The organism is Rothia sp. HMSC071F11 (assembly GCF_001809115.1).
In the GTDB taxonomy this organism is placed as follows: Bacteria; Actinomycetota; Actinomycetes; order Actinomycetales; family Micrococcaceae; genus Rothia; species Rothia dentocariosa.
This window is the reverse complement of record NZ_KV795771.1, coordinates 107,216-164,886: the sequence shown is the minus strand read 5'-3', so window position 1 is coordinate 164,886 and position 57,671 is coordinate 107,216. Positions and strand designations below refer to the sequence as shown.

Below are 57,671 nucleotides of genomic sequence, written 5' to 3'. Positions count from 1 at the left end.
GAGCTGGCGAGAGCTGGTGTGACAGCCACGATCATTGATCGGCGAGAAAAATATACTCGGCATAGTAAAGCTAATGTTATTTGGCCGCGTTCTCTCGAACTTCTTGCTCGTCTTGGTCTGACTGACATTTTGGCGAGACAGGCACGCCAGGTGCAAGCGGGTAAATTTCATCGTGATGGCCAGGTTATTGCATCATATAATTTCTCAGACCTTGTGGACACTCCGTATCCTTTTGCTCTCACTATGCCGCAACCAGTAACGGAGACGGCTATTGAACAACATCTGCGACAGTCTGGTGTTTTTGTCGATCGAGGAACAGAACTTGTTGATCTCGAACAAAAAGATCATGCGGTTGAGGTAACACTTCGGCGTTCAGATGGTACGCTCGATCAGCGTCAATTTGCGTGGGTAATAGGCACTGACGGAAGCTCATCTACGGTTCGTGAGAAGTCTAATATCTCGTTCAACGGTGAAGTTGTCCCAGTTATTTTCACTCTTGTTGACGCTTATGCGAGTGGGTTACCGGCGAATGAGGCAGGCTATTATTTCGGGATGCGAGGGAGGTTGGCGATAGCTCCCATTGGTCCGGATCTTTTCCGGTTTGCGACTAGCGCATTTACACCTGAGAGTGTAGATTCTGTGACCGAAACACTACAAGATTTGCTTGAAGAAATGAATATATCAGGTCAAGTTAACCGTGTTCGGTATGCAGCGCAATTTCAGGCATCTGTGAAACAAGCTTCTACGTATAGGTCTGGACGAGTCCTCTTAGCGGGTGATGCCGCACATCTGAGTACTCCAGCATCGGGCCAGGGTATGAATACAGGGTTCCAGGATGCTGTCGCCTTGGGATGGCGTTTAGCTCATATCCTTTTGGGACACCTTGATCAAAGTTCCCTCGACGAGTATGACAAAGAGCGTCGCTCTCATGTGGATGGTGTTCTTGCTTGGACACGTGCTCAGACAGCGCAAGTCGATGAAAATGCTCAAGCGGAAGCTCCTGGTATGGGTATGCCCTCTCCACGACAGATGGCTCAGCTTGATGTTTGCTATGGGGAAGATGGTATTCGTATTCCCCCGCTGCCCGAGTCAGTTTTGCGTTATCGAGATGGATATGATCCTGCGGCTCCATCGGTTCTTTTGACACCGGGTGCTGTTTATTCCGCTGAACAATGGCGTCAAGAAGTAGCTCGCATTCGCTCAGTTGCTCCCGCTTACTTCCAGATTATTGACCTTGCAGATACTGCTTTAGAGCCGCGTTTTACCAGCATTATAGGGCAGGGCCGTGAGGCCTTTATAGTCCGTCCAGATCAACATCTCCAGCTTCGTCTTGATCCTTGTAATTTGTCTGCTGATACATTCACTGAACTGGGATGGAAGCGATAGAAAATAGGCTGTATCTGCGTTGTTATAGCATAGTAAGCCACAATTTATTTTCTGTCTTCAACTGTCTACTTGGAAAATGCAGTCAGTTAGATTTGGTTCCCAGAGTAGAAAGATACCGTTATGACGAATATAACTACGGCGGCAACGATTGACGAGGTTCTTGGAGAATCTTCATCTCGTTTTTTCGGTGCGATTTATCGCACCGCTCAGCAGGATATATCTGTTCAATTTACTCCAAGGTGGGATGGCTCATGGGGTATCTCTGGTAAGGCAAGCGTACATTATGTGACTTCCTGGGGAGAAAGACGGGGTAAGCAACGTATACCTCATTTGAGCACTATTGATGCTGTTCTCATGCTAGCTCAGCTTGGGAGAAAATTTTATGATGAGGCGTTTCAAGCTGGTTTCTGCTCTGAACTAGAAATAATCAACATTACGCATGTCATGGTTCGTGCGGGATCCGCACCCGATGAGGATCTTAACAATATGCCAGTCTCTGGCGAGCTGGCGATCGAAGATCGTGCAATCCAAGCTAGAGTGCAGATTGGCAACATGTACACAATAGCCGACTATCGAGTTGAAGCCGGTGAAAATCACGCCAACTCTGCGGCAATAATATCCGAAGCGACGCCTAAGATTGGGCTTACTGATGTGGTTATAGATCCAGCTGCGGGGCGTGCTACTGCCACCGTTGAAATAGCTGAACCTATTAATTCTCTGCCAGGAGAATCACTCCTTGTTGCGAATATTATTGCTTGTTCTCAGATTGGACAGGTTCTCATGGCAATGTTAGACGGAATCCCAAGAGAAAAGAGCAATACACTTTGGATGCGTAAGTATGAAGGTTGGGTCAGCGAAAGTTTAGGGGAAGATTCTTTTTTGAAGGCGGATGTGGTCTCTGACGAGCATCTGTTACTTCCTGTGAAAGAGGAGAAACTCAGTATCTATAACGGGCATGGTAGTGGATGCAACGTTGATTGCGAGTATTCCATAGCGCATGTTCTCCCGCATCAATAATCTCAAAGGAGTACCATGAAAATCCTTTTTTTCCGTCACGGCCAAACGCATTTGAACCGAGAGCAACGTTTGCAGGGCGTAAGTAACCCTCCATTAGATTCTGAGGGGAAAGACGCCGTGATAGAGTCTGCAAAAAAAATACCGCAAGGGGTATATGCACGGATCTATACTTCGCCGTTAGTTCGTGCCCAGCAGACTGCTGAACTGATCGAGAGCATCCTTAATATTCCTGTGCATGTTGATGAACGGCTTACTGAACGCAACCTGGGAAAATATGAAGGTTTGACTCAAAATGAAGCCATGGATCTAGTGCGTCAAGCTGGTGTAGATCCATTTTCCGCTACTTATCGGCCTCCGGAAGGAGGGGAATCTATCGCTGATATGATGCCTCGTACCAAGAGCTTCTTGGCACAACTCCACCAGCAAGGTGAACCTTCCATTGTTGTGGTGCATGGTGCATGGACGCAAGCAGCAGCGGCTGTAAGCAACAAGTCTCACCAGTCTGTAGGAACCGCAGAATTTTATGAATTTGAGAAGTAGTAAGTTTACTTTGGTTATAACTCTGCAAATAAAAAAACTCTAGTGTCGTAGTATATTTCACTCTTAGGTAATTCCTATATTCTGACATGCTGTAGATGCGGTACAGTCTAAGATTGTTCAAAAAACTATGGAAGGGAAAAGTTATGGCTACTCTTATAACTGGTGCATCCTCAGGTATTGGCGAGGAATTTACTCGTCGTTATGCTGCTCAGAAGCATGATCTTGTTCTGGTGGCGCGTAATAAAGATAAGCTCAACGCTCTTGCGGATGAGATGCGTACCAAACACGAAATTGAGGTAACTACCATCCCGCTTGATCTTTCTGAGTTCGATGCTGCCGAACGCTTGTGGAATGAGACTACTAGGGCGGGCCTAGAAATTGATGTACTTGTGAATAACGCTGGATTTGGTACCCAATGTGATGTTGCGGATGACGATCCTGAACGTTTGGAAAAAGAAGTACGTTTGAACTGTTTAGCGGTTGTAGGGATCACGGCACGGTACCTATCGACGATGCGTGAACGGCACCATGGAACTATTATCAATATTTCTTCAACTGCTGCTTTTCAACCTATGCCACATATGGCAGTCTATGGTGCTACGAAATCTTTTGTACTATCTTTCACAGAGGCACTCTGGCGTGAAACAAAAAATGATGGTATCCGAGTACTTGCTGTGTGCCCCGGGTCCACAGATACTTCATTTTTTGAGAGCCCTGACGGCGGTATTGTCGTCGGTAAGGTCGGCAAGTTGCGATCCACAAAACAGGTTCTTGATAACACGATGCGCGCCCTTAAGACTAATAAGCCCAGTTTTGTGGATGGGCTACAAAATGCTTTTGTAGCACGAGTTGTTACACGAGTAATTCCCACACGTATTATGTTAGAAGCTGTTGAAAGGATTTTCCGTCGCTAGCGCGAAATTGGGGCAGAGTCGTCTCTGCTGTACGTATCGGGGGTACTTCACACATAACGAGTGTGAAGTACCCCCGATACATGTTGATAAAATACTTTAGAATAAAACTCACTATAGAGGTTTATGGTTTTATAAATTAGGATGCTAATTTACTTCTGGAACTAAACAGTTCTAAGAGTGACGGGATTTACCTTTGAAGAGGATAGACAATTAATGTGCTTACGAGAGCACTGAATAGTGTGGGGTGCAGCACAGGTGAGGGGCGCATTCGGCGGCGTGTGAAGCTCCGGTTCTTTGATGTTGCCCCAATAGCTTTACACTGGTGGTAGGCGAGTTTTTACCACTCACGGCTTGCCTATAGACGCTGTACATTATTGACGAGGAATGTGGATGAGGAAACTACTATCGGAGCAGATGGGGACGGTTAGTCTTGAAATCATCTGCGCTACCCTCGCTCTTTTTGCCCTTGGTTTTCTTCTGATGAGAACGCGCGCTCGCCGCGCGGGATCGTCGCTGACAGCCCGGCACTATATCATCACCGGCATATTTTCTCTGTTCTTGGCGGTGGTTTTGGTTCTGACCCTCACCCCCATCGGTGTGGGCGATGGAAAATGCCACTCGGAGCTATACTATCCACGCCTCTATGCTGGCTGGAGCTGGGGCCAAGCATTCCAGATGCTGCAAACCCCGGGAACCGGCGGCGCAACCTCGCGGGCATTCGCCCAACTCTTCTTTAACATCGGCCTGTTTATTCCTATAGGGCTGTTTACCGCCGGATGCCTGCGCTGGGGTCTGCGCGCCTCAGCCTTGGCGGGTTTCGGACTGTCTCTCTTCATCGAACTGAGCCAGCTGAGCGGCAACTGGGGCCTGGTGCCCTGCGCATACCGCACCTTCGACGTGGACGATATTATCAACAACACCGCCGGCGCCCTAATCGGTGCGCTCATTGTGCTCGTGTGGCGTCGGATCCGCCGTCGGATGCGCTACCGCCACCTGCCGGATCATATCGGGTAAGGGTACATCGAGAATCTGGGAGCGAAAAGTTGCAGTCGCTGAGGGACGTTATTCCGAGCGTGCGAGGCACCTAATAACGTTCCGAAGCTGACGAGGTAACGAGTCAGAAGGACACGTTCCCGCTGCAACTTTTCGCTCCCGAAATTAGCTCAAGCCTACTGTTGATAGGTTCGCTTCTCGATAATCGGGACGGAACCGGTAGCGGTGTAGGTCGCCGCAGCCCTCGCCGCCGTCGCCTGGGTGTCTTCGCCCTGCGGAATAACCTCGGCGCTGGGTGCGCGGTACAGGTGGCTATTTGCCCAATACGCGAACCCTAAAAGCGCGATGGCGCATGCCGACGAGATGACAACCCACACTGTGAACTCACTCTCGTAATAGAGTTTGAAGAACGCTCCTCCCATAAAACCGCCCACAAGCGGGGCAAAGACGGGAACCCACGAATAGAACCAGCGTGAGGTTCCTTTATTGTGAATGGGCAGCAGAGCGTGCATAATGCGCGGACCCAGATCGCGCGCAGGGTTCAGGGCGTAACCGGTCTGCCCGCCTAGCCCGACCACGAGCACCGCCACCATAAAGCCGAAGGCGAGGGGTTTGAGCACATCGTTGAGGTTCAGGGAGAGTTCCACGCCGCCGGTGGTAATCGTGGGCTTGAAGTTCACGCCGGTGTACAGCGCCGAGAAGACGAGCATGAACGTGCCAATAATTTCAGAGAGCGCATTCGTGAAATAGTTGTGAATAGCGGGAACTGTGGAGAATACGCCGAGCTTAATTTTCTGATCGGCGGTGGCCTTCCAATGCGGCAGGTAGTTCAGGTACACCAGCCCCGCGCCTGCCATGGCTCCAAGAAGCTGGGCGATCACATACCCGGGGACCTTAGCCCAATCAAATTCGCCAAAAGCCGCCAACCCTACCGAGACCGCGGGGTTCAGATGCCCGCCGGAATACGGGTGTGAGGCGTAGACACCGAAGGCTACGGCAAAACCCCAGCCGAAGGCGATAGTGAAGAAGTTATCGCCGTGCCCTTTGGAGCGTCGCAGCTCGACGGTGGCGATGGCGCCGCATCCGATAGTGCACATGATGAGTGTACCTAGGAATTCGGCGAGGTAGGGGCTGATGGTGTGCACGGAACCCTCCGCTTGTGTTTATGTTGGAATATTTGGTTTTATATGTGTTTCTATAAGACGTGATGAAGCTCGAAATAGCAATACTTTGGGATAAAGTAACCCAAAGACATAAGCGGTATTCGTGGGTTTATGTGGAAAAGTGGGGCGTACATCACGTGTGACAGTCCAGGGTTTGGAGGCGAATCATGCGTGTTTAAGCGGCACGGATGTTGATGCGGTTTTTGCGTACCGATGCGGCGCTGGCTATAAGGGGTGGCTTAACCCGAGCATCAGGGGAAACTTGCTTGAGAGCGCCCGGGGCAGTTCATTACGGTGGCGTTGAAGGAGTATATGCAGATTGGAGTATTTACCATGAGTCAGCGACTTCCGGCAGAAGAACTACAGGGCATTCCCGGCGGTACTCTCATCACCGAAACCCCCGAAGAAGGGCGGCAGTTGGCGATGCTTATCGCGCGGCATACCATCCACCAGATTCAACCTAACCCGGATGCTCTCAAAGCGGGACGCCCGGAATACGCGGTAGACCCGGACTCGCTGACAGCTGCGGCGCAGGTGGTAGCCATCGAGTTCCAGACCATTGCGGCAGCCAACAACTACTGGCGGTAACCCTGAGGCTTTAAAACTATTCGGCGAGCTATTGTGCATTTCGCGACTTATTAAGTCGCCGCATGCACAATAACTCGCCGGATAAAAAAGTGGGGGAGGCTCCTACTGCGAGGCCCACCTCAGGATTGCCTCAAAGAAGCGCTCGCATTCGCGAACCTGTTCCAGCTCAATCCATTCATTGGGGGAGTGCGCCTGGGCGATATCGCCGGGGCCGCATACCACGCTCTCAATACCCGCGCGCTGGAACTGCCCCGCCTCCGTACCGTAGGTGACCTTTTCGGGGGCCTCGCTCGTGCCTAAAAGCTCGTTCATGAGGGCTATGATGGGGGCGTCGTCTGCCGTTCCCAGACCGGGCACGGCGGCAAGAAGCTCATGTTTGATCTGAACACGCTCCTGCAAAACCCCCGAATGTGCGCCGGAAAGCTCCTCCGCCTTCCGGGCGCGCGCCTTCAGATTCGGCAGGATCTTGTCGAAAAGCTCATCCTCAATCAACTTCACCACAGACTCGGTGGTCATTGAGGGGAGCGTGCGCAGATCATATTCAAGCTCGGCGTATTCTGCCACAATATTGTATTGCAGCCCGCCGCGCACAAAATTCACGCCGCCGGTCGCATAGGGAACCATGAATGCATCGTCAAAAGGCCCCTCAGACTGCCACGTGTCGGCAAGACGAGAGAAGAAAGTAATGAACTCGCCAGCGGCATTGACCGCGCTCACGCCGTGCGGCGCCAACGATGCGTGCTTCGCCGTGCCGGTGATCTCCACGCAACCACGATGCGCCCCCTTATGCGCAGAAATCACGCGCATACTTGACGGCTCACCCACGATCGCGAACTGAGGTCTGATATTGCGGTTCACAACATCTTCAAGCATGGTGGGGGCACCCACGCACCCGATTTCCTCGTCGTAGGAGAACGCGAAATGCAGCGGAACCCTCAGCTGCGCCCGCGCGACCTGCGGCAAAAGCCACAGTGCCACGCCCAGGAAGCCTTTCATATCGCATACGCCACGCCCGTAGGCGCGCGAACCCTCAACCCGCAGCGTGAACGGATCGGAATCCCAGGTTTGCCCCTCGACCGGAACCACATCGGTGTGACCGGAAATCACGATGCCGCCCTCGGTTGAACCATCAGCGGCGGGCACGGTAACCCACAGGTTCGCGCGGGTCTGATCGGCGTTGTAGGTGCGCTGCCCAGCGTACCCGTAGCGCGCGAATTCCGCCTCAATAAGCTCGATAACGCCCAGATTTGAGGTGCCCGAGATGCTGGGAATGGCAACTAAGCGGCGCATCCACTCCAAGGACTGAGGCTCTACGGGGATGTCGGATGCTGTACCGCCGGCGTGCGCTGCGCTCTGGGCGGGGTCCTCGGTGCTCACGGATTCTCCTTCGATGCTGTGGCTCTGTGTGGGGTTATGTGGCTTACGTTCTCTTAATACCTTAGCGCGTCTGCCGCCTCTATGGACCTGTGAATTGGCTTTCATGCATAGTAAAAAAGCTCTTGGGAGTGAATTAAAGCGGGTTTTCTAGCGCTTTAATTCACTCCCAAAAGCCTTAATGCAGCCATATGATGCGGTCGGCGGCGGGCTAGATGGCGTAGTCTACGTTGGAATGCTTGCCGAGCGCGTGGAAAGAACGCGAATGATAAACCAGGGGAGTGCCGCCCAAATCGTGACGAATAAACTCCTCAACCCTGGCGGTGAATACGAGAGCGGGGCCAGCCTCTACACGGCTGAGCGGGGTGGCACGCAGCACGCGCCGCACCCCGTGCACGAGCGGCTCGCCGCTGGAGAGGAACTCCCATGAAGACTTATCCGCAAAACGGGGATAGCCGTGGGTGGCAAAATTCTTGGCGAGCTGCACATTCTCGGCGTCAAGCATGTGGATGAGGAATGAGGGAGCGGCCGCGATCTTACCGGCAGATCCGCTGTCTGCCTTGAGGGAGAACGCTACAATCGCGGGTTCGGCGGCGACCGAGGTGAGTGAGGATGCGGTAAAACCCGCGGGCTCGCCAGCATCATCGGTGGCGGTAATAACGGCAACTCCGGCAGGATGATGCCCGAATGCTTGCTTGAAAAGCTCTGATGTTTCTGATTCTAGAGGCTCAGCCATAGTTAAGACCTTTCTCATGCTGCATCGTCAGTGAATGTGGGGCAAACTATCTTTAGAGTAAAACGCCGCCGCCGCCAGCACACGTTTATTGCTCAATATTTCTCTGACAGGGCTTTTATGACGGGCACCAAGCAACATTACGTAATAAAACCTGGTATTTTGGCAGGTTCCTGTGTCGAATGCGTCCACAGTACAACGGGTGGAAAGCTCCATGACCGAAAGCAAACCTGCCCCGGAATTTGTGATGCACCAGGTTCCGGTATTTGACACACATAAAGACCATCGAGTTCCGGGGATAACCCGCGCAAAACATTCGGAAAGGCTCTCTCAGCGAATCGTATACCGCTGATACCTCGCGGAAACCTATGAATCGCCACACAGACATGCATAAAAAGGCGTGAAAAATTGTACTCAGACGTATTGCCACTACTATGGAAACTAAAGGTTTACATCGCAACACATATAAAACGTACACAAGCACAAGCAGCATACGGCACACTTGAGCCCGCCACGGCAAAACATAGTCACAAGGAGATAACCGCATGGAAACGACCTGGGCTTCGCTCACTATCCCGTTGATAGTGGGTGCTCTGATAATCCTTATTCCGGGTCTTATCGTTGCTTTGGCTATGCGGCAGCGCGGTGTGGAGGCGTTAGGTCTTGCCGCCCCTATTTCCGTGGGTATTTTTGGGGTGAGCGCGATTTTTGCCTCCAAAGTGGGGGTACGTTTTTCATTCCTGATTCCGCTCGCTTTCGCGGTTATTCTCGCCGGTCTGGGGTATTTGATCTGTCGCCTGCTTGGCAGTCGAGGCTGGCTGGATTTTCCCGCCCCACAGAAACTGCGCGATCAGCAGGAAAACACCGCAATTGTGCGTTCTGGTTGGTTTACCCCGCAGACTCTTGCGGCGGGGCTTAGCGTTCTCGTTGGCTTTATCTTGCTGTACATCAGCATTGCCCGCGCTATCGGACGTCCCGAATACATTTCGCAAACCTATGACGTCAACTTTCACCTCAACGCCATTCGCTATATGGCAGATACGGGCGATGCTTCCTCGCTGACCATTGCAAATATGACCTCGGGCGGAGAAGCACCGACCTTCTATCCCGCCGTTTGGCACGGTATTGCCACGGTTATCTACCAGGTAACGGGCATAAGCGTACCCGCCACCGCAAACCTTATGAGCGTGTTGGTGGGGGCGGTAATCTGGCCGCTGTCGGTCATGTATTTGGTGCGTTCCACGATGCGCGCCAGCATTCCGGCCTTGCTCAGCGTGGGTGTTATTTCGGCATCGTTTACGGCGTTCCCCATGCTGCTCATCAACTTCGGTGTGCTTTACCCCAATAGCTTGGGTCTTGCGCTTCTTCCCACCGTGCTGGGCCTATTCGCCCAGCTTCTACGCACGGTACAGGCGCGCCGCATCGAGACGGTTCCGGCGCTGTACATGGGCTTTTTCATGGCGCTAGGGCTTGCACTGGCGCATCCTAACGTCTTGATGACCATGCTCGCGCTCGCTCTGCCTATTATTTTGGTGCGTGCGGCGCTTCAGATTCGTGCGGCGTGGCGCGGCGAACTCAAACCGCTTGTCTGCGTTATACAGTTAGTTCTCTTGGCGATATACCCGATTACCCTAAATATCCTGTGGGGTATCGTTCGTCCGCCTCGCGAGGCGGGCGGCTGGGAACCCACACAATGGGACAGCACGGCCGTGGGTGAAGCTCTTTTGAACGGTCAAATGAGTAATGGTTTGCTCTGGACCGTTTCCGTGCTTGCTTTGATGGGCGCGTACTATCTGCTGCGTACCCGAAGCATCGGCGTTTGGCTGCTGCTCAGCTGGGTGTATGTGATGTACTTCTATGTCGCCGCCCGGTGGATGGTCTGGGACGACGGGCGCGACTGGGTTTTGGGCGTGTGGTACCACGATCCGTTCCGCCTGGCCGCGAATGTGCCAATTCTGGCGGCTCCGATGGCCGTTGTTGGCGTGCACGCCGCGTATCAGTGGCTTAAGGCGGCGATTGCGGTTCTTGGCGAGCGCATTGCACCGCTTAAAGAACACGGCGGAATTATATCCTTGGCGCTGGCAGTTATTCTCTTGATTCCGCTGGGTATCAACCTGCAGACAGATCCTAATATCCAGGGTTATATTAAGGGCACCCAGGAACGGTATCTTCCCAAGTCAGACGCCTTGCTCCTCTCGGCCGATGAACGTGACGTGATTGAGCATCTGCATGATTACGTGCCAACTGGAGAAACCGTAATTGTGCAGCCCTGGACCGGCAGCGCGGTGACGTATGCGCTCACCGGATATAAGGTGACGGCTGCGCATCCTCTGTACACAGCTACCCCCGATGCCCGAGAGATCTATCAGCACCTCAACGAGGCCGCCGATAACCCCGCCGTATGCTCTGCGGTGCAAAATTCAAAGGCATACTACTACCTGGATTTTAAGGGACGGGAGATTAACGAAGAGATTCGTGGAGATCATCGTTCCCAGTACCCCGGTCTGGAAAATCTGCAGCAGAAAGGTGTTGCAGAGCCTGTGTACTCCAAGGGCGAGGCAACTCTTTACCGCATTACGGCTTGTGGAACCCCTCAGTAATGAGCGGTATTCCCTGTTGAGCTCGGTGGAGTATACATACACGGGGGGTAGCAGCGGCTGTCACGGGTGTTTCAGTGCTCTCTGCCTTTGACTGATAGACTGAGTACAGTCATAACACGTGTATTCCAGTATCACCGAGAGGAATCCCCTACGCATGAGTTCAGAGAGTTCGCAGCCGATGCCGCGCACACTCGTCATTATGCCTGCGTGGAATGAGGAAGAGGTTATCGGTAACACCATCACTGAGCTCTTACAGAGGGTTCCCGAGGTAGATCTGGTTGTGGTGAACGACGGTTCCACGGATCATACTTCAGAAATCGCGCGCAGAGCTGGTGCTTTTGTGATCGATCTGCCCTACAACATGGGGGTAGGGGCGGCAATGCGCACCGGGTATAAATATGCTCGCCGCGCCGACTACGATTATGCGATGCAGGTGGATTCCGACGGTCAGCATGATCCTATGTGCATTCCAGATTTGATTGCGCACGCGCAGGACTGCGATATTGTTATTGGCTCCCGATTTGCGGGCTCGGGCGACTACAACGTATCCGGCCCTCGAAAATGGGCGATGAGCCTGCTTTCACACCTTTTCACCCGCGCCGCGAAAACCCCTTTCACCGATGTGACGAGCGGATTCAAAATTGCCAACCGCAGAGGTATTAGGTTTTACTGTAAATTCCTACCCGCCGAGTATTTAGGCGATACCATCGACGTTACCGCTATGGCTATTCGACAGGGTCTGCGTGTGAAGCAGACCCCCGTGAGAATGCGCGAGCGTCAAGGCGGAACACCTTCCTCCGGTCCGGTGAAATCGGCGGTTTATCTTGTTCGTTCACTTTTTGCCTACTGGATTTCGATGAACCGTAAAAAGACTGATAGGAAGGATCAGCATGAGCGCTAGTATATTCTTCCTTATCGTTGCGCTGTGTATTTGTACGCTCGTTATTATTCAGGTGCGCAACCTGAAGATGAAAGAAAAATACGCGGCCCTGTGGCTGGGCGTCGGTGCCGCCATTATTGTACTGGGAATATTCCCCGGTCTGCTGGACGGTATTACCGAATTTGTGGGTTTAACGCTGCCGGTTAACCTGCTCTTCCTGCTCTCTATCGTGCTGTTGATGTCCGTATGCCTGCACCTCACCTTAGAGGTCTCCAGGCTTTCGGAGAAGACGCGCATCCTTGCCGAAGAAGTGGCTATCTTGCGGGCGCTTCACGAGCAGCCCGGTGGTGCGCCAGCGCATCGCACCCCGCAAGATCCCGATCAAGACCCCCAAGACTCAACCTCTGGAGCTGAACACGATGACCGTTGATATCCTCTTCCCCTACTACGGCGATGTTTCAATGATGAAGCAGGCTGTGCTCTCTATCGTGCGGCAGACCAACCCCGACTGGCGCCTGATTGTAGTGGATGACGGCTACCCGGACGAGTCTATTCCCGGCTGGTTTGCCTCGCTGAACGATGAGCGCATCACCTATATGCGCAATGAAACGAACTTGGGCGCAAACGCCAACTATCGTAAGTGTCTGACTTTTGTAGAGAACGACCTCGTAACCGTTATGGGCGCGGATGATGTGATGCTCCCCAACTATGTGCAGTGGCTGGTAGATTCCGCCGCCGCCCACCCAGAAGCCAGTATTTTCCAGCCCGGTGTGGTGGTTATCGACGAGAATAATGCGCTGTCTAATACCCTTGTGGAGCGCACGAAAGAACACTACCGTCCTGCGGCAGAGGCGGTTCTTCAGGGTGAGGAGCTCGCAGTCTCTCTGCTGCGCGGTGCCTGGTTCTATTTCCCCTCGCTCGGTTGGCGTGCTGAGGCTATTGTAGATACCGGATTCCGTGAAGGCCTTAACGTTATCCAAGATATGGCGCTTATCCTCGATATTACGATGCGCGGCGGTGCCCTCTACTACGATCCGCAGGTAGCCTTCATGTACCGGCGTCACGGAGGCTCCGACTCGTCATGGCGCGCCCTGGAAGGCACCCGCTTTGAAGAGGAACGCGGCTACTACAAGACGATGGCCGCAGAGATGGACGAGCTCGGGTGGAAGAAGGCGGCGCGGGTGGCGCGCATCCGCTTCTCATCCCGTGCTCACGCGCTGACGCTGCTTCCGAAGGCAGCCCTGGCGAAGAAATGGCAGGGCGTGAAAAACCTTGCCGTTCATGTGGTGAAGTAAGGTCCAATGGCTGGCGCGAAGAACACACCCCAGGATGACCCCGCCCCAGAGAACATAACCCCCGAGAATACGGATCAGCAGGGCACAGCCGGCGGAACTATCAGCCGGTATCAATCCATGGCGCTTTTAGCGTCCTCGGTGCTGACGGCGTTAGCGACTTTAGGCACTACCGTTATCGCCAATCATGCGCTCGGCGGTATCCAGATGAAAGAGTTTCTGCTGTTCTGGGGTGCGCTCTTCGCGGTAACCGGTATTATTACGGGCATTCAGCCGGAGGTAACCCGCGCGGTCGGCGCAGCACGGCGTGACGGCGTATACCGGGTGCGCGTGGTATATGTTGCCGGTGCTTTCGGCCTGTTAGCAGGGCTTCTCGTGGTGCTCACCTCCCCGTTGTGGGCGCACGACCAGATTCCTACAAATACCCCGTGGGCGGTAGGATCCATTGCCGCAGGTGTAGCCTTTTACGCATTACAGGCAACCATGAGCGGTGCCAGTGCTGGGCGCGACAGCTGGTATCTCTTCGCCGGAATCGGCGCCCTAGAATCGGCGGGTCGTCTTGTACTGATGATCGCCGCAGCATTCGCGGTTCCCACGCTCACGGGGCTGGAAGTCGCCACCGTAACCCCCATGGCGTTGTGGATACTCCTTGCCCTCTTTCTCCCCGGCGGGCGCAAAGCCTGGGCGGCACGCGCCGATATTGAGGTCAAACAGCTCAGCATGAACCTGATCTGGTCGTTCCTGTCCTCAGCATCCGCCGCTGTGATTATGATGGGCTTTCCCAATATTTTAGACGGCAGCGAGCCGAACCAGAGTGAACACACCAAACTCGTTATGGGTGCGCTCTTTTTGGCGATTTCTATTACGCGCTCGCCGATTATGATTCCCCTGCAGGCGTTTCAGGGGGTGGCTGTTTCGGCGTTCTTGAAGCAGCAGCATCGCCCGTTGGCGGCTTTTCTGAAGCCTGCTGTGGCGGTGCTGGGGCTTGGGGCGTTCGGCGCCGGTGCCGCATACCTGGTAGCTCCTATGCTTTTTAGGCTGATTTACCCGCCGGAAGCTAATCAGAATGATGCTTATGCCGAAGTTATCACCGGTACAGTCATGGCGGTATTGGTTTTTGCCTCCGCCGTGCTGGCGCTAATTTCCCTGTCGGGGAATATGGTGTTGGCTATTGGGCGCCATCGTGCGTATGTAACGGGGTGGGCAACCGCCGCCGTGGTAGTTATCGCGGTAGCGTTTTTAACTCCTCTTCCGGTGGTGGGGCGAGCCCTAGTTGCGCTCTATGCGGGCCCTATCTGCGGGTTCGTGGTGCATCTGGCAGCGATGAGGATTCACGCCCGTTCCGCGCAGGCGCTCAGTGAGGGCGAGGCTTTACGGGAAATGCTGGTTGAGAATACCGCACGAGGCGAAACCCACTAATACGTATAGAAAAGGGGCGGCTACGATAAGCCGCCCCTTGATGCTTTTATGAGAACTGTATGGGATGCCCCAGAGGACGCGGTATCTGAGCCGTTGCGGGCTCATCCGCCTGTGATGCGGGCGTATCTGATGTACTGTGCACGGGCGGCGGGGACGGTTCCCTGCGTTTGCTGCCCGTCACAATGGGATGCCGTGCCAGATTCATCGCGGGTTTTTCGATAAACATCCAGGAAAGCCAGGCAACGCCGAAGGTGAGTATCAGATCCAAGAAAATATTGGCCGCTAAACCCAGGGATATAGACCCGAGCATCACCAGAATTTGTTGTATTGGCCACGCATACACATATACGCCATAGGAAATGTCATTGGTACGTGCCCACGAAACGTTGATGGAGCATCCTAAACCAATGATTCCGTAAGCGAGAATAAGCTGGGTCCACTGCAAAACATCCGCATACGGCGCCAACCAGGTGAAATACGCCCCGGCTGCAACGCACAGAACCGACAGTACCGGGTAAACCCTGATTTTGCGGCTCAGCAGATAGAGTAGGGAACCCGCGAAGAAGAGCGGGTACATACGCGCCGAAGCGTTGAGGTCGCGCGGGTGAAGCCCGAAGGCCTGGCTCATAAAGTCGTACCCCAGATATTGGTTACACAGGTAGTAGCTCAGGCTTATGAGGTATGCCAGCGGAATAAAGATTTTCAGATTCTTGCGAATAAAGGGCAGGTAAAAGAGCGGAAGTAATAGGAGGTAGCAGAAGAATTCATATTCTAGGCTCCAGACAGACCCATTCCATGAAGGAAATTCCAGAGGAACGTCAATGGGCCCGCCAAAGAGCGGATATTGAAGTGCCATCAGATCGTAATTGCTACGAATGTAGTGAAGAGCATCTGCCCAGTCCCACCCCGTTGCGGTGTGCCCCGTTATGACCGAGATCGGACCGCCAAGAGCAACCACAAAAAGAATAGAAACCCAATAACCGGGAAAAATACGGAGCACACGTTTAACAAGATAAGAACCTGCCCCGCTGCGGTAGGCGCTATGCGCAATCAGAAAACCTGAAATACAGAAAAATGCATTAACCGCGTAGTCACCAAATACATAAAAGTTATGCACAAGAGGATGCTCATCTACTTTGGCACCCATGACAAGGTAGGGTGTATGGGAGAAAATCACGCAAGAAGCGAGAATAAGTCTTAAAAAATTGAGTGAATTGGCACGCTCAAATACCCCTTCATAAAGCGTAGGGTATCTCTGTATGTTTTTATGCAGCACGCGGTTGCTCCTGAGTTATTAGATGATCTACAGTGACCATCAGTGAGTGACACAAACTATCTAAATTCTACCTGAACAGTGTGCTTTACATGATCTTATTTAACGGTAGAAATTTAACACTCTTTCTCGGTGAGCTCATTTATATATTGAGAGCGAGTTTCCGCTTCCACAAAGTTCGCAGCGTTGCGTCAATATACTGTGGGTAAACCCCTCAGACGATTTCTCGGAGTAAAACTTATTAGGGCAGAATCCAGCGGCGTACCGGAGGAATGAGCCGCAGCATCCACACAATCACGGCGGATAAAGCCCACACGAAGAGTGCATAGGGAACTTCCCACTGCACTTTAGTCAGAGAGAAGTTTACCGCCTGTAGAATTTGGATGATAAGAAGATGTACCAGATAAACCCCGAACGTGAGGGCCGCAAGGCGTTTTAGAATATTCTGCACCGTGGGCGATGCTTGGCCGATGCGTGAATACTTGCAGAACACCAAGACCGCGCTTGCCCATAAAATTGCTGGAACTGCAAGGTATCCGTGTGCCAGAGGCACGAATGTTGGGCGATGCTCAATTAAATAAGCACTGCCGAAGATAAATCCTCCTAATCCCACGATGCCCAACAGATAAATAACGATGCGCCACGCACGAGAAAATTCGGTATTGGCAAGTGCATACCCAAGAAGACAGAACCCAAGATACCCGGTGATGGGTGCAACAAACTCGGGTAGGACGTGAGGGTAGATCAGGTGGATTGCCTGGGTGATAATCGGTAGAACAAGTCCGAGCGCCGCCATAAGCCAGAAGAATCCGGTGCGTGCCGTGGTAGTTTGTTCCGTCTGAGCACCACGTATGGCGTAAGAGAAAATCGGAAGCACTAGATAGACGCCGACTAAGGCCTCAAGGTACCAGAAGGTGGCTGCCTCGCTACTGGGAGCTACTAATGTTCGCAGAATTTCGTGAACTCCGGGAAACGGAGTAGAACCCGTCCACATATGAACGAAAAGATAGACCTGCGCCCATAAGATCATGGGAATCAGAATTTTGGTAAAACGCTTGCGATAGAACGTTCCTATAGACTCGCGGCGAGTAAAATCCAAGAGATTAATACCGGTCGCCATAAAGAATAGAGGAACTGCCGCAACCCCGAAGCCAGATAGGATATTTTCAACCCACCACGCCGAAGATGACGGATTATCCGGGGTAATAAAACGCACATGCAGGAGTACCACCCACATGATTGCCACCGAATTGATGAGGTCAAGGTACACACGGCGCTGTTTTGAGGATTTTGTTCCCGTAAGGTGAAGGGAATTATCGCGTGTGGAGCCTACCATACTAACCCTTTGTGTTCTATGACTGCTGTTTATGCTTATAGATACATGACAGTACCAAAATTCATATTCTACATTTTATAAGTACGTTTTATATATATTCCGTATAAAACACGGTAGAGTTTTGGGGAAGTTTTAAGAAGTACTCCCGCTGCTCCAAAAACTCGATTGGTGCGAAGCGCTGTGAGCGCTTGCGTATAGGTGAAACCTTTGCGGCATTCACGTAGTGTCTCTCGCGCACTATCACCGCCGACCACTAGCGCCTGCTGGGCGTTGTTAAGAAACGCAAGAACTCGTGCGACGGTTAGTGCTTTTTGCGCATCGGACTCACTGCGGCGCTCTCCGAGAGCATCCTCAAAATATGTGATAAGACGGTGTGTTTCTTCTACCGGGGTGATGCGACTCCACGTCAGACTGTCTGGAGTTACGGAGTAGTTGTAGAGAGGGTCTTCTATCACTGATACGCTCTGTGCCGCCAAGTAGCACTTGAGGAGAGCGCATTCATCTTCGGCGCGCTCAATATCGGGGTAACGAACATCGTTGAAAAGAGAACGGCGAATGATTTTATCCCAGGCGTAGGGGGAAAGTTCATCTTGCAGAAGCTCGTAAGCTGCTTGTTCACCGGTGCGTATACCCGGTGTACCCTTGAGTCGTTTAGTCTTGTGCCCCCGCGTATCTACCATGTTATGAGCACAATTCACCACGTCTGCACCGGTAAGCTCAGCCTGCTGATGTAGCCGTTCCAAAAAGGTAGGTTCGAGGGCATCATCAGAATCGGGGAAAACTACCCAGTCACCTCGTGCATGATCAAGCCCCTGATTACGCATATCAGAGAGGCCTTTGTTTTCGGGGTTGTTGAAGATGTGGATGCGGGTGTCGGGGTTTTTCTGGTGGTATGCGGTGATGATGTCGGCGGAGTCATCGGGGGATCCGTCGATCATGATGAGGAGCTCAAAGTTGGGGTCTGTTTGGTTTCGGACGGATTGTATGGCGTTGATGACGGTGTTGGCGGTGTTGTAGACCGGCATGATGATGCTGGTACGAGGGGTACGCATAAAATTTTTTCCTGGATTGATATAGGGTTAAAGGCCGTAGTTACGTTTGACATAAGCGCCGTAGAGCACGCGGTATAGCTTTGGCGAAAGCTTCAAGAGAGCACCCGCAGCACCCATGAGTGGGCGTGAACGCAGAGTCGCAAAAACCTGACCCCACGAAAGCTGTTTTCGGCATGCGGCGATAACGCCGGGTGCATCCGAACCGCCTGCAAGAAGTGCCTGCTGCGCATTATTGAGGAAGGTGACGCTTGTAGATGCGGCAAAAGCGTTTTTGCCTCGCGGGGTTTTCAGTAAATCTCCGGCGACGCGGCGCATATAGTCAGTGTGGCGAATACTCTCTTCAACGGGTGTGATGCGCCCCCAGGTCAGCCCGCCCTGTTCCATCCTGTAGGTGTAGAGGTGATCGGTGATGCCGACCAGGCGCTTCGCCTTCATGCAGCAGGCGAAGACGACGAGGGCATCTTCGGCGCGATGAATGTCTTCGGCGAACCGCACCCCGTCAAATAGCTGGGCACGGAAGATTTTATCGCACATGAACCCGGTGTAGCGGTCTTCCAAAAACTCAATGGCAATATCTTCGCCTTCGTGCACTCCGGGGGTAACTTTTGCCCGGTGCACTTCGGTACCGTCGCTGTGTCTGATGGTATGCCCGCATACGGCGATGTCGGCATCGTGAGTGCGCGCCGCCTCGTGAAGTTTTTCGAGGAATTCGGGGTGGTATTCGTCGTCTGAGTCGATGAAGGTGATCCAGTCGCCGCGGGCGGCGTCGAGTCCTTGGTTGCGTACGGCGGAGACGCCTTTGTTTTCGGGGTTGTTGAAGATGTGGATGCGGGTGTCGGGGTTTTTCTGGTGGTATGCGGTGATGATGTCGGCGGAGTCATCGGGGGATCCGTCGATCATGATGAGGAGCTCAAAGTTGGGGTCTGTTTGGTTTCGGACGGATTGTATGGCGTTGATGACGGTGTTGGCGGTGTTGTAGACCGGCATGATGATGCTGGTACGAGGGGTACGCATAGGATCTCCGTCTTTGTAGGGTAGTCTGCTACTCATGCTACCGCGAGTATAAGAGTTTACCTATCGGAAGCATGTTTAAGACGGATAAAGCTCCCGCAGGCTCCCCTGTAGGCGCGGGGAATCTGCGGGAACTTCTAGCCTGAGAAAGCTCATGGTCTAAAATCTCGTACAGATTTTAGATGCCTTCCTGGTGTGCAATCTTCTCTAGCAGCGGCAGAATGCCGGGGCGTTTTTATCCGCCGCTTTGAGGATGCACGTATTACCTGCGTTGTGACGCGGAATGTGAGGTGCCCTCAGCTGCGTGCGAGGTTCGTTCTGTGCGCCAGTTTAACCACAACCTGATGATGGTTAGCGCCAGTGCAGCCCAGGCGCTCGCCTGCTCTTGGCTGAGTAGGCCGTACACCTGCAGAAGAGTGGCTACCGCAGGAATGATCGCGTTGAGATGCTTAAACCAGTTGAACCGCTGAACTGCTCGTTGTTTTTGCTGGCGCGGTTTTTGTGTGCGTGTCATATCGTCCTTTCTGCTGGTTGAGATGCGGCGGCGGGCGGCAGGTTCTATCTAGGGGGTATGCTGTGGGACCTTGTGACAGCATACCCGAAATGAAAGAGAAAGTCATGCGTTTTGATTGAATTATCAATGCAAAATATGATGAAAACCCTGGAATTTCGGGCATAATGAACGATTTTGTAATATTTATGACCCGAAAAATAAATCAGTCTGCTAGACTGGTGGCATGGCTATCGGTGACTACATCAAATACAAGACAGGACTCTCCCAGCGGGCGCTCGCCGCCGAACTCGGTATGAACCCCAACGCTATTCAGCGGCGATTCTCGGGTACTGGAGTGATGGATGTAGAAACCCTCGTCAAGATAGCCGACCGCTTCGGGCTTGACCTGCTCGACCTCATGGTCGAAAGCGGGCTTATCACCACCGCTCGCGCCAAATCTTTGCGGGTGGGCGGGTCTATTCGCGATGTTTCCAACGAAGACTTAATGGGCGAGGTGCTGCGCCGCATGACGGTGGTGCAAACTCGGGAACAGTCGGTGCGTGCTGCGGTACCCCCTACCGCCCCCGTGGAGGTGCCTGCCGCCGCATCCGCACAAGCTGGGCGAGCAGTCGCGGGTGCCGTGAGCGGTGCATCCGGCGAAAGGGATCGCAAATACACGGCAGAGGACTACGCCCTGGCCGCAAAGCGCGGCGAAATCTATGACAGCGAGGAGGGATTCTTTGGTGCCTAGCTACGATCCCTACACTCACGCACACACGCTCGGGGTCGATATCGTCTGGGGAACGCCCGGGCACGGAATGCTCGGTCGCTACGACCACGCCAGCCGCACTATTACCCTGCGCGAAGGAATGCGCACTCGGCAAGAACGTTCCGTACTTGCCCACGAACTCGTGCACGCCGTGCGCGGAGACGAGCACGACGCCTGGGACGCATCCTATAGCGCCCGCCGCGAGCGCAGCTGCGACCTGCTGGCCGCAGAAAATCTGATCGACCCGGGGGATCTGCGTCGCGCCGCCGCCTTCTACCCGGATAACCTGCCCGCGCTTGCCTATGAGCTTGACGTGACCGAGGAACTTTTGGTGATTTACCTGGATGCGCATCCGCTTACCGTGGCGCAGGCGTAATTTGAGCGAGGGCTCGCTGTCACTAGAAGCAGCGCTATTTCGGGTATTCGGGTGAGCAGAAATTTCGGGAGCATTTTCTTCATCTGGGAGCACTTAAGCCGCTCCCGCATGAAGAAAATGCTCCCGCTTTACGGGCGAGTGTATTACTGCCAGCACCCATTCTTCGTGTGAGGGATGCGTTTCTGTATCTTCTATAACAGATAGCTGTTACTATTAAGGCATCTGCTATAGAAAGGATGATCTTATGAAAGCCCTCAATATCACGCAGTACACCGGCATCGACGGGTTACAGTACCAGGACGTGCCCGAACCCACCCCAGGCCCCGGGCAGGTTACCATTCGCGCAGAATACGCGGGAGTCGGGTATGTTGATGCGCTTCTCGCCGAAGGCATGGCAGAGCTTCCGCTTCCCTGGGCGCCGGGTATCGAAGCCGCGGGGCGCATCCATGCCCTCGGTGAAGGAGTAACCGGTCTGCGCGTGGGAGATAAGGTCGCGGCTCCGCTGACCCTGCTAGGTTCAGGAGGCGGCTTCGGCCAAATCTGCCTGGCGCAGGCAAACCTTGTGGCACCCCTGCCTGCGGGTATGAACCCGGCGTTGGCGGCGGTCGTTCCTGCTAATACTCCTACAGCCCTTGCGGCACTCGAACGCACGGCGCGTCTGCAGCCTGGCGAACACGTGTTGGTGCAGGCCGCTATGGGTGGTTTGGGCACGCAATTCGGGCAGGTCGCCAAGCTTATGGGCGCCGGAAAGGTGGTCGGCATTGTCAGTACCGAAGAAAAACGCCGACTCGCCCTCGACTTCGGCTACGACGAGGTGTGGCTGCGCGATGAACTTGCGGATAAGAGCGGGCGGCAATTCGACGTGATTATCGACCCGGTTTCTGGACGCGACCGCCCCGAACTCCTTAAACTTCTGCGTTTCGAGGGGCGACTGATCGTGGTGGGCAACGCCGCTCAAGACGGGGATCAGACGGTGGGCACCAATACCTTCTGGTTCGACGGTATCAGCATGATGGGCTTCAATATCGGGCTGCTCTCCAATGCCTACCCCGATATTTTTACTGCCTATCTGCGCCGTGCTTTGGCGTTGGTTGCATCCGGCGAGGTGACGGTGCCTATTCAGGAGGAAGTCGATATTCGTGACGGTGCCCAGGCTTTAGAGCGGCTTCGTGCCGGTAAAACCATCGGAAAGTTCGTCTTCAAGCACGAACCATACGGGGAATAAGCCCAAACGGGACGATAGATAAAAATTCCGGGGGCGATGGTTAAGGCTTTGAAGGATACACTCCCAAGGCAAACCATCGCTCCCGGAACTGTGTTCATGCCACGCGCTCGGAATAAAGCCCTCAATGCATGCAGCTTTCTGGCTAAAAACACGACAGGCACCGGAATGTATGCAAATGCCACGAATACGGGTTTAATGCCTCAAAAACAACGCGAAAAGCCTCAAATATTGCTCAGAGCGGAAGCATATGTGATTTATCTCCGCAATAAAAATATTTTCCTGCCGGATTTCCCTAAAATGGAAGCCTGCACCGGTGTACAGGGTATAAGCTAGGAAGAGATTACACACAACGCCGTATAAAACACAGACAGAACGTCACAGAGAAGTGATACAAACTTCGGAGGCATACCTTGTCAGTGAATGACAACGCTATGAAACGCTGGTCTGGCGATGATGCGTGGATTGAACAGTATTACCAGAACAGCCCCGTTGAAGACCGAGAAGTCTTCTCAACGGAAGAACTAGAAGAGTTAGCGCGAGCGCACCGTGCGCTCGCTGAGACGCGAGAACCCAATACCCCTGCGGTCACCGTGCATAACGACGAATACTCCACCACGCTGCTCGTCGTCACCGACGATATGGGGTACCTCGTCAGTTCCCTCACCGCCGAAATCGCCTCAGACTTCGGCGGCGTCTACTCGCTCTTCCACCCCATCTTCATCGTGGATCGCGACCCCAACGGAAAACTTCTCTCGGCACGCGGCGCCGGTCGCGCCAGTAACCTCGCCAGCGGCGATACCGCAACCTACGGGCTGCCCGTGCTCTCAGCGAAGGACGGCAAGCTCACGGCGCATCCCATGATCGAGTCTTGGATCGCGATTCGCCTCACCCGCAAGCTCAACGACGAAGACAGCGAACGTCTGCGCGCTACCGCCCTGAAAATCCTCGACGATATTAAAGCCTGCGAAACCGATGCCGAAGCCATGGCCGAGCGCGTGAATACCATCGCCGAATCCCTGGATGCGCTGCGCGGCATAACCCTCGGCGAAGGCGAAGAATCTTTCACCGCGCATCCCGGCGGTAACGAACCTTCCTCACGCATCGAAATCGCACAGGACTTTTTGCGCTGGCTCGCCCGCGGTAACTTCCTCTTCATGGGTATCAAAGAGCGCCTGCTCGATGGCTCTTCAGGGGTTCTCGAACTGGCAGACCGCCCTCACTCTGCGTTGGGTATCCTGCGGTCCACCGAAGGGCAGCACCGCATCCGGCTGGAAAACGACACCCTCGCTCGCGCGCTCAGGCCGCGCCCACTCTACATTACGAAGGCGAACACCCGCTCCACCATTCAGAGCACCGACTACCTCGACTACATTGGGGTGCGCCGCTTCAACGCGAGCGGGCGCGTGGTTGGCGAATACGTGATTCTGGGGCTGTTCACCCGCCAGGCATACTCTCTGCCAGCCATAGAAACCCCGCTCATTCGCGAACGCATCGCCATGGTGCGCCGTCGCCTAGGATTCCACCCCGGCTCTTACTCCGATAAGATGCTCATCGGCTTCATCGAAGACTACCCGCGCCTTGAACTCATGCACGCCACGGTGAATACACTCACCGAAACTTTCCGCGGCATCATGGGCCTGGAGGAACGGCGCAAGACCCGTCTCTTCCTGCGCCCCGACCAGTTCGCACGGTTTATCTCCGCGGTGGTGTACCTGCCGCGCGATCGGTACAACACCTCTGTGCGCACCCGCATCCAGCAGGTATTCCGCGAAGAATTTGATTTAACCGCCATCGACTACCAGATTTACCTCTCGGCATCGTCGCTGGCGCGTGTGTTTTTCCGCATCCGGCTCGCCGACCCGAACGTCGTGCCGGATGTTGATGTAAGCGCCCTTGAGAAGCGCCTGCAAGCCGCTACCCGCTCCTGGGGAGAGGCTACCGCCGCCGCGCTTGAGGGCTGGAAACCCGGTGCAGAAGGACGCCGGCTCGCCTCCGCCTGGGCGGAAGCCGCGCCAGCAACCTACCGCGCCGACTACGAAGTAGAAAACGCGATCGAGGATATTGTGATTTTTGAATCTCTCTCGGGCGATACCCAGAGGCCCGCCGCTATCAAAGTCGAGACCGGCGACTTAGCTACCACCCGTCTGAAGACCTACCTGTCAGCACCGCATACCCTCACCGAACTGCTCCCGGTGATGCAGAATATGGGACTGGTCGTCGTTGACCAAAGGCCCTACGAGTTCGCGCCCGAAGATGGGCAGGACTACGGATACCTGTACGACTTTGGTGTGCAGTTCCCCGAAGGTGTAGACCCGCACGCTGTCGCAACGCTCTACGAGGATGCGCTCAACGCCTACCTGCTGGGAGAGCGCGACTCCGACACCCTGGACCGGCTTATTCTGGCCCACGGGCTCACCTGGAAAGAAGTTCGCTTATTCCGCGCCTTCAACCACTACCTGATTCAGCTGGGCCTGGGCTACACGCCGTCGTTCATGTCAAATACATTGATGGCGTACCCGCAGATCGCAAAGCTCTACGTCCAGTTCTTCCACACCAGCTTCGACCCGAACAATGGGCTCACCGATGAGCAGCGCGAAGCTCAACGCGAAGAAATTCTGGAGCAGATTCGCGAAGAACTCAACAAGATTCCAACCCTGGATGCCGACCGCTACCTGCGCTCGCTCCTGAAAATTCTCAAGGCTATTCTGCGCACCAACGCATACTTGGGTCGAGAAGCGCTTGCGTTCAAAATTGCGCCCGAGCAGATCGATTTTGCGCCTCTGCCGCACCCCAAGTTCGAGATTTTCGTGTACTCCCCGCGCGTGGAAGGCGTGCACCTGCGCTTCGGCAATGTGGCACGTGGCGGTCTGCGCTGGTCCGACCGCCGCGACGACTTCCGCACCGAGGTGTTGGGCCTGGTCAAGGCGCAGATGGTCAAGAACGCCGTTATTATTCCAACCGGCGCCAAGGGTGGTTTCTACCCCAAGCAGCTGCCCGATCCCGCTGTGGACCGTGACGCCTGGATTACCGAGGGCCGCGAATCCTACAAGGTCTTTATCCGCTCCCTGCTGGATGTGACCGATAACCTCTCCGTTGCTACCGACGGCACCGAGACTGTAGTACGCCCCGAGGGCGTGATCGCCCGCGACGGTGACGACTACTACCTGGTGGTTGCTGCCGATAAGGGGACCGCCGCATTCTCGGATACCGCAAACGCGATCAGCGCCGAGTATGGGTTCTGGCTGGGCGATGCGTTCGCATCCGGCGGCTCGGTTGGCTACGACCACAAGGCGATGGGCATTACCGCCCGCGGCGCCTGGGAATCCGTCAAACGTCACTTTGCCGAGCTCGGCCACGACTGCCAGAGCGAAGAATTCACCGCTGTGGGCATTGGCGATATGTCCGGCGATGTCTTCGGCAACGGCCTGATGCGCTCCGAGAAAACCCGCCTGGTCGCCGCCTTTGACCATCGCGATATTTTCCTGGATCCGAACCCGGACCCCGCCGTCTCTTTCGAGGAGCGCGTGCGCCTGTACAAGCTGCCGCGTTCTTCGTGGCAAGATTACAACCGTGAGCTGATTTCTGAGGGCGGCGGCGTGTATTCGCGCGGTTTGAAGTCCATCGCGATTACCCCGCAGGTGCGCGAGGTGCTGGGTCTTGAGGACGATGTTACCGAGCTGGCACCCTCCGAGCTGCTTTCTGCGATCCTGAGGGCTCCGGTTGATCTGCTCTACAACGGCGGTATCGGCACCTACGTGAAGGCATCCACCGAAACGAACGCGCAGGTGGGCGATAAGGCAAACGACGCCCTGCGCGTGAACGGCAACGAGCTGCGCGCCAAGATCGTGGGCGAGGGTGGCAACCTTGGCTTCACCCAGCTGGGCCGCGTGGAGGCTGCACGCAACGGAGTCATCATCAATACCGACGCCATCGACAACTCCGCAGGTGTGGAAACCAGTGACCGCGAGGTGAACATCAAGATTCTGGTGGATCGTCTGGTGGCACGCGGTGAGCTTGCCCCGGATGAGCGCGCATCGTTCATCGAATCCCTGCGGGACGAAGTCGGCGCCAAGGTGCTTGAAACCAACGTTGAGCAGAACGTTCTGCTGCAGGGCGAATTCAACTACGGCACGTTGGGCATTGACGTCTATAAGCGCCTGATGCGTGACCTCGAAAAGCACGCCGGTCTGAACCGTACCGTCGAGTTCCTGCCCACGGATAAGGAACTGCAGGCACGGTTTGACACCACCGGCGAGATGCTGACCCGCCCCGAGCTTTCCGTGCTGGCCGCCTACGTGAAGATTTACCTTACACACGCCCTGGAAGAGACCGACTTCGCGGACGACCCCTATTTGGAGGGCCTGCTGCGCGAATACTTCCCGGCGCCTCTGGTGGAGCGTTTCGGCGAGTACCTGGATTCGCATCCGCTGCGCAAAGAGATTATCTGCACCCGCGTTGCCAACGAGATGGTAAACCTGGGCGGTATTACCTTCGCTTACCGCGCGGTCGAAGAAACCAGCGTTGGAGTGGATGCGGTCGCCCGCGCCTTCATCATCGCCCGCGAGCTCTTCGAGCTGGGTAAAGCCGCGAAACTGCACCGCGAATTGCCCGCACATACTTCCCTGGATGCGTGGAACACCGTGCTGCATGATGATCAGCGCGTTCTTGACCGTGTGGTGCGTTGGTTTATCGCCGAGCGCGGTGTGGTTGCGGGCAATCCGATCAGCTCCCTGCTGGAACGCTTTGGCGATGTGGTGGAGCTTCGCAACAACCTGCCCGCGTACCTCTCGGATGTTTCCCGTGCACGAGTTCGCTCCAAGCGCGATGCCGGCGAGGCTTGGGGTCTTCCCGAAGAACTCATTGTTATCTGGATTCGCGGCTTCGAGGGTTACGCTCTCTTGGATGTTATTCGCTCTGCCCGCGATAACGACTTCAAGGCGGTTGAGCTGGCACCGATTTACTTCGCAACCTACGACCGCTTCAAGGTTGATGAGCTGCTTGGCCTCATTAGCGAGCTGCCCCGTAACGACCGCTGGGAGACCCTCTCTCGTCAGGCCCTGCGCGGCAGCCTCTATGAGACCGCCGCAGAGCTTGCAACATCGGTGGCTGAGGAAGACGCAGGCAGCGCGCCGAGCAACCCCGAGGGTGCTCTGCAGGCGCTGGGTTCCTGGATTGAGAACCACCCGACCCGTGTGGGCAATATTGACCGCATCTTTGATGAGGTCCGCAATGCCGAGCCCGACAGTGCATCGCACCCGCGCCTTGCCGTGATTTCGGTGGCGCTGCGTACCCTGTCGAGCGCATCCTAAAGCTCTTCTTAAGATATAACAAAAGCTGTTCCCTCTCCGCCCGCGTGTGGGTGGGGAGGGAACGGCTTTTTGTCGTCGTGTCGCGGTGTGATGCTGATTAAGATGAAGAATATTTTTTAGCCGATATTCCGCTATTTATCAGGGATTTTTAAGTATTTCAGCGCATGGCGCGTGAGATATTTTTGTGCACATCTGACGGTAAACCCCGCAAACTTGGTTCGGTACCGCTATACTCAAGTAGTAGTGAAACCTTGTGATGCATGTATGCGGCTTGCCCTGCCTTAAAAAAGCGGGGAGTATGTGGCATAAATCCCAGTTGTGGGCTGCGTGTCAAAAATAGTTTACACGTATACAATACAAGGGGTTGAAATCCCGAAAACCGATCACCTAGTCGTTCAGCGCAGTTTTCCCTGCGCGTAGCCCATCCCTGCCCTTAAACCACAGGTACAGGGGCAATATACATATAGGCATTAGGTGAGAATAGCGCTGAAAGAAGTTCCCGTCTTGTCTTCCCACCATGCAGACATCCCGAAAAACCGCTGGAGTTGGAGACTCCTCTACAATTTTCTTCTCTATGTATCTCCCGTTGCACTCCTAACAGTCGCATTCCCGTTCGTAACCCCCATTCTCAGCAGGAACTATGTGGGGTCGGTGCCGCTCATCCAGATTATTCTGGCGGCGTCCATCGTGGTTCCCTGGCTAAGCCAGGCGGTATGCATGCCTATTTACCGCGCCCTCGAATCCGAACACCTGAAAGTTGAGGATGCGCGCCGCGAGGTTCAGGAAGAAGCGGCGATTCTCAAACGGGATCACAAATCCAAAGAGGCGCAAGAACTTCTTGCTACTCTCGATACCGACCCGAAATATCAGCATATTAGCGAGCTGAGGGCATTTAGCCGCCACTGGGGCTACCTCTATCTGGTGGGCCTGCCCATCGCGTTCCTTTTCGCCATTCCCGTGGTGCTCGTACTGCACTGGGATATGGTGGCGCTGGTATCCTTCCTCTTTTTGAGTATGCTGAACGTTGCGTATGCGCAGCTGCTTATTGTGCCGAACGTGGCAAAAAACCGTCCGCTGTGGTTCTTCGCATGGGTGGGCTACACGATTGTTCTGCTGACTTTGCCGACCGTGTGGTTCCTGCCTCCGCTGGTGGGGTCGGCCATTCTGTTCAGCGGTATTGGGCGTGAACTTAAGCAGCTGTTCCACTTCAGCCGCCTTCCCCTAGGCGCCGCCTACCGCGACGTCATTCGCGGCCTGCTGACCGGTTCTATCCTCTGGGCTGATAAATACGTGCTCTTCTTGGTGACGAACGGCAAGATCGACGTTATCGCCATCTACATGAGCCTGGTTCCCTGCGTGATCGCCTACAACTACTTCTTCGTGGTTGAATCTAACCGCGTGAACGGCTCTATTCAGCGTCTGTGGACCCTCTTCAATAAACTTCCCTTCAATGAAATTGAGCCGGAGGCGCACGCTGTAGTGCGTATTTCTCACGCCTCCGTGCGCAATACGTTGATTGTCTCAGTTATCTGCTCGGTCATTACGGGCATTCTGATGTATATTTTCGTACCGAACACCTTCCCGCTCGCCTATGCGGGGCTGACGGTGGCATGGTTGTTCCTGGCGATGGCGCTCTTCATCTATCAGCTGGAATACATGACTATGTTTAAGACTGTGCACATTATCGGTGCGGTACACCTGCTGATCGTCACTGTCGCCTTTTCAATCATCCCGAACGATGGCGGTTATCTGCCCATCATTATCGGCGAAGCAATTCTCGCCCTCGTCACGTGGATACTCTACCGTCGTGCCTGGGCTAATCCCGAATACTCACTCTTCTGGCGTCGTGCCCTAGCCTGGTAGATGAGAGGTCATATACATTGATAAACACCGCAATGCGTAACCACTATGCCCCGCTGCAATTGCCCGCGCCGGGACCCCGAACACCCGACCCTGATTATCCTGAGGTCGATGTTGCGCTGGTGATGGAATCGACCTACCCCTACCTTAAGGGCGGGGTTTCCGCAGTGGTTCACGATATTATCGTGGAAAACCCGAGCATCAGCTTCGGAATTATTCATATTTCCTGGGATAGTAAACAGGAACTTAAAGACCTGTACGGTATGCCCGAAAACGTCAAATGGGTGAAGGTGATCTACCTGAGCCTAGAGGAGCATAAGGAAGAATTCGCCCAAGAATGTAATCCGAAAAACCTCAAGATGAATCGTCGCCAACGCAAGAAACTGGTGGCGAGACTTATGAGCGCTTTCGATGCTCTTATTCACGGCGATGTAAACCCGCTCTGGTCGTTCTATGATGAAGGAATTAACCCCCGCACCCGCACCTACTCACTCTTCGCCCTCACCGGCACCCGCGAGTTTATGGAGGCAGTCGGTAACTGGGGCTTCCTCGCACAGGTTCCGTTCGGCGAACTCTTCTGGGAGATCCGTAACTTCGTCTCTATCGTGTACGCCCTGCTGCATGAGCGCCTGCCCTATGCCCGTGTGTACCACGCTCACACCACCGGCTACGCCTCACTTTTGGGCGCTGCGGGCGCGCGCGATTACGGCACCAGCTTCCTGCTGACCGAACACAACCTGTATGTGCGCGATACCATCAATACCAAGCTGGAACGCAATATGGCCAAGCCCGTCACCACGGATTACGCCTTCCTGAAGGAGCCGCGCGATAAACCCGAGCTGGGTCCCGTCACGCTCGAAGAGACCGCGTGGTGCGTCTGGTTCCTGGAAATGGGACGTTTCTGCTACCCCAGCGCCGATATGGTGACCTATCTGTACCCCAAGGCGATTGAAGAGGCGCGCGGTATTGGTGCGCCCATCGACCAATACAACGAAGGTGAAGAAGACCGCGCGGTCGTGCTGCCGAACGGTATGCTCATCGAGAGCGTGTATCCGGCGTATGTGGGGCGTCAGACTGCTCGGGCGCGCATCCTGGCGGAGGGGCGCGGGCATATGTGGCGTTTCGTGTTTATTGCGCGTGTGGTGCCCATTAAGGGGCTCACAGACCTCGTGAAGTCGCTTGCGCTGCTGCGTGATGCCGGGCTCGACAACTTCCATCTGGATGTGCTCGGGCCGAAGAACCACATGCCCGAATACTATGAGTTGTGCGTGCGCACGATTGAAGAGCTCAATATGGGCGACTTCATTACCTTCCACGGCACCGTGAAGGTGCGCGAAATGCTGGACCGCTTCGATGTTCTGCTTATGCCCAGCTATAACGAAGGTCAGCCTATTGTGGCGCTGGAAGCGATGGCGGCATCCATTCCGCTGGTGAGCACCGATGTGGGCGGTATGTCGCAGCTGATCGATGATGTGCTGGTCACCTCGGATGGCAGTGAGATAGGTAACTGCGGTATTCTAACCATTCCGGGCGATGTTGAAGGCTTCACGCAGGCGCTTCGCACCATGATGGAGGAACCCAGTATCTACGAGCGGTACTGTGTTAACGCTTACAACCGAGTTGTAAAGTTCTTCCAACTTCGCCTGGTTATGGACCGTTATGACCAGATATACCGTAAGCTAGGTAAAATACCTCAGCGAGTTACGGAGCAGATTGAAGAATGAGCGATAATTCTCTACGAGCCGGCACTCCGGGAAAATTTGGTGCCTGGATTCGATACGGCGGCGACCCTATATCGGAAGAGCAGCTGGCCTTTGCGGCGCAGAACTATGCGGTAGCTATTCTGCAGCCCTGGGAGCTGGATGCGGCACGCTACCTCAAAGAGCAGTCACCTAATATGGTGGTGCTCGCCTATAAGTGCCTTTCTTCCAGTCGCGCCTATGAACCCGGCCCCATTTACTCTTCGGGTGTCTCTTATAAATATGCGCAAGATCTTCTGAACACAACCGGTAAGGATTTATTCGCCCGCCGTCTAGACGGCTCTCTGATCGAGTGGTCGGGGTACTGGCAGCACTACCAGATGGCGGTGTGGAGTGCAGACTACCGCTGGCAGTGGGTGCACTCCGTGGTGGAAGAACTGCGTAACTCGCCCTTTGACGGCGTGATGGCTGATAACGACGTAGAGAATGATTATTACGGACTGAACCTGCCGATTCAGGGCGTTGAAAGCATCACCACGATTCGGCAGCATCTCGATTTCTTGATCTCCTTCGCCGGTATTGAGCTGAATAAAATCGGCAAAATCCTGGTGCCTAATATTGCCGAATCGCGCCTGCGCTGGGGCAAATGGGAGAGCCACAGTGCCTACGGCGGCGGATTTGAGGAAGTGTGGCTCGGCTGGGGCGCACAAGAATTCCTCAGCGGTGCCTACGCCACCATGCAGGGAAACCATATTGGGCGCGGTGCCGAAGGTCTGGTAACGCTGAATGCGGTGCAGGACCGCTCGGGCGATGCCTACGGCGCTGTGAATACCCAGCAGTCCCTTCCTAAGGTCACGATTTTGCGCACCCCGCACGGGTACTCGACGTCGCCGATTAGCGGCACGGATGAGAATCTGTTGTATGGTCTGGCTGGGTTCTGGGTTTTTGGAGGCGGTCGCTTCACCGGCATCAACGCAACTCAGCACGATGCCTATGATGGTACTCCGAACGCGCCCGAGCTGTCCTTTGACTTGGGGGCTGCATCCGGTGAGATTGAGGCTCAGGACAGTGTGCAGACCCGTGCTTTCACGCACGGCTGGGCGGCTCTGAATACGAGCGACCGCACCACGATGGTGCGCGTGCCGCAGGATCAGGGGCTCGTAGATGCGCAAAACAACGCGGCACCCGCCACCCTCACTCTAGAAGGCCACCGCGGGGTTATTTACCGTAAGCGGTAATTTTAAGGTCTCTTGCTATAGCGTATATACGGCGGTATTCTGTACCCTGCTCGGGGTGGGAATACCGCCTATCTGTTACGGGTAGTGGCAACAGACCGAAATGAAGTCCGTTGCATGTCAAGAAACGGGCTGATTCACAGCGCAGCAGCCCTGTACTGTGGAACAAGCGGTTGGAATACGACCAACCATTCTCGTGGTGCTGAGTTTAAGGAGTGAATTACAGTGAATATTCTTTTGATCGATGGCGGTAAAGCATTCGGCCACTCGGCGGGTCGCCTGAACCATACCCTGCATCAAACCGCCCGTGATACGTTATCGGCGCTCGGTCATCATGTGCGAGAAACTGTGATTGACGACGGGTACGATATTCACCAGGAAGTAGAAAAATTCCAGTGGATGGATGCGGTCATCTGGCAGATGCCCGGTTGGTGGATGCATGAGCCGTGGACCGTGAAAAAATATATGGACGAGGTGTTTACCACCGGCGCGGGCACCCTGTACGCTAATGATGGCCGCAGCAGCGCCAACCCCACTGAAGGATACGGTACGGGCGGTCTTCTTCAGGGGCGGCGGCATATGCTGTCGCTGACGTGGAACGCACCTCGCGAAGCTTTTACCCGGGAGGGTGACTTCTTCGAGGGAGTCGGGGTAGATGCCCTCTACATGCATTTTCATAAAGCCAATGAGTTCTTGGGAACTACCCAATTACCCACCTTTATTTGCAATGATGTGATTAAAAATCCGCAGGTCGAACAGTATCTCGCCGACTATACTGCCCACCTCAACGAGGTCTTCGGTCGGGCGTAAGGGCTTAAACCTGCATGCCCTCATAAGCATGTCTGAGCAGACGGCCTCACGTGAAAGCTGACCGCAGAGAATCGGATGCAGATTTCTTCATTGCATCATGTCATCACCAGAAAGGTAGTTAAGATTATGGCTGCTGAAAACAATGAACGTTATCTGCGGGGGAAAGAGGTACTTGCCCGGGTAGAGCAGAACCCTCATGGATCTATTCTTGATAGCTTAGCTTCTTTTTCGCCTGATTTAGAACGGTTCGTCGTGGAGTTTGGGTATGCAGATGTTTTTGATCGGGAAGGGTTATCCGATCAGTCTCGTCAGCTCATTACCATATCTGCTTTGGCCGCACTTGGGAATGCAGCTCCGCAGCTGGAATTCCACATTAATGGTGCCCTCAATGTGGGCTGTTCTCCTGAACAGATTATCGAGACTTTTATCCATGTGACCATATACGCCGGTTTCCCCGCTGCATTAAATGCTGTCTCTGTTGCCCGTAAGGTTTTCACCGAACGCGGTATTGACGTGAACTTAGATACGCATAGTACCGAGCCCGCCAAGCGTTTCGAGGTAGGTTCTTCATTTCTTGAGCGTGTAGATGGAGCTGGCGGCGAGGCTGTGGTTGAATCGCTTCAAGACATTGCACCAGATTTAGGTCGCTACATTGTCGAGTACTCATTTGGCGATGTTTATTCTCGGCCCGGGCTGAGCCTGTGGGAGCGTGAACTGGTCTCTGTATCTGCGTGCAGCGCTTTAGGAACGTGCGTGCCTCAGCTGCATGTTCATATCAACGGCTTCTTGAACGTAGGCGGCACTCAAGACGAACTTGTGGAGCTGATGATCCAGATAGCGGTCTATGCAGGATTCCCCGCTGCCCTAAATGCTATCGCCAGTTTGCGGCAAGTATTAGCGGAGAATAATGCATAATTACGATGCGCGCGAAGTGGTGAAACCAAGGTTTTAAAGGTGGCTCTGTTCGCAGGGCGGCGCATAAAAATATACGGATGGTTCTCTGATATATTTTCAGGGAACCACCCGTATATTCTTATCAAGTTATATAGCTGTTCGGCTATATATACTAATCAAACCCTATTTTGTGGGGTATGACGGTGCCTCTTCGCCAGCCATACGTTCGAGCACGCGCACCACCTGGCAGGAGTAACCGAACTCATTGTCGTACCAGACGTACAGGATTGCCGAGTCATCGCTGACGACGGTGGTAAGCGCATCCACCACACCCGCGTTACGGGAACCCACAAAGTCGGTGGATACGGCCTCATGCGAATCGGAGTAACCAATCTGGCGGCGAAGTTCACCGTTGAGGGCAACCTGGCGGAAGACCTCGTTCAGTTCATCTTTAGAACCGGCGGGCTTAGCCAGCTTCACGTTCAGAATAGCCATCGAAACGTCCGGGGTTGGAACGCGAATAGCGTTACCGGTGAGCTTGCCCTCCAACTGGGGGAGTGCCTTAGAAACGGCACGCGCCGCACCGGTTTCGGTAATCACCATGTTCAGCACCGCTGAACGGCCGCGGCGATCACCCTTGTGGAAGTTATCGATCAGGTTCTGATCATTCGTGAAAGCGTGCACGGTCTCCACGTGACCGTGTTCCACACCGTATACGTCATCAAGAACCTTCAGCGCGGGGGTAATCGCGTTGGTCGTGCAGGATGCCGCCGAAAGAATCTTATCGTCGTCGGTAATGATGCTATCGTTTACGCCGAAGACAATATTCTTCATATCGCCCTTACCGGGAGCGGTCAGCAGAACGCGGGAAATACCGGGGCGCTCAAGGTGCTGGGTCAGCCCCGGAACATCACGCCAGCGGCCGGTGTTATCGACCAGAAGCGCATCCTCAATACCGTACTCGGTGTAATCCACACTGGTCGGATCTGACGAGTAGATGAAACGTACCGGCAGACCGTTAGCAATAATGGTGTTGTTCTCAGCATCTACCTTAATAGTGCCCTTGAACGGGCCGTGCACCGAATCGCGTGCCAGCAAAGAAGCGCGCTTCTCAAGGTCGTTTTCGGTGTTCTTGCGCACCACCACTGCACGCAGGCGCAGGTTTGCCCCCAGCGATGAGGAACGCTCCAGCAGAATACGTGCCAACAGACGGCCAATGCGCCCGAAACCGTAGAGCACCACATCCTGCTGCTTAACAGTCTCGCCCTTCTTACCAACCGATGCACCAACCTGCTCGGGCAGCCACATGGAAAAGTCGGGGGAACCCGCATCAACATGCTGGCGATGCAGCGCCGCAATGTTGATCGAGCAGGGACCAAGGTTAAGGTCAAAAAGTGCCTGAACCAGCTCTAGCGTATGCTCGGGGTTCAGCGGGGTTCCATCAACCTTCGCGGCACCATCATGCAGGCGCAACAGCTGAATAACAGACTTATTAACCAGGCTGCGACCGTGAATATTAAGAACTACACCGTTCTCGCGGTTTAGCTTACCGATGAGGGGAATCATCTCCTCAGCCTGGGTTTCGCGGGCAATCCACTGCTCGTGAGTGTTTTCGGGAGTCGTCACTCTTGACCTTCTTCCTCAATGGACGTCTTCGTCGGAATTTTTTGTTCGTGCCGATGCGCATGCCCAATTCATCGGGCCGCACGCAACTGACTCTGCTTTAAGTCTAACCGCTGCGGCGAACGGTTTTATTCCCTCACGCCGTCGAATCTGTGAAATCTAGCACGCTTTGCACGATGCGCTACGCTCGAAGCCAATAAAGCCCACACAAGCCCTCACACAAGAAGCGAAAACAACGGGAATAACACACAGAAACACACTCCACCGCGCGGCAACCTTGAGTAGAATTGAGACATGTTAACTGTCATCGGTGAAGCACTCGTAGACGTCGTCCACAGCAACGACGCCCCCATGCACGCCTACCCCGGCGGATCTCCCCTCAACGTCGCCGTCGGCGCCGCACGGCTAGGGCACAAGACCCGGTTTATCGGCCACTACGGAACCGACGAACACGGCGCCAGCATTGCCGCGCACCTGAGCGCATCCAAAGTGCAGGTACCCTTCGAGCCGCGCGCCGCACGAACCTCAACCGCGCAGGCGTATATCGGGGAAGACGGCGCGGCACGCTACGAATTCGATATCGACTGGAGCCTCGATAGCTACGCCGACGATATTCTGGCCTTAGCCCCCAGCTGCGAAGCGCTGCACACTGGCTCTATCGGGGCGATGCTCGAACCGGGCGCCCACGTGGTCGCTCAAGCGCTCACGGCGGCACGCGAAAGCGCACTCATCAGCTACGACCCAAACTGCCGCCCCACCATTATTAGCGACCGTGCCCTCGCCCGCGGCTGGGCAGAAAAATTTGCTGCGCTCGCCTCAGTGGTGAAGGCAAGCGACGAAGATCTGACATGGCTATATCCTGACCGTTCCCTTGCAGAAACCGCGCATGCCTGGCTCGACCTCGGCGTAGAACTGATGGTGATAACCCGCGGTGAAGGTGGGCCGATCGCCTATACCCGTGCATACCCCAACGGGATTGAAGAACCGGCCTATCGCGTGGAGGTTGCAGATACTGTAGGAGCGGGCGATTCGCTCATGGCGGCGCTGATCGCTGCACTCCTCGACAGAGGCATTAGCGGTGCTCAAGCACGCACCAAACTTGCCGCACTCACCCGCGAAGATATTCAAAATCTGCTACGATTCTCCGCAACGGCGGCGGGAATTACCGTCTCGCGTTCCGGAGCGAACCCGCCCACCCGCGAAGAACTTAACGCCGTACTCAACGGCTAAGTCAGCCACCCGACCTAAACGAGGAGGACTACCGTGACTAACAACCTCGGCACCGCACCCCTGCCGCGTGAACCCTACGCCGGGCTGCCCGACCTGCCGCTCTTCAACCTGACCTCCACCGACATTGAAAACGGCGCCGCCGCGCCCACTGCCATGCTCTCGGCGCTCTTCGGCGTGCCCGGCGGGCAGGATCAGTCTCCGCAGCTGAGCTGGTCGGGATTCCCCGAAGAGACCAAGTCCTTCGTTGTCACTTGCTACGACCCGGATGCGCCCACCCCCAGCGGGTTCTGGCACTGGACCGTATCAAACATCCCCGCATCGGTCACCGCGCTTGAGACCAACGCGGGCGCTATCGTTGGCGGTCAGGGCGGCGCGGCGCTTCCCGCCGGGGCGATAGCGCATCGCAACGACGCCGGAACCCCCGGATTCGTGGGTGCTGTACCCCCAGCAGGGCACGGGCCGCACCGTTACATATTCTGCGTGACTGCCGTGGATGTACCCGAACTTGAGGTAGACGAGAATACCTCACCTGCCGTCGTGAACTTCAACCTCTTCTTCCACGGCATCGCGCGCGCTTTCCTGACTGTTACCTACGCAGAGCCGGCGGCTTAGGCGCTTATTCTCGCATGATTAAGCTCATCGCCAGCGATCTGGATGGCACGCTCATCGGGCCTGATTTTCGTTTTCGCCCCCGCACCCTGCACGCCCTAGAGGCGGCGCGTGCGGCGGGCATCGACATCGTGTTCGTGACCGGGCGCCCGAGCCGTTGGCTTACCCCGCTGCGGGAACAAACCGATTTTGACTCCTACGCCATTTGCTCGAACGGTGCCGTGGTGTATCATCTGGGCGCCAACGAAGTAGAGGCGGTTAACGGCGCCGAACCCGCTGTGATTGAGCGTGCCCACACTCGGCTTGAGCCGATATTCCCCGAGGTCACCTACACCCTCGAAACTGCAGATACCGTCTACATTCAGGGTCCGCACGACGGGGGAGACGTGCTTGAGGGCGCTCGCGTGGTTGAATCCTCTATGGCGGAGGCATTTGTGGCGCTCGGCGATACTCCGATCATTAAATACCTGGTTCGGGTGCCCGGTATGGACCCCGATATTCTGCATGTGCGTGTGGCGCAGACCGTGGGTGAGCTGGTGTCGGTCACGCGCGGGGTTGTGGGCGAGCCGCTGATCGAGATGGGCTCGAAGACCGTGAATAAGGGGCGCACTCTCGCCCAATTTGCCGCAAGGCACGGTATTGAGGCGCACGAGGTGATGGCCTTCGGCGATATGCCTAACGATGCCGAAATGCTGTGCTGGGCGGGTCGCGGGTATGCGATGGCATCCGGCGAGCCTGCGCTGATTAAGAAGGTGGGGCGCACCTGCCCGCCCTTCGGGGAAGACGGCGTGGCGCAGGTGATCGAGGCGATGCTTCAGGGTCGTGGTGAGGCACAGTACCGAGCGATGTAGACTCTGCATGACTGCATGCCGGCGGTCTTGTCCAAATCCTCATCTAAATTTTTGCCTCTCATCTAAAAATTTTTGGATGAGAGGCGTATTTTTGGATGAGGGAGCCGTCGAAAGTACGTACTGGGCATAAAACGGTCGTCTATATAGAAGTAATTCTTTCTATTATCGCTTATACTAGAAATAGTTCTTTCTATATGAGGGTATAAAGATTATGGCGTATATTCCCACCAAGGTGCGCCGAGCCGCGCGGACGATCGGTGAGCAGTTGCGCATCCAACGTAAACTGATGGGTCTGACCGCGCAGATGGTTGCGGAACGTGCCGACATTACGACCGTGACCCTGCGGCGCATTGAGCAGGGCGAATCGGTGCGTACCGACGTACTTTTTCGTGTGCTGCGGGTGCTCGGCATGCTGGATGCGGTCGTCACCGCCACCGACCCGTACCTCACGGATGTCGGCCGCCTGCGTGCCAGCGAAAAACTCCCCAAGTCGGTGCGCATCCCCAAAAGCGAAATGGGCTGGTAACTATGGGTGAAGCAGCTGATTAACTGAATTTATAGTGCTGTTGCGCATTTATCAATGCTCAAGAGCTGACCCGTCGCATTAGCGGTTCTGCTGATTATCTTCCGCGTCAATCCTTTTAAAGAAGGAATAGTAAATAATTTGAACAAAAACGATCAGCATGATGATGAGGATTATTGGAACCGTTATATATTCGATTTTCATGTGCCGATCTAGCACGTCCACGCCGAAGGTGATAATCAGAAAGACCATGAGGTAGTTCGATTTCGTCTTCATCTTTCCCACTCTAACATTGCCGAGTGCAAGAATTCTTGCACCTATAAGCTTTATAAAGCCATATAAAGCTGATAGGGTGGTGTGTACAAGGGAAGGAGTGCATCATGCCTAAGAGTTTAGCGACCGAAGAGTTCATCACAGGTGTTCTGCACGATACTGAGCGGCGCATCCGTGAACAGATTGATCGGGGTGAAATCACTCCCACTGCCGAGTCTATGCAGGAGCTCTCGAACGCGCTCTCGCATACGGTTGAGGTGCGCAAGGGCGCGCGGGGATCTGGGAAGTATATTGGCAAGGTGAAGGATAGCCGCAGCACCCGCGAATACCTTGGCGGCATCAGTCTGCAGGCCCTCAACGATAGGGTGCGCAAGAACAATATTCTGCGCCTCAAAAACAAGGCGGGACGTAACGGATATCCGGTTTTTCAGTTCAAAGACGGGGCAGTGGATCCGCAGGTTCGGCAGGTTATTAAAATATTGTTAGATAGCGGCCTTACCGAGTGGGGTGTAGCTTTTTGGCTTGCTCGTCCGTCGAAATTCTACGATGATCGCCCCGCAGTCGAGTACATGAAGGACTCCGAAGAGAACTTCAAGCTCGTTGTGGCTCATGCTCATGAGGACGCTGCTAACCGGAGGGCAAACTACTAATGACTAAGACGCCTGCTGAACGTCATGATTCCACTTTGCGTCCGCCTCGCCGTCCGCTTGACCCTACTAAAATACCTGCAGTTTCAGTAGGGTATGGATCAGGGTGTCATGAAACAGGTACCTGGTATCGTGCATATCTACGAGATGCACCTGGAGGTCAAAGAGACTGCCGCTATTTTTCCTCCGGCTCCGGAAGGTACGATATATCTTTCCCCGGAGGAACGCTTAACCTGGCTGGCACTGAGGAAGTTGCTATTCGCGAGAAGCTAGGGGCTGAACTCATTAACCGAGATATGGTACCGATGGATGAGTTCGACGGCGTTTATGTGGCTCGTGTTCAGCTCCCACGCGTATTTAAGGTTGCTGATTTTCGTCAAGCATTTGGTGGCTTTGCACCCGGGGATATTTCTTCTGCATTGTTTCACGCTGAGGGCTATTCTGTTACTCAACAGTGGGCAGAAGCGGTTCGGGAAGCAGGGTTAGAGGGGATTATTGCACGTTCGAGGTTCAGCAGTGGAAGTGCTCTATACCTTTTTGGAACTAGCGGCGAAAACCGGGAGTTTGGCAGCATTGGCGGCGAAGAGACAGCACTCAGCGTAGCGCGCGCTATACCCTTCTTCCCTGAGATCGTGAGCGTTGAAGAGGAAGAGTTCGAATTCGAGTAATGAGTACGGGCTGTATCTTCATACTCATATAACATCTAAAAATGCCTTGGCGCACATAGCGTGTTATGTGCACCAAGGCATTTTGGCATCCTCGGAAGGAAACTTTTGCCGGTCTAGTGCCCCAGCGCGTCGTGGTCCCTGTCAGTGAAGGGATCCAGCGGATCGCCCGCTGCCCTAGTGCGTTTGGCGATGAACGTCATCAGATGGAACACGATCAAAGTTGCCGCCGTGCCGAGTGCAATACCGGCGAACGACAAGCCCGAGAACTCCCAGGTGTAATCCGCGATGCCCACAATCAGTGCAACAGCGGCGGTCGTCAGGTTAATCTGGTTTGAGAAATCCACGCGGTTCTCGCTCCAAATGCGCACGCCGAGCATCCCGATCATGCCGTAGAGCACGGTTGCGGCACCTCCAAGAACACCCGCCGGAACGGTCGCAATCGCCGCGCCGAACGCCGGGAAAAGCGAGAGAGCGATCGCGAAAATCGCGGCCACCCAGTATGCCGCCGTCGAATACACCTTAGTTGCCGCCATAACACCGATATTCTCGGCGTAGGTGGTCGTACCGGAACCGCCGCCAAAACCGGCGACGGTGGTCGCTAAACCGTCCGCCATGAGCGCGCGACCCGAGTACTCATCTAGGTTCTCGCCCGTCATGAGCGCCACCGACTTCACGTGCCCAATATTCTCGGCAACCAGCACCAGAATCACGGGAATAAACAGCCCGGCAAGCTCCCAGTGGAACTCGGGGTTCTGAAAATGCGGCAGGCCGATAATGCCCTGTTGCTGCACGGTCTTTTCGATGGTCGAGAAGTCTACCTCGCCGCGCACAACCGCAGTCACATACCCGATAATCACGCCCAACAGAATCGAGAGGCGGCCAATAATACCCTTGAACAGCACCGAAATCAGGATAATCGAGATAAGGGTTACGAGCGCGGTGATGGGCGCCTTCATGAAGTTCGCTTTCGCGCTCGGTGCCAGGTTGAATCCGATGAGCGCCACGATCGCGCCGGTCACCACGGGCGGCATGAGTTTCGTTAGCCAGCCGGTGCCCGCAAACTGCACAATAACGCCAACCAAAAAGAGCGACAGACCCGCCATGACGATACCGCCGAGCGCACCCGCCGGGCCATGCTGGTTTGTCGCCGCTGCCAGGGGTGCGATAAACGCAAAGGAAGAGCCCAGATAAGAAGGCACACGCCCGCGCGTGAGCAGCAGGAATAAAACGGTGCCCAGGCCCGAGAAGAACAGTGTGGTTGCGGGCGGGAATCCGGTCAGCAGCGGGACGAGGAAGGTCGCGCCGAACATCGCCACCACATGCTGGGCACCGATGCCGATCGTAATAGGCCAGGCGAGGCGTTCGCTCGGTGCCACGACCGAGCCGGGTTTAATGCTTCTGCCGTCGCCGTGCAGACGCCAGCCGAAACCGGGTTTCTGTGTGCTCATGGGATGCGATCTCCAGGTGAAAGTGAGGACAAAATTCCCAGTAATTCTACACCTGTTGGCTCCTGCATGCGCATTGTAAAAAGGCTCTTGATGCGAATAAACGGATTTTCACCGCTTTATTCACACCAAGAGCCTATTTAGCAGGGGAGGGGGCCGCTACAGCGCCGCCTGCAAATCCTCTAAGTGGTCGTACTTTGAGAGCTCGAAACGTAGATGCCCCTCGGTCGGCGACTGCACCGGCAGGAACGAAGCCTCACGCAAACGCCGCGCGGTCGGCGAGGAAGCAACGTAACCGGCGCCTCCAACAACCTGCAGCTCAAAATGCGTAGCAATCGTCGCCAGATGCGAAACACCCAGACGCAGGCTCAACAAATCGCGACGCTCGGCACACTGCGGCTCACGCGCCAAACGCACCAGCTCATCGCGCAAGCTCTCGTACTCGCCTACAATCAGCGGGAACTCAGAACTGAAAATACCCTGCGAAGCCTCAAGATGCTTCGAAGCCTCCACCAGCGCACCGGCGGCAAGACCCAAGCAGAATGCGGACTGCACCAGTAAGAACGGCGCGGTCACATCGTTAAGGAAACCCTCAAAATTATCGGTCAGAATATCCTCGGTCGGCACAAAAACATCCTCAAAAATGATCGTGCCAGACTCGGTTCCGTTGAGCGCCAGCAGGTTACGGTGATACACAACCTTCAGCCCAGGAACATCCTGGCGAACCGTCACAATATACCGGTTCGGATGCCCCTCCTGCGCATTCTGCACAGCTACCGGCAGCACAATCACGCCGCCCGGGTACAGGTTAGAAGCCCACGACACCGTGCCGTTGAGCTTTACACCGCCCTCTACCAAAGTGCCCAAAACCTTGATCGGCGCAAGCCCCGAAGCCTCCTTATACGCCGCCGCCATCGCACTCGTGCCGCTCGTCGTGGCCTCAGCCAACCCCTCGGGCAGTTCACGGTTCACCGCATCAAAGAACGCAATCGTAGAACGATGCGCCCACAGCGAGAACCCGGTTGTCGCATCCTGCGAAGCAAGGTCAAAAGCAACCGAAACCTGCGGAAGCAAGGACCCGGTGCGCCCCAGAGTCAGCAGACCATCCTTCGCAATCTCGCGCAGATTCTCAAACGGGGAACGCTCACCGGCATCGACGGCATCTGCGTGTTCGGCGGCAAGCGCAAGCACGCGCTCGCGCTGAGGATAATCCTCAAGAGGTTCAAGAGTGAAATCAGACATGGTAGAGAGCTCCTTGATGCAATGTGCAGATGTGCTTATGCGTGTAGCTTGAAGAGACGGTCGATGGGGGTGCTTACGGCTTTGCGGGCGCGAAGTACCGCATCCTCATCGGGGGCGTCGTAGAAGCACAGGCACTTGGCGGTATCCTCACGCACATAGGTGCGCAGGAAGGAGACCTCGGGCACCTCGGCGTACTTGGGTGCGTTCGCCTTCTTGCGAGTCAGGTACTGCTCCATCGTGATTTCGGCGGGAATATCCCACTCGACCAGGTAGTCTGCATCTTTCTTGAGCTTCTTAATGTCGTCGAGTTCTGCGCCCACCAAGCGAACCTCGTCGGGGCCAACCACGGATGCGCGCTCGCCAATAGCCGCAGTGAGGGCGGGCGCGAATGCGGTATTTTCAGACTCGATGATAGCGAAGATCAGCTTGTGATCGGCGGAAACCTGGGTTTCGATGAGCTCCGCGCCTTCGCTCAGGGAGTTGGAAACGGTTTCGATGAGCGCAGTTGCCTCGTCCTTGGATGCGGTTGCTGGGGTCAGCTCGATCAGGTACAGTGCCATGTCTGTTTTCTCCTTAGATAGAACGTTGTCTTTTACCTGCCTGTGCGGCGGGTCTGGCATATACCCTAAACCGGTCGCGGGCGCGGCGCATAATGTTTTTCGCTATGAGTCCTAAAACGAAGATTTAAGAACCCTTCACCCGTCACATGAAGTAATGCAGAGACACAAAACGTCATGTTACAGCGGTGACGGGAATATTTATACGGCGTCTAATGTTTGAGGCGGGTTTAAGATGCTGACGGTTAGGATGCGCAGCGAGCAAAACCTGACTTTTGGTAGCGTAAATACCTGACTTTTGGTAGCGTAGAATGCCTCTATTTACTATCTGACTAGTGAAAATACATGTTTTGTCAGATCTGCTGACGAGGGGCTTATTCTGCCCTCATGCCCCTGCTGGCTAAATAGCGTGCAGTAGCTTATCCTAGCGAGAAATGAGAACTCTATTTTCTCAATAGTATTCTTAATGAGAAAATAGAGCTCCAAATTCTCATTAACTGCCCGTACTTACCTCATTTTTAGGGCATTCCCTATCATGCAGCAGAAAGGAGCGTGGGGTATGCCAGCCATCTCATGGGCTTCTCTCGATTGGGAACAGCAGGCTCTGTGGCAGCATCGTGACCCACTCGCATCCCGTCGTGCTCGTCAGCGGAACACTGGCGAGTTTAAAAGTGCCGTTACACCGCGCATCGCCGAGCAAACACCTCAGCTTTCCCCGCAGCTACATACTCTGGTGCAGGACTGCACGCGCACGATTACTCGCTTCGACGAGCAGCATGCGGCGTTAGGTGGCGTGCCATTTGCGGCGGTGCTTTTGCGGGGTGAATCGGCATCAAGTTCGCAGATTGAAAACCTGACGGTTTCAGCACGTAGGTTATCGTTGGCGGTGGTGGGCGCTTCCGGTTCCACTGTGGGGCATAATGCCGAGTTGGTGGCACGCAATGTTCGCGCCATGCAGGCAGCTTTAGGGGCGGCAGAGAGCCTGACCATTGAATCTATCGTGCATATGCACCATGAACTGACGGCTGGCACCCTAGATGACGCCGGGAAGTTCCGCCAACAGTGGGTGTGGGTTGGCGGGCAGTCGCCTGTAACAGCAGATTATGTGGCACCGCACTGGAAGCTAGTACCCGCCGCCATGAATGACCTCGTTGAATTTATGGCGCGTCGTGATCTTGACCCGCTGGTGCAGGCTGCCATCGCTCATGCACAATTTGAGACTATTCACCCTTTTACTGATGGGAATGGGCGTACCGGTCGGGCGCTTATTTCGGCTTTGCTCATGGCCCGTGGAGTCACCGAACATGTTGTGCTGCCAATTTCTTCGGGGCTTCTGCATGACGTCGCAGACTATATTGCGGCGCTTACCGCATACCGCGCTGGAGATATAGAGCCTATGATCCGGTGCTTTATTCAAGCTTCAAATGCTGCCGTCGAGAACGCTCGTATCTTGGCAGAGGACATCTCCGGATTACGCGATAAAATTCTGGGAACAGCACGTCGAACAACATCCGCTTTGAAGGCGGTCGCCGATTTTTGCTGCACCGAACCGGCTTTTACGGTACAGATGGTGGAGCAGAATACGTCTGTGGCACCGGCAACGATATACCGCATTATCGCAACCCTTGAGAAAGCGGGGGTGATACGCCGTGAGAAAACCTTTGTTGCGGGTCAGCGCGTATGGACAGTTCCTCACCTTAACGATGCGCTTGATGCATTCGCGGCGCGTGCCGGGCGGCGCATCCAGGCTTAATAATCATGTTGTGAAAGGCTCTATGCCCCTCCTGGAATATAACGTAGGCGGCATATATCCAAGTCAAACCACAGGAACTAAAACTGGTGGGTGCATCTTCAAGTATTGAAGATGCACCCACCGCTATATATGCCTAAAACGGAATACTACTTCACATCGCGCATAAGTTTCTGGATGGGCGCACGGCAGAGGAAGAGGACGATACCAGCAATAACCGAGACGGCACCCACCCACATAAAGTAGGAAGCCTCAGTGTCTTGGCTGTAGAACTGTGCGCACCAGCCCGCGAATGCGGTACCCATCGCCAGCGAGGTCCAGTAAAGCGCCATCATGTTCACCTTATACGCTTCGGGCGCGAGCCTGGTGGTCAGCGCCATGCCCGTGGGCGAAATCGTAAGCTCGGCAACAGTGAAGATAAACATGATGATAACCATCCAGTAGACCGACACGCGAGAGACACCCACCTGCGTGAGGAAAACCCAGTATGCCGGGCCGATAATCACGAGCGCGAGTGAGAACTTGGTGGTTGTGCGCGGCTGCCGATCGCCCAATTTCGTCCACATGGCGGCGAACCCCGCCCCCAGAAGAATCACGAAAATAGGGGCAAGGGAATTGACGAGGGTCGGAGGAAGATCCATGCCCAGAATATGCCAGTCGAGTCGCTCATCAGAATAGATGGGAATGACCGTGAACTGCTGCTGGTAGAGCGCCCAGAAAATAGCGTTGGCAATCCAGAGGGGAATAAACGCCCACACCCGCGAGCGTTCGGTGTTGGTTACGTTCTTGGCGGTGAGCAACTGAATAAAAAGAGCTATGGCCCCGATGCCGACGGCGCTTACCACCCACGTGGCGAGGTTGCCTGTAGTCATCCAGCCCATCATGACCAGCAGGAATGTTATGAGAGCTACACCCGCCAGAACACCGGCTAAAATACCGTTCTGACGTGGGGTGAAAGGAACGGTTACTTCGTGCACCGATTCGGGCAGGTTCTTGCGGGTGAGCGCATACTGAATAAGCCCGGCCGCCATACCGATAGCCGCGATTCCGAAGCCGAAGTGGAAACCTAACCAACCCCATCCCCAGCCGGTTAGTGCCGGACCTAAAAGCGCGCCGATGTTGATGCCAATATAGAAAAGCGTGAACCCCGCTTCGCGTTTGGGGTCGTCTTTGCTGTAGAGCGAACCGACCAGAACCGATGCGCTGCTTTTGAGACAGCCCGAACCGATCGCGACCAGAAGCAGACCGGTAATCACGCCAGCGGCACCGGGCATGACCGCAAGAACAATGTGCCCCGCCATAATACCGATAGCGGAATAAAAGAGGGTACGTTCGGGCCCTAGGACGCGGTCGCCCAAAATACCGCCGAGGATCGCCATGAGGTAAACGGTTGCACCATACGCTCCCATAGCGCCGGTTGCTGCCTCTTTGGGGATCCCTAATCCGCCGTCTTCGATAGAGTAGTACAGGTAATAGAGGGCAAGAACCTGCATGCCGTAGAATGAGAACCGTTCCCACATTTCCACGGTGAAAAGATTGGCGAGCATCGGTGGGTGCCCAAAGAATGTTCGCGGCTTCTGCGCCGCTGGTTGTGTGGCTACCATAAAGCCTCCCAAGAATACACAGACCGGAAGTGTTCTAGGTTATATTTCCTCAGTGTATACCTGTGAAATGCATATGTATACAGAAGCTTGTGCAGAAATTAGGCATAAATTCCGTATTTACTCTGCATGAAATCTCATATCTAATGGTGGGGCTGGGGTGTATTGCGTGCACGCGCGCGTGCCTTATGACCTCAAAATTTGTAGAGTTGAAGATGTATCTCACGAAACTATAGAGGAGAATCCCATGAATAACGTACCCCAGGTAACCCCTGCCGATGTTCCTGCCGGTGCCAAGATTATTGATGTGCGCGAAGACTACGAATGGGAAGGCGGTCACGTTGCTGGCGCCCAGCACATTACCCTAGGAACGCTGACCGAGCGACTTGCAGAGCTACCCAGCAAAGATGAAGAATTCTATGTGATCTGCCACGGTGGCGGGCGTTCAAACCGTGCGGCTGAATACCTGCGCCAGAACGGATACCAGGCGAAAAATATTGCTGGTGGAACAAGTGCTTGGTTCACCGCAAAGCTGCCCATGGAAAGCGAAAACGGGCAGGAACCTGCCGTCGTTCACTAATGACGCTATACCCCAAAACTTTGGAATATATACCGTCTGATTAGTGTATATAGTCAAAACGACATATAAGGATACGGCACCCCAGCCCGCGAAATGGCTGCCGGTGCCGTATCCTTTGTATTTGGGTCGAAGCCACGCCGCTCAAGACCGACGGCAACGCACTCTACAATAGGAGACGTGATTCTTCAGCCCGATCAATACCCAACGCTGCACGTGCGCACCCTCGACTTTGAGATCATGCCCGAGGCTGCATACCCCGTGATTGCTGCGGGTGCTCGGTACGCCTATTGGCTTGATTCTGCACGAGAAGAATCGCCTATGTCTCGTGTCTCGTATGTGGGGGTCGTCCCGCGTTGGGCGGCTGTGTTGCGCATCGAAAACGCATGTGAGGCAACAAACCCGACACTTTGGGATGTCCTCGACACTGCGCTTGCCAGCGTGCCTGAGCCCGATAATATTGCCGAACTGCCCGAAGGCTTGCGCGGTGGTTACGTGGGTTATTTCGGGTACGAGGCGCGTGCCGCCCTGCACCCTGGGCGCATTGGATATGCACCCCGGCACACGGCACAAACCCCGGATTCTCTCTGGATGCCTGCCGTGCGGTACCTGACTTATGAACATGAAACCCGCCGCGCGTGGTTGCTGGGCGATAAACCCTGGCTTGAGGAAATCGAGCCGCTTTTGCGCGAACTGGCGCGGGAAGATTCTTTGAGTGAGATACCAGGCGATAACGCGCTTAGCTGCGATAAACCGTCGCCCCAGCTGCGCTTTGAAGCCCCTGAGCGCGAAAGCTATTGCGCAGATATTGAACGTGCACAATGGCATATTTATGAGGGGAATAGTTATGAGGTCTGCCTGAGCGCCGAAAGTACCGCGCGGGTAGAACATCCTCTCACTCCAGATCAGCTTTTTGAGCTGTACCGCACTCAGCGCAGGCATAATCCCGCACCTTACGCCGCTTATTTGCGGTGCGGTGACTTCTCGGTGCTTTCATCGTCTCCTGAGCGTTTTCTGATGGTCGATACGCACGGAAACGCCGAAACGAAGCCGATTAAAGGGACGTGCCCGCGCGGTGCGAATCCTCAGGATGACGCCGCCGCGGCTCACTGGCTGCAGCACGATGCGAAAACCCGTGCCGAGAACCTGATGATCGTCGATCTTTTGCGCAATGACCTCTCGACGGTGAGTGACCCCGCGAGCGTTCAGGTTCCTGTACTCATGGGTGTGGAAAGTTATGCAACGGTGCATCAGCTTGTTTCTACCGTCGCTGCGCGCCTTAAGCCCGAAATTTCCGCGGTGCATGCCAGCGCGGCGTGCTTCCCTGGCGGATCTATGACCGGCGCACCTAAGCCCTCAACAATGAATATTATTGAGGATCTGGAGGCGCGCCCCCGCGGCGTATACTCGGGTGCTCTCGGGTTCTTCTCGGCGGATGGCGGTGCCAATCTCTCTATTGTCATACGCACCTTGGTTGCACACGATAACGGGCTTATAACCCTCGCCGCCGGCGGCGCCATTGTCGCCGATTCAGACCCGAACGCCGAGTACGAAGAAATGTTGACGAAACTGCGTGCGGCGCTTCCGCCGAGTGTGGGGCGCATCGTTGAAAAAGGTGTGAGTAAGCAGAGCGTTGCCGCGACCGACCAGGAAAGCCCAGGAATATTATGAATTTTGTCTTCGACATCGACGGTACCACCAGCTTTAACGGCATGGTGATCGAACCCGCCATTGAGCGCGAAATTTATGCGCTGCTGCAGGCAGGACACCGCGTGGTTTTTGCCTCCGCCCGACCGGTGCGCGATATTCTGCCCATGCTCTCTGAGGATGCGCGCGCGCATAGCGGGCTGGCGCTGATCGGCGCGAACGGTTCGCTGCTGTATCGGGACGGGCATCTGCGGGCGCGGGAATACCTAGATGCGCATAGTTATGCGAAAATTCGGGATCTTATCGAACGTCACAGGCTGCACTATATTGCGGACTCCCTGGATTCTTACGCCTTTGATTTGCCCGATGCGCATGTGCTCGTGGAAAGGCTAAACCCCGAGGGAACCGATCGCCTAGTTTCCTTGAAAGACCTGGAGAATCCGGTCAAAATAATTCTGCTTGACATCAATAATCCGCATCTTTACGCCGAGCTTGAAGAGACTATTGCGAGCCTAAACCTGCATGTGACTAAGCATCAGGATGCCACCACGAGTATTGACCTGGCGCCCGGGGGAGTGCATAAAGTTTCGGCTCTGCCGCAGGCGCTTGGCGCGCGCCCGGGTGAAAAACCCGGCCCTTATATCGCGTTCGGCAATGATATGAACGATGTAGGGCTGCTTGAGGGCGCGCAGTATGCGGTTGCGGTGGGCTCGCATGAGGCCCTGCTGCCGCTCGCAGATCTGACGGTGGATCCGCACCCGGATGCGGTCGCCGCCGCCATCCGCGCACTCGCCTCCTCGTCCGTCTTGTAAAAAGACTCTTTATTTATATCAAGCGGGTTTTAACGCTTTATTCACTATCAAGGCTCTTTTGATGCGGCATATTCGATGCAGTCTGAAATCCGATGAATCATCGCAGAATACCCCTATTTCACATAATTTCGGCTATGCTCTAGAGGTGGTTTCACAAAACCATCTTTCCGCACACAATATTTGAAGGAGCATCACCGATGAGTGAAAACATTACGTCCGGTCAAGAAAAACCGCAGAATTCCCCGTCTGTTCAGCAAACTTCTTCTCAGCAGCCTATGATGCAGCCCGCACCGACAGCTTACGCCGCTGCAGCTTCAATACCAGCCACTCGCCCCAAAATTACGGCGTTGGCTATGACCGCTTTTATAGTCAGTCTGGCGTGCGCGCTCTTACGCCTCGTTGAGTTCGGTACCATGAGGTCTGCCATGAGCTCTCTGCAGACTGTGGCTGCGATGAATGGCGGGCAGTCACTCAGAAACTACAATACTCTAGAATCGTTTGTGTCCTTTATTTCTCTTCCGCTGTTCCTCAGCATTATTCTGTACATCCTGTTTGGTGTTTTCATCTACCGAGGATACAACTGGTCGCGTATCGTCATGACCGTTATTGCTGTTTTGGCCCTTGCCGGTATTGTTTTGCACACGTTTATCACATCGGCGGCTTTGAGCGGTATGAATGAAGAGAGGTCATCGCTCGCGCCCGGTTTTACGTCTTCCCTTTCTACGCTCATTGTGATCTACGTGGTGTTGTTTATCGCTAACGTTGCCCTGATTGTTTTCTTGTGGCTACCCGGGACCAACAGGTTTATGCGTGACTCCAAGGCGTACCGTCTGGCACAGAATCCGATGGCTCAGCCCACAGTCGTACAGGCGCAGCCCGTTCAGCCGTACCAGAACTAACCTGCATATTTAGGGTAGTAGGTGCTAAAAAGGCTCTTTATGTGAATAAAGAGCCTTTTTTACACGGCAGAGAGCCGGGACGCACCCCTAAAGCATAGCCCTGGACGCCCACCGCCAGCCCGTGCCCGGGGTAACCCGCTAAACTTGAAACATGACTAAACTTTCCGAAACCCTGCCTATTGAAGAAGCCCGCGAACGTCTGCGCCAGCTCATCTCCGAGCTTGCCGTGGTGCGCGGTAAAGTGACTCTCGCCTCCGGGAAAGAAGCCGACTACTACGTCGACTTGCGCCGTATCACCCTGCATCACGAAGCGTCGCGCCTGGTCGGTCAGGTGATGCTCGATCTGCTCGATCGCAACGGCATCGAGTTTGAGGCCGCCGGTGGTCTAACGATGGGCGCCGACCCCGTTGGCTCCGCAATTATGCGCGCGGCGGGCGATCAGGACCGCGCTATCGATTCGTTTGTGGTGCGTAAGGCGCAAAAGTCCTACGGCATGGGTCGCCAGGTTGAGGGGCCTAGCGTTGAGGGTCGCCGCGTGGTCGCCGTTGAAGATACTTCCACCACCGGAGGGTCTGCGTTAACCGCCGTGGATGCGCTGCGCACAGCGGGCGCCGAGGTCGTCGCCGTCGCCGTCATCGTAGACCGTGCAACCGGGGCGAAAGAACATATCGAGGAGGTTGCCGGGGTTCCCTGCTTCTACGCCTACTCCAAGGATGATTTAGGGCTCGACTAGGGGCTTTATAGGTGCCCGCGCGTGCCGGTAGTTAGCGGCGTGCGGGCATTGCCGCACCGCATGCCCCCCCGAATCCTTCGCCGCGCATCCGGCACTATATGTACGCGCCATCAGAAAGAAACCATGAGTTTCCCAAGCCATCAGACCCCCCTTGACCCCTCAGATTCCGGGCAGGATTCCCGCGTGAACGAGCCTGCAGAACCGCAGAATACACCGCAGGAGTACCCCGAAAGCGAGGCTTTCGGAACGCCCCGGTTTGAGGTTGGCGTCGGCCCCTGGGAGGGCGAGTGGCCCGAGGGCGAGCATTGGGATGAACAGCTTCTGCGCGAGGGCGACCGGCGCAATGTGGTTGATAAGTACCGTTACTGGAGCATGGAGGCGATTATCGCCGACCTTGATACGCGCCGCCATGATTTTCACGTCGCGATCGAGAATTGGCAGCACGATCTGAATATCGGTACCGTGGTGCGCACCGCGAACGCCTTTTTGGCGAAGGAAGTGCATATTATCGGTAAGAAACGCTGGAACCGGCGCGGTGCGATGGTGACCGACCGGTACCAGCATGTACGGCATCACCCCACGATTGAGGATTTTGTGGCGTGGGCGCAGGGCGAGGGGCTGGACATTATCGGCATCGATATTTTTCCGGATTCGGTGCCGCTTGAAACCTACGATCTGCCGAAGAATTGCGTGCTGGTTTTTGGGCAGGAAGGCCCAGGGTTGTCGGAGGAAATTCATGCCGCCGCGCGCGATACGCTCTCGATCGAGCAATTCGGTTCAACCCGGTCGATGAACGCGGCAACCGCCGCCGGGATCGCGATGCACGCCTGGGTACGCCGCCATGTTTTCGGGCAAAAACCTTAAAGCAAATACACCGCGAGCAGGTAGGATTTTGCCGAAAAGGTAGGATTTTCCTACCTGCTCGGACCAAAAACCACCTGCTCGCGGTGTTGTGTAGGGGAGTGAACCCCTAGCCTACCGGAACGTTCACGTTCACGAGCGAGAAAAGATCCTTCGGATCGTCCGGGTTCGCCACCAGGTCAATGAACTGCTGCAGATCGGTACCCCGGGTTGCCTCGCGTGCATAGCGCAGCGCCGAGAAGTCGGCGATCGCAAAGCCCACCGAATCGAAGAGAGTAATCTGCTCATCCGAGACGCGCCCGGGCTCCTCGCCAGTCAGAACCTTCCAGAACTCCACCACAGGGAAGTCCGGGTCCTTCTGCTGAATTTCACCCTCGATGCGGGTCTGCGGAGGGAACTCCACGAACACTGTCGAACGATCCAAAATCTCGCTTTCCAGCTCGGTTTTGCCGGGGCAGTCGCCTCCAATAGCATTCAGATGCACGCCGGGTTTCACCTGCGAATTTAGAAGCACCTTTGCCTGCTGTTTATCGGCGGTGCAGGTGGTAATAATATCGGCGTCTGCAACGGCCTCGTCCACGCTGGATGCGGCATGAATCCTGAACCCCAGCGGCTCCAGATTACGGCGGAACTTCTCGATAGCGGCGGGATCAACATCGTATACCACAAGGTCTTCGATGCCGAGGACGGCGCGCATCCCAAGGGCTTGGAACTCGGACTGCGAACCGGCGCCGATCATCGCTATCTTCCGCGAATCCTTGCGCGCCAGATGCTTAGCCACCATGGCAGAAACAGCGGCGGTACGAAGGGCGGTCAGCAGGGTCATCTCCGCGAGGAAGACGGGGTAGCCGTTATCCACATCAGCCAGCAGACCGAACGCGGTCACGGTTTGGTATCCGCGTGCAGGATTTGAGGGGTGCCCGTTCACGTACTTGAAGGAATAGATGATGTTATCTGAGGTCGGCATTAACTCAATCACGCCGAAGGGGGTGTGGGATGCCACGCGCGGAATCTTATCGAAGCTCTGCCATTTCTTGAAATCTTCTTCCAAGAAATTCACCATACCGGCAATAATATTCCCAACGCCGTCACGCTGAATCCACTGTGCCATGGATGCAACATCAACAAATTCAACCCTGTGGTCGGTCACGATAATCTCCTTAGTCGTGAGAGGCTGACATGAAATACTGAACCAGTATATCAGCGGTCAAATGTATAGATTATTACTGTGATGTATATAATATTCCCCGGAATACGCTGACAATATGCATGACATTATGTCAGCGTAGTGTGTGCAATATCCGGAAAATAATGTGTGTAAAAAGCTACTTCCGATCCTCATCCGAATCATCGTCGTGTTCGGCAAGTTCCGTGAAGTAATTCTTGTAAACGCCCTCATTCGAGAGCTTACGCGCCATCGGAGGAGCCGCAATCACCGGAACAGCGCCCGTGAAGCCCTCACGAACACGCGCAACCTCATTCACGCGATCGCGCACCACAAACCAACCAATAATGAGCAGCGGAATCACGAAAAGAAGCGAGATGAGAGTCCATGTGCCCACGGGGTAGTCGAGTGCCATCAGCACAATAACAATAGCCATGAAGGTCAGAACCGACCAGTCGGCAAAGCGCCCGCCGGGAGCACGGTACTCGGGGCGTGTGTACTTTCCTTCCTTAGCCAGCTTGAGGAACTTCTGATGCGAGAGCGAAATAGCAACCCAGGATGCCATCGTACCGAAGGCCGCAATATTGAGCACGACCTCAAACGCCTGTTCGGGAACAATGAAATTCAGAACCACACCGAAAAGCCCCACCACGCCGGTCAGCAGAATACCCGCCACCGGAACGCCCGACTTAGAAACCTTAGTTGCGAACTTCGGCGCAGACCCGGCAACACCCATCGAATGCAGAATACGACCGGTCGAATACAGCCCCGCGTTCAGCGACGATGCGGCGGCGGTAATCACGACCAGCTGCATGATCGGGGCGCTCGCGGTCACGCCAATATTGTCGAAGAAGGTCACGAAGGGCGACTCGTCATCGCTGTAGACGGTGTACGGCATGAGCAGGCACAGCAGCACTACGGCGCCCACGTAGAAGATGGCAATGCGCCACACCACAGCGTTGATAGCGCGCGGAATAATCTTCTTGACGTCCTTTGTTTCGCCGGAGGTGGTGCCCACCAGTTCGATACCGGCGTATGCGAACACAACGCCCTGTACGACGATTAATGCCGGAAGAATACCCTGCGGGAAGAGCCCCTCATGTGACATAATCAGCGGAATACCGGGTTGCACGCCGTTGATGGGCTGTCCGAAGATGAGGTACCAAATACCAACCGCCATGAAGGTCAGCAGTGCCAGAATCTTGATGAGTGCAAACCAGAACTCCAGCTCGCCGAAGAGCTTAACCGAGACCAGGTTCAGGGACACGGTCACAATCACCACGATGAAGGCGGTGAGCCATTGCGGTAGGTCGGCAAAGAATTGGTTATATCGCCCAAACCAGGAGATGTAGATAGCAATTGCGGTCGCATCCGCCACAGCTGTCATGGCCCAGTTGAGCCAGTACAGCCAGCCGGAGACGAACGCCGCCTTTTCGCCGTAGAATTCACGGGTGTACGAGACGAACGAGCCAGAGGAGGGGCGGTGCAGGATCAGCTCGCCCAGTGCGCGCAGGATCAGATAGCCGAAGAACCCGCAGACGGCGAAAATGATCGCAAGCATGGGACCAGCCTTTTCGAGACGCCCGCCTGTCCCCAAGAATAGACCGGTACCGATAGCGGAACCGATCGCAATCATTTGAAGTTGTCGAGCGCCTAGCCCCTTGTGCAGACCTTCCTGCTCATGAGCGAAGGCGTCTTCGTGGTCTGGTCGCGTCATAGGTTTTTTAGGTGAATCGAGACTCATATTTTTCCTTATGACCTGCGGCGCCCAGCGGGAACGATGGTGTACCTTCTCAGAGCGCCACAATACGGTGTTGTTCCACGCGGATATATAGTAAATTCCGGAAGCCGCATGGAGTTTTTTAAGACTATAGCAGACCAAGTATAAGAATGTTACGGGGAGCACACCCCGATAATATGCGTGTCAATGCATAATGCACGTACTACTGTGATGCCGGGAATATTCCAAAAATTGTTATTGAAATTTAATAAATGCAGTTTATTCCTTGCTATAACAGGGAACATAAAATTATCCCTGACTCATAGAAAAATATGTGTGTATTTATACAGACAGGGTGTACGGGATACGAGGAAACGGCGCTCGCCTTTCGTGGATTTAGCTGCCGCCCAGTGCGTGAATCTTTCGGTCGAGGCGCTTCTTGCGGCGGGTCAGCAGCCACCAGCCGGGCACGTGCAGCGCGGATTTGCGCCCCACCTCGATAACGGAGGGGAGCTTCTTCTTCGCGAGAGCGGTATCTATCTCAAGGTCGGTGGCACCTTCGGCGCGCATCCGTTCAATGAGAGCGAGGGATTTGGCGACGGGGCCGCCTCCGATGACGTGCGCATCCATGCGGGCTTGAATCGCCGCACGGCGTTCTTGCAGGCGTGCCAGCCGTGCGTTCTTAGGGTTATTTTCACCCATTCGGCGTTCCCCTCATTATGATGACAATGACTCTCAAATACGGGCTAAAATGCCTCATCAAAGCCCGAAATAAGCCGAAAAACCGGCGCTTTCAGTCTACAGAAAACCCTAACCCCCTTGGTAAAATAGTCTCTGTAGATGGCGTTCAGACACGCCGACAAAACCACGGGAATTTACGTTTTCCCGCACCCTAGTCAAGGAGTCAGCATGGCTATTGCAACCCCCGAAGTCTACGCAGAGATGCTGGAGAACGCGAAAGCAAAAGGCTTCGCCTACCCGGCAGTAAACGTCACCTCCTCGCAGACCCTCAACGCCGCTCTTCGCGGTTTCGCTGAGGCTGGTTCTGACGGTATTGTTCAGGCATCCACTGGTGGCGCAGCGTACTGGTCGGGAGCATCGAAGAAGGATATGGTCGCTGGTTCCCTGGCATTCGCGGCATACGCTCGTGAGATCGCCAAGCAGTACGACGTGAACATCGCGCTGCACACTGACCACTGCCCCAAGGACAAGCTGGATGGCTTTGTTCTTCCCCTGCTCGCCGAGTCTGAAAAGGCTGTGGCGCGCGGCGAAGACCCCATCTTTAACTCCCATATGTGGGATGGTTCCGCTATTGATCTTGACGAGAACCTCAAGATTGCGGCTGAGCTTCTGGAGCGCACCAATAAGGCAAAGATTGTGCTTGAGGTTGAAATTGGTGCCGTTGGCGGCGAGGAAGACGGCGTCGAAGGCGCTATTGACGACTCCCTGTATACCACCGTTGATGACGCGGTGAAGACCGTTGAGGCTCTGGGTCTGGGCGAGAAGGGCCGCTACATTGCGGCGCTGACCTTCGGTAACGTGCACGGCGTGTACAAGCCCGGTAACGTGCACCTGCGCCCCGAACTGCTCAAGCAGATTCAGGACGAGATCGGTGCTAAGTACGGTAAGGAGAAGCCGTTCTCGCTCGTGTTCCACGGTGGTTCCGGTTCGACCGCTCAGGAGATCGCTGATGCGGTTTCCTACGGTGTGATCAAGATGAACATTGATACCGATACCCAGTACGCTTTCACCCGCCCGGTCGCCGGTCACATGTTCACCAACTATGACGGCGTGCTCAAGGTTGACGGCGAGGTCGGCAACAAGAAGGCATACGACCCCCGCGTATGGGGCGCTAAGGCTGAAGAGGGCATGGCAGCTCGCGTGGTTGAGGCATGCCAGCAGCTCGGCTCGGCAGGCAACTCGCTGAACAAGTAGGTAATTCTTAGCCGGCTTGCCCCGGCATAAAAAGGCTCTTTATTCCAATAAAGCGTATTAT

At 55.0% G+C, this 57,671-nt stretch carries 52 protein-coding genes (1 of these 52 cut by a window edge); 35 read left to right on the top strand and 17 right to left on the bottom strand.

All coding sequences use genetic code 11. From position 1 onward, the window contains the following. The 5 genes from HMPREF2554_RS10660 to HMPREF2554_RS10640 all read left to right on the top strand — a co-directional run. Positions 1-1,386, top strand: partial view of an FAD-dependent monooxygenase gene (locus HMPREF2554_RS10660; protein WP_041321635.1) — the 3' portion only. It extends 69 nt beyond the left edge of the window; the window shows 1,386 of its 1,455 coding nt (coding positions 70-1,455); its start codon lies beyond the left edge, outside the window; the stop codon is at positions 1,384-1,386. Between the two features lie 120 nt (positions 1,387-1,506). Beyond that, positions 1,507-2,403, top strand: coding sequence for an AvrD family protein (locus HMPREF2554_RS10655; protein WP_013398106.1), 897 nt, complete (start codon positions 1,507-1,509; stop codon positions 2,401-2,403). Between the two features lie 15 nt (positions 2,404-2,418). Then, the gene (locus tag HMPREF2554_RS10650) at positions 2,419-2,943 is read left to right on the top strand and encodes a histidine phosphatase family protein (protein ID WP_013398105.1); all 525 of its coding nucleotides are present in this window, start codon (positions 2,419-2,421) and stop codon (positions 2,941-2,943) included. Positions 2,944-3,086: 143 nt separating this feature from the next. Then, the gene (locus HMPREF2554_RS10645; protein WP_041321633.1) at positions 3,087-3,857 is read left to right on the top strand and encodes an SDR family NAD(P)-dependent oxidoreductase; all 771 of its coding nucleotides are present in this window, start codon (positions 3,087-3,089) and stop codon (positions 3,855-3,857) included. A 390-nt stretch (positions 3,858-4,247) separates the two neighbouring features. Beyond that, positions 4,248-4,871, top strand: coding sequence for a VanZ family protein (locus tag HMPREF2554_RS10640; protein WP_246826071.1), 624 nt, complete (start codon positions 4,248-4,250; stop codon positions 4,869-4,871). Positions 4,872-5,026: 155 nt separating this feature from the next. Here the strand turns inward: HMPREF2554_RS10640 and HMPREF2554_RS10635 are convergent, their stop codons facing one another. After that, complete coding sequence (locus HMPREF2554_RS10635; protein ID WP_070555335.1) at positions 5,027-5,995, bottom strand: MIP/aquaporin family protein; 969 nt, start codon at positions 5,993-5,995, stop codon at positions 5,027-5,029. Between the two features lie 351 nt (positions 5,996-6,346). Between HMPREF2554_RS10635 and HMPREF2554_RS10630 the strand changes: the two genes are divergently transcribed. Further along, positions 6,347-6,601: a hexameric tyrosine-coordinated heme protein gene (locus HMPREF2554_RS10630; RefSeq protein WP_172884782.1), complete on the top strand. Its 255-nt coding sequence runs from the start codon at positions 6,347-6,349 to the stop codon at positions 6,599-6,601. A 102-nt stretch (positions 6,602-6,703) separates the two neighbouring features. Here HMPREF2554_RS10630 and argE read toward each other — a convergent pair whose 3' ends face one another. Then, positions 6,704-7,978: an acetylornithine deacetylase gene (argE, locus tag HMPREF2554_RS10625; protein ID WP_083297479.1), complete on the bottom strand. Its 1,275-nt coding sequence runs from the start codon at positions 7,976-7,978 to the stop codon at positions 6,704-6,706. A 208-nt stretch (positions 7,979-8,186) separates the two neighbouring features. Then, positions 8,187-8,711, bottom strand: coding sequence for a flavin reductase family protein (locus HMPREF2554_RS10620; RefSeq protein WP_004005883.1), 525 nt, complete (start codon positions 8,709-8,711; stop codon positions 8,187-8,189). Between the two features lie 542 nt (positions 8,712-9,253). Between HMPREF2554_RS10620 and HMPREF2554_RS10615 the strand changes: the two genes are divergently transcribed. The 5 genes from HMPREF2554_RS10615 to HMPREF2554_RS10595 all read left to right on the top strand — a co-directional run bounded on the left by HMPREF2554_RS10615 (position 9,254) and on the right by HMPREF2554_RS10595 (position 14,899). Further along, a complete protein-coding gene (locus HMPREF2554_RS10615) occupies positions 9,254-11,308 on the top strand; it encodes a DUF6541 family protein (protein WP_070555331.1) in 2,055 nt (684 codons plus the stop codon). A 154-nt stretch (positions 11,309-11,462) separates the two neighbouring features. Continuing rightward, a complete protein-coding gene (locus HMPREF2554_RS10610) occupies positions 11,463-12,209 on the top strand; it encodes a glycosyltransferase family 2 protein (RefSeq protein ID WP_070555328.1) in 747 nt (248 codons plus the stop codon). Further along, positions 12,199-12,618: a DUF2304 domain-containing protein gene (locus tag HMPREF2554_RS10605; protein WP_004005880.1), complete on the top strand. Its 420-nt coding sequence runs from the start codon at positions 12,199-12,201 to the stop codon at positions 12,616-12,618. The genes HMPREF2554_RS10610 and HMPREF2554_RS10605 overlap by 11 nt, the downstream gene beginning before the upstream one ends. Beyond that, entirely contained in the window at positions 12,608-13,483 is an 876-nt protein-coding gene (locus HMPREF2554_RS10600; protein ID WP_004005879.1) for a glycosyltransferase family 2 protein, read from the top strand. The genes HMPREF2554_RS10605 and HMPREF2554_RS10600 overlap by 11 nt, the downstream gene beginning before the upstream one ends. Positions 13,484-13,489: 6 nt before the next feature. Beyond that, the gene (locus tag HMPREF2554_RS10595; RefSeq protein WP_070521433.1) at positions 13,490-14,899 is read left to right on the top strand and encodes a hypothetical protein; all 1,410 of its coding nucleotides are present in this window, start codon (positions 13,490-13,492) and stop codon (positions 14,897-14,899) included. Between the two features lie 46 nt (positions 14,900-14,945). Here HMPREF2554_RS10595 and HMPREF2554_RS10590 read toward each other — a convergent pair whose 3' ends face one another. From HMPREF2554_RS10590 to HMPREF2554_RS10570, 5 genes are all read right to left on the bottom strand, one after another. Beyond that, entirely contained in the window at positions 14,946-16,175 is a 1,230-nt protein-coding gene (locus tag HMPREF2554_RS10590; RefSeq protein ID WP_246826070.1) for an acyltransferase family protein, read from the bottom strand. 238 nt (positions 16,176-16,413) lie between these two features. Continuing rightward, complete coding sequence (locus HMPREF2554_RS10585; RefSeq protein WP_070555325.1) at positions 16,414-17,508, bottom strand: acyltransferase; 1,095 nt, start codon at positions 17,506-17,508, stop codon at positions 16,414-16,416. Between the two features lie 68 nt (positions 17,509-17,576). Next, the gene (locus tag HMPREF2554_RS10580) at positions 17,577-18,560 is read right to left on the bottom strand and encodes a glycosyltransferase family 2 protein (RefSeq protein WP_070555322.1); all 984 of its coding nucleotides are present in this window, start codon (positions 18,558-18,560) and stop codon (positions 17,577-17,579) included. 27 nt (positions 18,561-18,587) lie between these two features. Then, the gene (locus HMPREF2554_RS10575; protein ID WP_070555318.1) at positions 18,588-19,574 is read right to left on the bottom strand and encodes a glycosyltransferase family 2 protein; all 987 of its coding nucleotides are present in this window, start codon (positions 19,572-19,574) and stop codon (positions 18,588-18,590) included. Positions 19,575-19,833: 259 nt separating this feature from the next. Beyond that, positions 19,834-20,085 carry a hypothetical protein gene (locus tag HMPREF2554_RS10570; RefSeq protein WP_070555315.1) on the bottom strand — a complete coding sequence of 84 codons (252 nt, stop codon included), beginning with the start codon at positions 20,083-20,085 and terminating at the stop codon, positions 19,834-19,836. A 223-nt stretch (positions 20,086-20,308) separates the two neighbouring features. Here HMPREF2554_RS10570 and HMPREF2554_RS10565 point away from each other — a divergent pair, with 223 nt between their 5' ends. The 10 genes from HMPREF2554_RS10565 to HMPREF2554_RS10520 all read left to right on the top strand — a co-directional run bounded on the left by HMPREF2554_RS10565 (position 20,309) and on the right by HMPREF2554_RS10520 (position 34,263). Next, on the top strand, positions 20,309-20,815 hold the full coding sequence (locus tag HMPREF2554_RS10565) for a helix-turn-helix domain-containing protein (protein ID WP_070555309.1): 507 nt from the start codon (positions 20,309-20,311) through the stop codon (positions 20,813-20,815). Then, entirely contained in the window at positions 20,808-21,209 is a 402-nt protein-coding gene (locus tag HMPREF2554_RS10560) for an ImmA/IrrE family metallo-endopeptidase (RefSeq protein WP_048753507.1), read from the top strand. Before HMPREF2554_RS10565 ends, HMPREF2554_RS10560 begins: the two co-directional genes overlap by 8 nt. Positions 21,210-21,453: 244 nt before the next feature. Then, positions 21,454-22,434, top strand: coding sequence for a quinone oxidoreductase family protein (locus tag HMPREF2554_RS10555; RefSeq protein ID WP_070555305.1), 981 nt, complete (start codon positions 21,454-21,456; stop codon positions 22,432-22,434). Between the two features lie 36 nt (positions 22,435-22,470). Next, positions 22,471-22,767 (top strand): hypothetical protein, encoded by a 297-nt coding sequence (locus HMPREF2554_RS10550; protein ID WP_070555302.1) that lies wholly within the window; start codon positions 22,471-22,473, stop codon positions 22,765-22,767. A 98-nt stretch (positions 22,768-22,865) separates the two neighbouring features. After that, complete coding sequence (locus HMPREF2554_RS10545) at positions 22,866-27,743, top strand: NAD-glutamate dehydrogenase (RefSeq protein WP_246826069.1); 4,878 nt, start codon at positions 22,866-22,868, stop codon at positions 27,741-27,743. Between the two features lie 504 nt (positions 27,744-28,247). After that, positions 28,248-29,606: a hypothetical protein gene (locus HMPREF2554_RS10540; RefSeq protein WP_246826068.1), complete on the top strand. Its 1,359-nt coding sequence runs from the start codon at positions 28,248-28,250 to the stop codon at positions 29,604-29,606. A 32-nt stretch (positions 29,607-29,638) separates the two neighbouring features. After that, on the top strand, positions 29,639-31,327 hold the full coding sequence (pelF, locus tag HMPREF2554_RS10535; protein ID WP_048755385.1) for a GT4 family glycosyltransferase PelF: 1,689 nt from the start codon (positions 29,639-29,641) through the stop codon (positions 31,325-31,327). Further along, complete coding sequence (locus HMPREF2554_RS10530; protein WP_013398084.1) at positions 31,324-32,541, top strand: putative glycoside hydrolase; 1,218 nt, start codon at positions 31,324-31,326, stop codon at positions 32,539-32,541. Before pelF ends, HMPREF2554_RS10530 begins: the two co-directional genes overlap by 4 nt. Positions 32,542-32,763: 222 nt before the next feature. Continuing rightward, on the top strand, positions 32,764-33,348 hold the full coding sequence (locus HMPREF2554_RS10525) for an NAD(P)H-dependent oxidoreductase (protein ID WP_070555292.1): 585 nt from the start codon (positions 32,764-32,766) through the stop codon (positions 33,346-33,348). Positions 33,349-33,474: 126 nt separating this feature from the next. Further along, positions 33,475-34,263, top strand: coding sequence for a carboxymuconolactone decarboxylase family protein (locus tag HMPREF2554_RS10520; RefSeq protein WP_070555288.1), 789 nt, complete (start codon positions 33,475-33,477; stop codon positions 34,261-34,263). A gap of 162 nt (positions 34,264-34,425) precedes the next feature. Here the strand turns inward: HMPREF2554_RS10520 and HMPREF2554_RS10515 are convergent, their stop codons facing one another. Further along, the gene (locus HMPREF2554_RS10515; RefSeq protein ID WP_070555285.1) at positions 34,426-35,868 is read right to left on the bottom strand and encodes a glyceraldehyde-3-phosphate dehydrogenase; all 1,443 of its coding nucleotides are present in this window, start codon (positions 35,866-35,868) and stop codon (positions 34,426-34,428) included. Positions 35,869-36,159: 291 nt separating this feature from the next. On the opposite strand from HMPREF2554_RS10515, the gene HMPREF2554_RS10510 reads away from it, so the two are divergent. The 4 genes from HMPREF2554_RS10510 to HMPREF2554_RS10495 all read left to right on the top strand — a co-directional run bounded on the left by HMPREF2554_RS10510 (position 36,160) and on the right by HMPREF2554_RS10495 (position 39,081). Beyond that, positions 36,160-37,095 carry a carbohydrate kinase family protein gene (locus HMPREF2554_RS10510; RefSeq protein WP_070555282.1) on the top strand — a complete coding sequence of 312 codons (936 nt, stop codon included), beginning with the start codon at positions 36,160-36,162 and terminating at the stop codon, positions 37,093-37,095. 33 nt (positions 37,096-37,128) lie between these two features. Beyond that, positions 37,129-37,707 (top strand): YbhB/YbcL family Raf kinase inhibitor-like protein, encoded by a 579-nt coding sequence (locus HMPREF2554_RS10505; RefSeq protein ID WP_083297477.1) that lies wholly within the window; start codon positions 37,129-37,131, stop codon positions 37,705-37,707. A 14-nt stretch (positions 37,708-37,721) separates the two neighbouring features. Next, the gene (locus HMPREF2554_RS10500) at positions 37,722-38,555 is read left to right on the top strand and encodes an HAD-IIB family hydrolase (protein WP_070555277.1); all 834 of its coding nucleotides are present in this window, start codon (positions 37,722-37,724) and stop codon (positions 38,553-38,555) included. 211 nt (positions 38,556-38,766) lie between these two features. Then, on the top strand, positions 38,767-39,081 hold the full coding sequence (locus tag HMPREF2554_RS10495) for a helix-turn-helix domain-containing protein (RefSeq protein ID WP_004005858.1): 315 nt from the start codon (positions 38,767-38,769) through the stop codon (positions 39,079-39,081). 78 nt (positions 39,082-39,159) lie between these two features. Here the strand turns inward: HMPREF2554_RS10495 and HMPREF2554_RS10490 are convergent, their stop codons facing one another. Beyond that, positions 39,160-39,354, bottom strand: coding sequence for a hypothetical protein (locus HMPREF2554_RS10490; RefSeq protein WP_048778058.1), 195 nt, complete (start codon positions 39,352-39,354; stop codon positions 39,160-39,162). Between the two features lie 104 nt (positions 39,355-39,458). Here HMPREF2554_RS10490 and HMPREF2554_RS10485 point away from each other — a divergent pair, with 104 nt between their 5' ends. Both HMPREF2554_RS10485 and HMPREF2554_RS10480 read left to right on the top strand, forming a co-directional pair. Continuing rightward, entirely contained in the window at positions 39,459-40,001 is a 543-nt protein-coding gene (locus HMPREF2554_RS10485; RefSeq protein WP_070555274.1) for an XRE family transcriptional regulator, read from the top strand. After that, positions 40,001-40,666, top strand: a complete 666-nt coding sequence (locus tag HMPREF2554_RS10480) for an RES family NAD+ phosphorylase (RefSeq protein WP_070555271.1) — start codon at positions 40,001-40,003, stop codon at positions 40,664-40,666. Before HMPREF2554_RS10485 ends, HMPREF2554_RS10480 begins: the two co-directional genes overlap by 1 nt. Positions 40,667-40,779: 113 nt before the next feature. Here the strand turns inward: HMPREF2554_RS10480 and HMPREF2554_RS10475 are convergent, their stop codons facing one another. The 3 genes from HMPREF2554_RS10475 to HMPREF2554_RS10465 form a co-directional block, all read right to left on the bottom strand. Then, a complete protein-coding gene (locus tag HMPREF2554_RS10475; protein ID WP_070555267.1) occupies positions 40,780-42,114 on the bottom strand; it encodes a uracil-xanthine permease family protein in 1,335 nt (444 codons plus the stop codon). A gap of 156 nt (positions 42,115-42,270) precedes the next feature. Then, entirely contained in the window at positions 42,271-43,353 is a 1,083-nt protein-coding gene (locus HMPREF2554_RS10470; protein ID WP_070555264.1) for an acyl-CoA dehydrogenase family protein, read from the bottom strand. Between the two features lie 35 nt (positions 43,354-43,388). After that, complete coding sequence (locus tag HMPREF2554_RS10465; RefSeq protein WP_004005853.1) at positions 43,389-43,913, bottom strand: DUF4242 domain-containing protein; 525 nt, start codon at positions 43,911-43,913, stop codon at positions 43,389-43,391. A gap of 556 nt (positions 43,914-44,469) precedes the next feature. Here HMPREF2554_RS10465 and HMPREF2554_RS10460 point away from each other — a divergent pair. After that, on the top strand, positions 44,470-45,663 hold the full coding sequence (locus HMPREF2554_RS10460; protein ID WP_070555261.1) for a Fic family protein: 1,194 nt from the start codon (positions 44,470-44,472) through the stop codon (positions 45,661-45,663). Positions 45,664-45,809: 146 nt separating this feature from the next. Here HMPREF2554_RS10460 and HMPREF2554_RS10455 read toward each other — a convergent pair whose 3' ends face one another. Further along, positions 45,810-47,264, bottom strand: a complete 1,455-nt coding sequence (locus tag HMPREF2554_RS10455; protein ID WP_070555257.1) for a peptide MFS transporter — start codon at positions 47,262-47,264, stop codon at positions 45,810-45,812. Positions 47,265-47,508: 244 nt separating this feature from the next. Here HMPREF2554_RS10455 and HMPREF2554_RS10450 point away from each other — a divergent pair, with 244 nt between their 5' ends. The 6 genes from HMPREF2554_RS10450 (at position 47,509) to HMPREF2554_RS10425 (ending at position 52,793) form a co-directional block, all read left to right on the top strand. Beyond that, positions 47,509-47,841: a rhodanese-like domain-containing protein gene (locus HMPREF2554_RS10450; protein WP_004005850.1), complete on the top strand. Its 333-nt coding sequence runs from the start codon at positions 47,509-47,511 to the stop codon at positions 47,839-47,841. Positions 47,842-48,018: 177 nt separating this feature from the next. Beyond that, positions 48,019-49,509 (top strand): anthranilate synthase component I family protein, encoded by a 1,491-nt coding sequence (locus tag HMPREF2554_RS10445; RefSeq protein ID WP_070555254.1) that lies wholly within the window; start codon positions 48,019-48,021, stop codon positions 49,507-49,509. After that, positions 49,506-50,297 (top strand): HAD-IIB family hydrolase, encoded by a 792-nt coding sequence (locus tag HMPREF2554_RS10440; RefSeq protein ID WP_070555251.1) that lies wholly within the window; start codon positions 49,506-49,508, stop codon positions 50,295-50,297. Before HMPREF2554_RS10445 ends, HMPREF2554_RS10440 begins: the two co-directional genes overlap by 4 nt. Positions 50,298-50,494: 197 nt before the next feature. Continuing rightward, complete coding sequence (locus HMPREF2554_RS10435; protein WP_070521506.1) at positions 50,495-51,196, top strand: C4-dicarboxylate ABC transporter permease; 702 nt, start codon at positions 50,495-50,497, stop codon at positions 51,194-51,196. Positions 51,197-51,347: 151 nt separating this feature from the next. Then, complete coding sequence (gene pyrE, locus HMPREF2554_RS10430) at positions 51,348-51,929, top strand: orotate phosphoribosyltransferase (RefSeq protein ID WP_013398063.1); 582 nt, start codon at positions 51,348-51,350, stop codon at positions 51,927-51,929. A 123-nt stretch (positions 51,930-52,052) separates the two neighbouring features. Next, the gene (locus tag HMPREF2554_RS10425; RefSeq protein WP_070555248.1) at positions 52,053-52,793 is read left to right on the top strand and encodes a TrmH family RNA methyltransferase; all 741 of its coding nucleotides are present in this window, start codon (positions 52,053-52,055) and stop codon (positions 52,791-52,793) included. A 106-nt stretch (positions 52,794-52,899) separates the two neighbouring features. Here the strand turns inward: HMPREF2554_RS10425 and HMPREF2554_RS10420 are convergent, their stop codons facing one another. The 3 genes from HMPREF2554_RS10420 to HMPREF2554_RS10410 all read right to left on the bottom strand — a co-directional run bounded on the left by HMPREF2554_RS10420 (position 52,900) and on the right by HMPREF2554_RS10410 (position 56,377). Beyond that, on the bottom strand, positions 52,900-53,940 hold the full coding sequence (locus tag HMPREF2554_RS10420; RefSeq protein WP_004005844.1) for an ornithine cyclodeaminase: 1,041 nt from the start codon (positions 53,938-53,940) through the stop codon (positions 52,900-52,902). A 175-nt stretch (positions 53,941-54,115) separates the two neighbouring features. Continuing rightward, positions 54,116-55,699: an amino acid permease gene (locus HMPREF2554_RS10415; protein ID WP_070555245.1), complete on the bottom strand. Its 1,584-nt coding sequence runs from the start codon at positions 55,697-55,699 to the stop codon at positions 54,116-54,118. A 372-nt stretch (positions 55,700-56,071) separates the two neighbouring features. Further along, positions 56,072-56,377 (bottom strand): hypothetical protein, encoded by a 306-nt coding sequence (locus tag HMPREF2554_RS10410; RefSeq protein WP_070555241.1) that lies wholly within the window; start codon positions 56,375-56,377, stop codon positions 56,072-56,074. Positions 56,378-56,584: 207 nt separating this feature from the next. Between HMPREF2554_RS10410 and fbaA the strand changes: the two genes are divergently transcribed. Beyond that, on the top strand, positions 56,585-57,610 hold the full coding sequence (fbaA, locus tag HMPREF2554_RS10405) for a class II fructose-bisphosphate aldolase (RefSeq protein ID WP_004005841.1): 1,026 nt from the start codon (positions 56,585-56,587) through the stop codon (positions 57,608-57,610). The last annotated feature ends 61 nt before the right edge of the window (positions 57,611-57,671 follow it).

What these genes read in the sequence shown, in the direction of transcription:
- HMPREF2554_RS10655 (WP_013398106.1), top strand. Translation starts at nt 1,507, where the DNA reads ATGACGAATATAACTACGGCGGCAACGATTGACGAGGTTCTTGGAGAA.
- HMPREF2554_RS10650 (WP_013398105.1), top strand. Translation starts at nt 2,419, where the DNA reads ATGAAAATCCTTTTTTTCCGTCACGGCCAAACGCATTTGAACCGAGAG.
- HMPREF2554_RS10645 (WP_041321633.1), top strand. Translation starts at nt 3,087, where the DNA reads ATGGCTACTCTTATAACTGGTGCATCCTCAGGTATTGGCGAGGAATTT.
- HMPREF2554_RS10640 (WP_246826071.1), top strand. Translation starts at nt 4,248, where the DNA reads ATGAGGAAACTACTATCGGAGCAGATGGGGACGGTTAGTCTTGAAATC.
- HMPREF2554_RS10630 (WP_172884782.1), top strand. Translation starts at nt 6,347, where the DNA reads ATGAGTCAGCGACTTCCGGCAGAAGAACTACAGGGCATTCCCGGCGGT.
- HMPREF2554_RS10620 (WP_004005883.1), bottom strand. Translation starts at nt 8,711, where the DNA reads ATGGCTGAGCCTCTAGAATCAGAAACATCAGAGCTTTTCAAGCAAGCA.
- HMPREF2554_RS10615 (WP_070555331.1), top strand. Translation starts at nt 9,254, where the DNA reads ATGGAAACGACCTGGGCTTCGCTCACTATCCCGTTGATAGTGGGTGCT.
- HMPREF2554_RS10610 (WP_070555328.1), top strand. Translation starts at nt 11,463, where the DNA reads ATGAGTTCAGAGAGTTCGCAGCCGATGCCGCGCACACTCGTCATTATG.
- HMPREF2554_RS10605 (WP_004005880.1), top strand. Translation starts at nt 12,199, where the DNA reads ATGAGCGCTAGTATATTCTTCCTTATCGTTGCGCTGTGTATTTGTACG.
- HMPREF2554_RS10600 (WP_004005879.1), top strand. Translation starts at nt 12,608, where the DNA reads ATGACCGTTGATATCCTCTTCCCCTACTACGGCGATGTTTCAATGATG.
- HMPREF2554_RS10595 (WP_070521433.1), top strand. Translation starts at nt 13,490, where the DNA reads ATGGCTGGCGCGAAGAACACACCCCAGGATGACCCCGCCCCAGAGAAC.
- HMPREF2554_RS10585 (WP_070555325.1), bottom strand. Translation starts at nt 17,508, where the DNA reads ATGGTAGGCTCCACACGCGATAATTCCCTTCACCTTACGGGAACAAAA.
- HMPREF2554_RS10580 (WP_070555322.1), bottom strand. Translation starts at nt 18,560, where the DNA reads ATGCGTACCCCTCGTACCAGCATCATCATGCCGGTCTACAACACCGCC.
- HMPREF2554_RS10575 (WP_070555318.1), bottom strand. Translation starts at nt 19,574, where the DNA reads ATGCGTACCCCTCGTACCAGCATCATCATGCCGGTCTACAACACCGCC.
- HMPREF2554_RS10570 (WP_070555315.1), bottom strand. Translation starts at nt 20,085, where the DNA reads ATGACACGCACACAAAAACCGCGCCAGCAAAAACAACGAGCAGTTCAG.
- HMPREF2554_RS10565 (WP_070555309.1), top strand. Translation starts at nt 20,309, where the DNA reads ATGGCTATCGGTGACTACATCAAATACAAGACAGGACTCTCCCAGCGG.
- HMPREF2554_RS10555 (WP_070555305.1), top strand. Translation starts at nt 21,454, where the DNA reads ATGAAAGCCCTCAATATCACGCAGTACACCGGCATCGACGGGTTACAG.
- HMPREF2554_RS10550 (WP_070555302.1), top strand. Translation starts at nt 22,471, where the DNA reads ATGGTTAAGGCTTTGAAGGATACACTCCCAAGGCAAACCATCGCTCCC.
- HMPREF2554_RS10545 (WP_246826069.1), top strand. Translation starts at nt 22,866, where the DNA reads ATGAAACGCTGGTCTGGCGATGATGCGTGGATTGAACAGTATTACCAG.
- pelF (WP_048755385.1), top strand. Translation starts at nt 29,639, where the DNA reads ATGCGTAACCACTATGCCCCGCTGCAATTGCCCGCGCCGGGACCCCGA.
- HMPREF2554_RS10530 (WP_013398084.1), top strand. Translation starts at nt 31,324, where the DNA reads ATGAGCGATAATTCTCTACGAGCCGGCACTCCGGGAAAATTTGGTGCC.
- HMPREF2554_RS10520 (WP_070555288.1), top strand. Translation starts at nt 33,475, where the DNA reads ATGGCTGCTGAAAACAATGAACGTTATCTGCGGGGGAAAGAGGTACTT.
- HMPREF2554_RS10510 (WP_070555282.1), top strand. Translation starts at nt 36,160, where the DNA reads ATGTTAACTGTCATCGGTGAAGCACTCGTAGACGTCGTCCACAGCAAC.
- HMPREF2554_RS10500 (WP_070555277.1), top strand. Translation starts at nt 37,722, where the DNA reads ATGATTAAGCTCATCGCCAGCGATCTGGATGGCACGCTCATCGGGCCT.
- HMPREF2554_RS10495 (WP_004005858.1), top strand. Translation starts at nt 38,767, where the DNA reads ATGGCGTATATTCCCACCAAGGTGCGCCGAGCCGCGCGGACGATCGGT.
- HMPREF2554_RS10490 (WP_048778058.1), bottom strand. Translation starts at nt 39,354, where the DNA reads ATGAAGACGAAATCGAACTACCTCATGGTCTTTCTGATTATCACCTTC.
- HMPREF2554_RS10485 (WP_070555274.1), top strand. Translation starts at nt 39,459, where the DNA reads ATGCCTAAGAGTTTAGCGACCGAAGAGTTCATCACAGGTGTTCTGCAC.
- HMPREF2554_RS10480 (WP_070555271.1), top strand. Translation starts at nt 40,001, where the DNA reads ATGACTAAGACGCCTGCTGAACGTCATGATTCCACTTTGCGTCCGCCT.
- HMPREF2554_RS10475 (WP_070555267.1), bottom strand. Translation starts at nt 42,114, where the DNA reads ATGAGCACACAGAAACCCGGTTTCGGCTGGCGTCTGCACGGCGACGGC.
- HMPREF2554_RS10470 (WP_070555264.1), bottom strand. Translation starts at nt 43,353, where the DNA reads ATGTCTGATTTCACTCTTGAACCTCTTGAGGATTATCCTCAGCGCGAG.
- HMPREF2554_RS10465 (WP_004005853.1), bottom strand. Translation starts at nt 43,913, where the DNA reads ATGGCACTGTACCTGATCGAGCTGACCCCAGCAACCGCATCCAAGGAC.
- HMPREF2554_RS10460 (WP_070555261.1), top strand. Translation starts at nt 44,470, where the DNA reads ATGCCAGCCATCTCATGGGCTTCTCTCGATTGGGAACAGCAGGCTCTG.
- HMPREF2554_RS10455 (WP_070555257.1), bottom strand. Translation starts at nt 47,264, where the DNA reads ATGGTAGCCACACAACCAGCGGCGCAGAAGCCGCGAACATTCTTTGGG.
- HMPREF2554_RS10450 (WP_004005850.1), top strand. Translation starts at nt 47,509, where the DNA reads ATGAATAACGTACCCCAGGTAACCCCTGCCGATGTTCCTGCCGGTGCC.
- HMPREF2554_RS10440 (WP_070555251.1), top strand. Translation starts at nt 49,506, where the DNA reads ATGAATTTTGTCTTCGACATCGACGGTACCACCAGCTTTAACGGCATG.
- HMPREF2554_RS10435 (WP_070521506.1), top strand. Translation starts at nt 50,495, where the DNA reads ATGAGTGAAAACATTACGTCCGGTCAAGAAAAACCGCAGAATTCCCCG.
- pyrE (WP_013398063.1), top strand. Translation starts at nt 51,348, where the DNA reads ATGACTAAACTTTCCGAAACCCTGCCTATTGAAGAAGCCCGCGAACGT.
- HMPREF2554_RS10425 (WP_070555248.1), top strand. Translation starts at nt 52,053, where the DNA reads ATGAGTTTCCCAAGCCATCAGACCCCCCTTGACCCCTCAGATTCCGGG.
- HMPREF2554_RS10415 (WP_070555245.1), bottom strand. Translation starts at nt 55,699, where the DNA reads ATGAGTCTCGATTCACCTAAAAAACCTATGACGCGACCAGACCACGAA.
- HMPREF2554_RS10410 (WP_070555241.1), bottom strand. Translation starts at nt 56,377, where the DNA reads ATGGGTGAAAATAACCCTAAGAACGCACGGCTGGCACGCCTGCAAGAA.
- fbaA (WP_004005841.1), top strand. Translation starts at nt 56,585, where the DNA reads ATGGCTATTGCAACCCCCGAAGTCTACGCAGAGATGCTGGAGAACGCG.